Here is a 57,671-nt window from a genome sequence, read left to right as displayed (position 1 = left end):
AAAGGATTGTCGTCTTCCTCGAGCCGGGAAAGAGCGCCGATGGCTTGATCGAACAGGGCGATCTGCATCGGAAAAACGTCGCGGAAGAGACCGGAAATGCGCAAGGTGACGTCGACGCGCGGGCGCCCGAGTTTGGCGTTGGGCAAAATGTCGAACCCGCTGACGCGGCCCGTCGCGGCATCCCAGCGCGGCTTGACGCCGATCAGCGCCAGCGCCTGCGCGAAATCATCGCCGCCGGTGCGCATTGTGGCGCTGGCCCAGAGATCCATGACGATGGCGCGCGGCCAGTCGCCGTGATCCTGCGCATGGCGTTCGAGCAGAGCCTCGGCGGCATTCCAGCCGATCTCCCATGCGGTCGGCGTCGGCACGGCGCGCGGATCGATGCCGTAGAGATTGCGGCCGGTTGGTAAAACGTCGCGGCGCCCGCGCGAGGGCGCGCCGCCTGGCCCCGGTTGCACGAAACGCCCGTCCAGCGCGGCAAGCAGGCCCGTTGCCTCCGCTATATTACATTGAGCGGCAAGCGCTGCATCAATATCGGGCCTCTGCTCGGTCCCTTGCGCGAAGACATGCAGCCCATCGCCGATGCGCAGCTCCTTCATGTCGCAGAGGCAGGCATCGAGCTGTTGCAAGGCGGAACGGATATCCTGTTGCGGAAAATTCGGAGAGAGAGACGAGAGTCCGGCGAAGGCGGCAAAATTGCTTTCGCGGACACGCCGCAGAATGGTCTCGCCGATCCTTTCGGCGCGTTTGGGATCGAGCCATTCGGCGCCGGAATATTCGTCGAGCAGGGCTTCGAGTTCGAGGGCGATGCCATGGCTGCCCGCCGCCGTCAAGGGCGGCGTCATATGGCCTATGGTGCAGGCGGCAAGCCGGCGTTTGGCCTGCGCCGCCTCGCCGGGGTTGTTGACGATGAAGGGATAGATCACCGGTAGCGGGCCGGTGAGCACTTCCGGCGCGCATTCCTCCGTCAGCGCCGCCGCCTTGCCGGGCAGCCATTCGAGCGTGCCATGGGTGCCGCAGGCGATAAGAGCATGAATCTTCTCGTCATGACGCAGAAACAGATGAAAGGCGATATACTTATGGCAGGGAGCGAGCCCGGCGTCGTGATAGGCGCTCTTGCGATCTTGCCGCTGATCTTGCCAAGTCGTGCGCTCGGGCTGCACCGCCATGAGAAGAGCGCCGCAGCGCAAAGCCTTGAAGCGGAAGACGCCATTTTGGAGGGCGGGATCGTCCTGTGGTGCGCCCCATTGCACTTGCACCGCCTCGCGAAACGCTTCCGGCAGCGCCGCGAAATGCTTTTCATAGATGCCGAGCGGGATTGCGAGCCCACCGGTTTCCACTTTATCTGATTCCGCAAGCGCGCGCAGCAGCCCTGCCGCTTCGGGCACATCGCCGATTCTGTAGCCCGCTCCGGCGAGCAGCGTGGCGATGGCGGCGAGACTGCGGCCGGTATCGAGCCCCACCGCATGGCCGGTCTGGCCGCCCTTATCGCCGCCTTTGCCGGGATAATCCGGAATGATGCAGGCGAGCCGCCGCTCTTCGGGCGGGGTTCGGCGCAGATGGACGATCGCCGCCGCGCGCTCCGCCACATGAGCGATGCGCGAGAATATGGGCGCATGCAGGCGCGGGGTGAATTCCAGATCGGTGCGGAACGGCTGTTCGGCCAGCGCGCCGATGAGCGTGGTGATGAGCCGCCCGTCCATTTCCGGCAGACAGATGTTCATGGCAAGATCGGCGGCTTTGAGCCCGCGCGGATCGGCGCGCCAGGCCGCCTCGCCCGCCGTGCCGAGAAAGGCTTGCAGCACCGGTGCATCGGCTGCATCGAGGATGCTGGCTCCGGCGTCGAGCCGCGCGGAAAAGCCGGTCGTGTTGAGGATGACGTCGAACTGGATCGCGGCAAGGAGATCATGGATAAAAGCCCGCGCCGCCTGATCCTTGAGGCTCGGCACGAAAATCGTCGTAACCGCGAGTTTGCGCGACGCCAAAGCCCTGGCCATGGCGGTGATGGTTTCGATGTCGCCGCAAAGGAGGAAGGAGCGGTAGAAAATCAAAAGAATATGGCCATGAGATGCCTCAGGCGCATGGCAGGCCGGTTCAAAAAGTCCGGCGACGGGAATGGGTTCGGGCTTGGCATATTCCACATCGCGGCCAAGAAAGCGCGCCGCGATGAAGGCGAGAAGCGCGCGCTGATTGGCGAGCCCGCCATATTGGCAATAGGCGAGGATTCGGTCGAGATCTGCGGCCGCCACGGTCGAGGCTTCCGCGAGCCGGGGATCGGCGCGATCATCGCCCGGAATGATGGCGAGTGGAAAACCATGGGCCCGGCTGGCGGCGACAAGCTCCTCGACCCCATAGCGCCAATAATCGAGCCCGCCGAGCAGCCGGACCAGGACGAAGCGGGCCTTTGAAATGACCTTTTCTCTATAGAGGTCGATGGAAAAGGGATGTTTGAGCTGGGCGAGGCTCGCGAGCCTCAGGCTGGGCGCACCCGCATGCTGATCCTCTGCTGCGAGGCTCATCAGGGCGAGATCGCTGTCCGAAAAGGACAGGAAGACGATCTCGGCCGGGCTCTGGCCGAGATCGATGGCGGCCTCGCCGGCATCGAGCGTTTCGCTGTCGATTTTCAGAAGATGCATGATTTTGCGTGTCTTCAGGCTGCCGAGGCGAAAGGTTCGGCGAGTGCCGCGCGGATCGCCGCGCCGTCGAGCCCCTTCTGACCGATGATCACCAGACGGCCGCAACGCTCTTCGCCGGCACACCAGGGCCGGTCATAATTCTGCTGGAAACGCGCACCGACGCCCTGCACCAGAAGCCGCATCGGCTTGCCTGCAATGTCGAGAAAGCCCTTGATGCGCAACACATCGTGGCGTTCGGCGAGCATCTTCAGCCGCGCCAGCATGGGTTCCGGCGCCACAAGCGGGGCGATAGGGATGACGAAACTGTCGAAATCATCGTGGTCATGCTCTTCCTCCGCATCATGATGCGAGGGGCGGGCGGCAAGATCATCCTCGGCTTTGGCGTCGAGGCCGAGAAGCACATCGGTCTCGACGCGGCCTTCGATGATCGGCACGATCTTGACCGCGCGCGGGATCAGCGCCGCAATATCGCCGACGATCGTCTCGCGCGCTTCGGGCGTCACGAGATCAATCTTGTTGAGCAGCACCAGATCGGCGCAGAGCAATTGATCCTCATAGACTTCTTCCAGAGGATTATCATGGTCGATCGCCTGATCGGCGGCGCGCGCCGCTTCGAGTTTTTGCGGATCCTCGGTGAAACGGCCCGCCGCGACGGCGCCGGCATCGACGACCGCGATGACGCCATCGACGGTGAGCTTGGAACGGATCGCCGGCCAGTCGAACGCCTTGACGAGCGGTTTCGGCAAGGCGAGGCCCGAGGTCTCTATCAGAATGTGTTCGGGAGGCGGATCGAGCGCCAGCAGCCTTTCGATCGCCGGAAGGAAATCATCGGCGACGGTGCAGCAGATGCAGCCATTGGCGAGTTCGATGATGCGTTCGGGCGTGCAGGCGTCATTGGTGCAGCCCTGCAAAATGTCGCCATCGACGCCGACATCGCCGAATTCATTGATCAGGAGGGCAAGGCGGCGGCCGCCCGCATGGGCGAGAAGATGGCGGATGAGAGTGGTCTTGCCGGCGCCGAGAAAGCCGGTGACGATGGTCGCGGGAATTTTGGAGAAACGCTGCATCCTGACCCCAGAAAAACGGGTGTTGAGAGACGCATGCGGGCCGGAGCCTTTACACGCGGGATTGTCCGCGCGGCGCGCGCTGGACCGGACACCCCGCCGGCCCCGAACGTGGATTTTACGCGCGGCAGGTCTCCTGGCTCACGGCTCGACGCCGATGCCGCCTTCCCGGGTTCTCCCAGTGGCTTTCGGCACGGCTTGCCGCCTACAGTTGCGGGGGCAGCCAGGGTTTTGAAAACCTCACCCTGTTCCCTTTTGACCCTCCGGGGAGGGACCGTCGCGTCAAACGACACTAGCGTAAGAGGACCGGAAAAGGAAAGGCGGCTTTGCCTCGGCCAAAGGGGCGAAGCGGCCGGAGCTCGGAAATGCGTTTTGGGGAAGAATAGGAAGCGCCGGGAAAAGTGATGATAATGGCGGGCAGTGCATGTACCGGCGTCACAGAAGGGTAAAAAAGCGATCGTAAGCAGCACGGCACCAGAGAGATCCCTTCATTGGCTCCGTTATCGACGCGCTCATGATCCTTGCCATTCTCAATTTCCTCGGGTCTGCGGTGGCAGGCCGCGATGCCGCACTTTCCCATGTATGGCCGGGCGCGCGGCGTTTGCGCTCTTGCCAGCGCCTTTGCCAGTGCTTGGCCTATCCCGTCATGACGGGCTTTCTCGCTCTCCTTTTGCCGGGTTTCGGTTTTGCAGCGGTTGACGGGAAAGCGCTCGACGCGGCGGCGGAGCATTATCGTCCCTTCATGATCGCCAGCATTGACCAATCGCTGGCGGAGGCCGCGAAGCTGCATCAATGCCTTGTTGCCAAGGACATAGCCTGTGCGCGGCGGGCATGGATCGCGGCGCGGGTCGGCTGGGAGCGATCCGAGGTTTTTACAAGCAGTCTCGCGCCGGAACTCGATCGGAAGATCGATGCCTGGCCGGATGCCGCAGACGGATTTCACGGCATTGAATCGGCACTTTTCGGCGCGGGAGGGCAGCCCCCGATGGCGGAGGTCGAAGAGCTTCTTGCCGATCTGAAAGCGTTCAAAGCCAAAATGAGCGCCGACAGGCTGCCAGCCCAAGCGCTTTTCAACGGCACGGCGCGGCTTGCCTATGAGATCGGCGGCAACAAGGCCGATGGCGGTGAATCGCGTCTCAGCGGCACTTCGCTCGAAGATATGCGCAATAATGTCACCGGTATCGAGGCCGCCTATGACACGATTTTCTCAGGCGCCCTGAAACAGGCCGATCCAAAACTTGCCGATCGGGCGAAGCGAGAGATCGATCAGCTGAAAAACCTTCTCGCCGCGCCGGATCTGAAGGCAATCGATCCCGAGCAATTGCGTATGCTCAGCGAGACATTCGTCGTGACTTTGGCCGAGGCCGCGCCAAAACTCGGCCTCGTGAGACCTCTCCTCGAAGAGATCGGCAAATGAAAAACGTTCTCGCGCCGAAATTTTCCGCGGTCCTCGCCGCTGGCGCCGTTTTCTTTCTCCTGGGAAGCATTTCCTCGATCATCAAGGCTTTTCCGGTTGGCGGCGAGCAGACGGCATTGCCGGCGGGCAGCGACCTCAATGAAGACGCGCTGGCGAAACCGCGCGAAATCTTCAAATCTGAGGTGCATAACGGGCGGAAGTCTTATCTCGTCAATCTCGGCGACCTTGCCTTTAATTCCCCGCTGCTCCTCGGTGGTATCGCCAGGCGGGCGAACATGAGCTGCGGCACCTGCCACACCAATGGCGCCGCCAATGCCGGGCTTTTCGTTCCCGGCCTTTCGTCGAAGCCCGGCACCATCGATACCAATGGGGCGCTGTTCTTTCCGAAGGCCGATGACAAGATCTTCAATCCGAAACGGATACCGAGCCTGCGTGGTGAACGCTATCTCGCGCCCTATGGCCAGGATGGCCGCATCGCCTCGCTGCGCGAATTCGTCCGCGAAGTCATCGTCGATGAATTCGACGGGCCGGAACCCGCGCCCAAAATTCTCGATGCCATCGCCACCTATATCAACGACATTGATTTTTTGCCCAATCCGCAACTCGGTCCCGCCGGCCGCCTGACGCAACAGCCGAGCGATGCGGCACGCCGTGGCGAGGCCCTGTTCAACCGGCCGTTTCCACAGAATCCGGCGTTGAGCTGTGCGGCTTGCCATGATCCGACCGGCGCTTTCGTCGATCATCGCCAGCATGATGTCGGTTCTGGCGGTCTGTTCAAGACCCCGACTCTGCGCAACGCCAATGTCAACGCGCCCTATTTCCATGACGGCCGGTTTGAATCCTATGGACAGGTCGTCGCCTATTTCGATCATTTCTTCTCGCTCGGCCTAAAGGCGGAGGAACAGGCGGATCTCGTCGCCTATCTCAGCGCCGTCGGCGATGGATTAATGCCGCTGGAGCGGCAGAACTCCGCGGTCCATATCCGCGAAATGAATGATTTCCTGAGTGTCCTCGAAGTAGCGATTCCGGCGCATGACAAAGATGTCATCGCCCTGAGCGTGGATACGGTGATCCGCGAATTGCGCGAATTGACCGAGGATTTTCCCGACCACAAGGATACGGCGGTGCCCGATGGTCTCGCGGAACGGCGGACCGCCCGGCTCGCTCTCAAGGAGACGGTCCTGCTGCTGCGCCGCCTGAATGCGGATGCCACCGGCGATCGTTTCGAGGAAGCGGCGGCCGATTATAAACTCGTTCGCAATATGATGGTGGGTGCCATCCCCGCCAACATGCTCAAGGCGGAAGCCTGGTCGCTGTTCAATCCGGACATCCATAAAAAACATTATGCGGCTCTGGGCCGGATGCTGGATGCGGCCGGAACCGCGCATCCTCTCGCGCCGGAGAAGAAGCAGTGACACCGGGCGCCTTCGCGGAGATCAATCCTGAGGGGTGGCTCATTCAGCCTTCCTCAGATACAAGGATTCAATTGTGAGCGTGAATGATAGCGCGGTAAAGTAAAATAGATTTTTATGTAAAATGCAGCGGGGCCGGGTGCACGCGTGCCGGTTGTCACACCGCTTTGATCTATTCCAAACATAAGCCTGACGAGTCCCTCCCCCCGGGGACAAGTCGGAGCCCCCCATATGTCTTCGTTACAAACCGTCAAGCAGATATTGCATCGCACGACGGCGCTTTGCGCTGTCGCCTCCCTTCTTTCAGTGACTGTGCCGCCCTCCTATGCCGCCCCGTCGGAGGCGAACGCTTCATCGAAAGCCCATCGGGATGAAGCCGCCAAATTCCACACCGCGAGCCCGATCAAGCATGTGATCATTCTGATCGGCGAAAACCGTGGTCTCGATCATACATTCGGCGTCTACAAGCCGAAGGGCAAGGGCCAGACGATTTCGAATATTCTGTCCAAGGGCATCGTCAATGAAGACGGCACGCCGGGCAAGAATTTCAAGCTTGCCCAGCAATATTTCGTTGCCGCCAAGCCGAGCTGGTATTTCGGCGTGCCAAACAGCGAGAAGATCCCCTACGGCACCGCCAATCTGATGCCGCAGCCGAATACCAATGGCGCGCCGCAATCAACCAGCACCACCTCGCCGCCATTCTCTTCGATCGCGATCGCCCAGGTCGAAAAGGATATGGATCCGGATAGTCTCGCCTTGCTGACGACCGGCGCGACTGGCTTGCCCACGAAGAGCCTCGACACCCGCGTTCCCGGCGCCGGTTCCTTGCCGCCCGGACCTTTCGTCCTGCAGGGCCCCAATCTCAGCGATGACGATTACACCGGCGATATGACGCATCGTTTCTATCAGGCCGCGCAGCAGCAGGATTGTCATCTTCAAAATGCCACGCATGACAATCCGACGGGCTGCCTGAACGATCTCTTCCCCTTCGTCATGGCGACCTATTCGGCGACGAATAAGAGCCAGGGCAACGAAATGGGCTTTTATAATGCCGAGCAGGCGCAGGCCTCGATGCTCAAGGCGCTCGCCGACCGTTTCACCCTGAGTGATAATTTCCATCAATCCTTCCTCGGCGGCACCGGCGCGAACCATTTCATGTTCGGCACGGGTGACGCGGCCTTCTGGAGCGATGGCAATGGCAATGCGGTGACGCCGGCGGCCTCCGCGATCGCCAATCCCAATCCCAAGTCCGGCACCATCAATACCTATACCGCCGATAATAATTTCAGCGCCTGTGCGGATGTCACCCAGCCGGGTGTCAAGCCGATCGTCGATTATCTCGCGCACTTGCCCTATCCGGCAAAATCCAATTGCCAGCCGGGCCATTATTACATGCTCGACAACACCAATCCGGGCTTCCTTCCGAATGGCACGGTCGCGCCTGCCGCGATGGGCCGCATACCGCCCTCTTCGGTCCGCACGATCGGTGACGCACTCACTGAAAAGGAGATCAGCTGGGGCTATTATGGCGGCGGCTATGCGGATGCGGTGATTCTCGCCAATGAGGCGGTGGCCGCCAATCCGTCCAATCCGAATCTTTCCGCCGCTGCCGCTGCCGACCCGGCGCATGCGCTTGGCTCAGCCTATTGCGAGATCTGCAATCCGTTCCAATATGCGGCCTCGATCATGGGCGATGCGGAACAGCGCGCGGCCCATATCAAGGATTCCTCCGATCTGATCACGGAGATCCAGGAAAACAAGCTGCCGGCTGTTGCCGTCGGCAAGCCCGATGGACTGCTTGATGGCCATCCGCAGAGCTCGAAGCTTGATCTCTTCGAAGCCTATGTCCAGAAAATCCTCGAGACGCTGGATGCCAACCCCGCGCTCAAGGCCAATACGGTTGTCTTCGTGACGTGGGATGAAGCCGGTGGCTATTGGGATTCGGGCTTCGTGCAGCCAATCGATTATTTCGGCGACGGACCGCGTATTCCGTTTCTGACCCTCTCCGCCTATTCCACTGGCGGCAAGGTCAAGCATAATTATGCGGATCATGTCTCGCTCCTGAAATTCATCGAGCGGAACTGGGGTCTGTCTGCGCTGACGCATCGCAGCCGCGATAATCTCCCCAATCCGATCCCGCGTCCCAGTAATGCCTATGTTCCGGTCAATATGCCGGCGCTCGACGATCTCTGGGAGCAGTTCGACTTCCTCGCGCCGCCGAACCTGGTGTCTTTCACGAAATGACGATCTTTTAGGATGTGTCGGAGAGACAGGGTTTCACTGAAACCCTGTCTCTCCGGAGCATCGCTCGATCAATCGCGATCATGAGCGTTGCTCGCTCTTTTGGTGAGACGTTTCGGAAATATCGAAATGCTCTCGTTGTTGTAAACGCATTCAATTTGACGCACGATCCTATGGATTGTTTCGATAGGTTCATGCGCGAGGCACTGCCTTCGGACGATTGTTGGATGAAGCCTATTCTGACAATTCTCGGTTTCATGATCCTGTTCGCGGCGCCGGCGTTCGCGCGGACACAATCCTTTTCCGCCATGCTTCTCTTCCATGGAGTTGATGGAGGTCTGAAGGAGGCGACCGGAAAGCTTTTTTTCGATGGAAAGAGGGTCCGGCTCGAGCTGCCGGACTTTCGTCAGTCCTTCTTCGTGCTCGATCCCGCGCAAGGCACGGCGGTTCTGGTGCAGTCGCCGCGCCGCCAATTCATGGAAGCGCGCCAATCGACGATCCTGTCGCAGATCTTCGTTCCCGTGGATCCTCTGGATCCCTGCCGGCAATGGCGGGCCATGGCGAAAATTGCCGCCGTGCCGCAGCCTGAAACGGCGTGGCAATGTGTTTTTGCCGGCGAGGAAATCGATGGCACCATTCGCCTCAGAAAATACCGGCTCGAGTCTCGTCGTTATTCTCCGCTCTGGTGCTGGATCGATGTCGACCGTGCCTTTCCCGTCCGCCTGCGTCGTGCCGACGGCAGCCTGATCGATCTCGTCTCGATCCGGGACGAGACGCCCGATGCAGCACTGTTCGAAATCCCCGCGGGCTTTAGGAAATTCGACCCCGAGGCGCTGCTCGAGCGTATCCGCCAGAGCGACGTCTGGGTCGAGCCGGTGCACTGATGCCAGATCGTTTGGACGCGAGGGGTGCAGGTTGTTCCTCCATTTGACGCAGAATCCGCTTTGTCGCTATAAACCGCTTCCTTGAGACGAGGAGGCCGGTGAGCGGGTCATGATCTGGTCGCCGCAACAGGATGCGGCCCTGCAGGCGGTAAAAGCCTGGCTGAAACGGGGCGAGCCGCAGGTGTTCCGGCTGTTTGGCTATGCCGGAACCGGCAAGACCACGCTGGCCCGCCGCATTGCCGAGGATCTCGACGAAACCGTCGCTTTCGCGGCCTTCACCGGCAAGGCGGCCCTGGTGCTGCGTTCCAAGGGCTGCGAGGATGCGCGCACCATTCATAGCCTCATCTATCGCAGCCGCGGCGTCGAGGCGGAAACCCCTTCCTTCGTGTTGAATGACGAGAGCCCCGTGGCCAAGGCAGGGCTCGTCGTCATCGATGAATGTTCCATGGTCGATGAGGAACTCGGCCGCGATCTTCTTTCATTCGGCAAGCCGGTGCTGGTGCTGGGGGATCCGGCGCAATTGCCGCCGGTCAAGGGCGGTGGTTTCTTCACCGAAGCCGAGCCCGACATCATGCTGACCGATGTACACCGGCAGGCCGCGGATAATCCGATCATTCATATGTCGATGCGCATACGCGAGGGCGGCAATCTGGCGAAGGGCAGTTACGGCGAGAGCGTGGTCATTGGCCGCGACGCGATCGACGCCAGTCTGGTCACGCGCGCGGATCAGGTGCTGGTCGGCCTCAACAAGACGCGGCGCGCCTACAACCGCCGCTTGCGGCAATTGTTCGGTCATGAACAGCCTTTGCCCGAAATCGGCGACAAATTGGTCTGCCTGCGCAATGACAAGACCAAAGGATTGCTCAATGGCGGCCTCTGGGTTGTGAAGGCCAATGCGGGGATGCGCCGGAAGAAGCTGCAGCTCGATGCCGTGCCGGAGGAAGACCAAAGCCGCCGTCCATTGCGGCTCGGCATCCTGCCCGATTTCTTCGAGGGGACCGAGGAAAACCTGACTTATCAGCAGCGCCGGAGTTCGGATGAATTCGATTACGGCTATGCATTGACGGTTCACAAGGCCCAGGGCTCGCAATGGAACCGGCTCGTTCTGTTCGACGAAAGTTTCGCTTTCCGTGAACATCGCAGCCGCTGGCTCTATACCGGTATCACCCGCGCCGCCGAACATCTCGTTCTTGTTGTTTGACCCTTTGATCTGACCCATTCTCAGTGTCTGCCGGAGGATGTTGAAGAGAAGAGCCATGGCAGGGGGCGCGTTCGGATGTTTCCATCTGCTTCAATTAAAAAATTAGAGCATTTTCGATTGTCCTGGAGCGAATGGCGGTTTTTCTCAAATCGAAAAATCTATAAGCCAATGGAATTTAAGGTAAAATATCCGTCTGGCCATTGAGTATCACAAAAGCGTTAAAGGCCTGTCATCGAATATCGCGACAACGGCCGCGCTGACGTTGCAGCGCCGTCAGTTCCGATAGTCTAGACAGGAACATGCCCCATCATGTCTTCTTCCGAATCCAATCGCCGCCAGTTTCTGCGCGATGCCGGTGTTTCCCTTGGCCTTGGAACGCTCGGCCTTCCCACCGCGACTTTTGCCGCCCCTGCCATCGTCGCCGCCAATCGGCCGAGCCCGCTCGATCTGCAGACCGGCGATCCGTCCCATGACGGCATTCAGGTCTGGGCCCGCGCGGACAGCCCCGGGCGGATGATCGTCGAGGTCGCCACCGACCCGGAATTCCGCCATGTGCTGCGGCGCCAGGCGCCGCTCGCCACCGAAGCCACCGATCTGACGAGCCGCCTTCTGCTCAACGGCCTCGCCCCCGGCCAAGCCTATCATGTGCGTGTCGCTTTCGAACTGCCCGACGGCGCCAGGGGTCCCGGTGGCAGCCTCGGCCCGTGGATGGAAGGCACGTTCCGCACGCCTTCCGTCGTCGCGGATCGCCCCGTGCGTTTCCTGTGGTCGGGCGACATGAACGGCCAGGGCTGGGGTATCAATCCGGAAATCGGCGGCACACGCATGCATGAGACCATGCGCCAGCGTGATCCCGATTTCTTCGTGCACAACGGTGACACCATTTATGCCGATGGTCCCATCCTGCCGGAGGTGACGGCTGAAAACGGCCAGATCTGGAAGAATGTCGTCACCGAAGAGGTGAGCAAGGTTGCCGAAACCTTGAAGGAATATCGCGGCCGTCACCGCTATACGCTCCTCGACGATAATGTCCGCCGTTTCGCGCGGCAGGTGCCGCAGGTCATGCAATGGGATGACCACGAGATCTGCAACAATTGGTCGGAATCGAAGGATATTTCAGCCGATACGCGCTACACGGAAAAGGACGTGCGCGTGCTCGTTTCGCGTGGACGCCGCGCCTTCCTCGAAAACGCGCCGATGCGCTGGCAGCCCGCAACCTTCGAAAAGACCTGGGCTTCCCTCACGCTCCAGGAAAACTGGGAGCTCGATCAGGAAGGGCTGTCGCATCGCGTTTATCGCACGATTCCCTACGGCCCACTGGTCGAAGTTTTTGTTCTCGACATGCGCACCTATCGCGGCGCCAACAGCTATAATCTGCAGACCACGGAAAGCAAGGATACGGCCTTCATCGGCAACGAGCAGCTCGAATGGCTCGTCAACAAGCTCGCCTTTTCGCGCGCGACCTGGAAAGTGATCTCCGCCGACATGCCGATTGGTCTTTATGTTTCCGATGGCAAGGATGCCGAGGGCCGCGCGAAATGGGAGGCGATCGCCAATGGCGTCGACGGCCCTGCGGCCGGGCGCGAGCTGGAAATCGGCCGCCTGCTCACCCGTATCAAACAGGCTGGCGTGCGCAATGTCGTCTGGATCACCACCGATGTGCATTATTGCGCGGCGCATCATTATCATCCGGACCGTGCTTTCTACAAGAATTTCGACCCCTTCTGGGAATTCGTCGCCGGTCCGCTCAATGCAGGCAGCTTCGGCCCGAATGCACTCGATGAAACATTCGGTCCGGAACTGGTCTTCCAGAAGGCGCCGCCCTATGCCAATGCCTCGCCGCTCGCCGGCTATCAGTTCTTCGGTGAGATCAATATCGACCCCTATTCCCGCGCGCTGACGGTCGATCTGCGTGACCTCGACGGCGTCTCGCAATTCACCAAGACGCTGCAGCCGCAACGCTAAGGCGCTCGGAAAGCAAATCTCGATGAATATATTTGTTTGAGATTTGCGCGACCGGTTTGCCGGGATTTGGCCCCGGCAGCCGCTGGACGGCGGCTTCCCGCCGGACCTCATCGATCAGCACACGTTGGGATCGGTGAGTTCTGGCCGGATCCGGCTGGGGCGAAATCCGGAAGACAGGGCGTCAGAAGCCGCCCTGTCTTCTCGAATTGACGCTTGAGAATCATCGCCCGATATACGAGACGGATCGTCCGTTACGGGAAGGGAAAATGCTGCCTGGTGCAAACCTTGTATCGCGGTGTTGAGAGGCTTGCAGCGTCGACTTGCCCGTTCCGGAGCATGGACTGTTCAAATCGAACCAATTGTGATGTCCGCATCGTTTGAAAGCGCATTAAGATCATCCCGAAGGCGGTGCCTGCTTTGGCTTGATGCCTTGCCGTTGCTCATTGGTGCCGATGTCATAATGTTTCGATGGAGGAAGTTGAGAGCGGTTGGCTCTTGCGGAAGACTTCGCCTTGAATAACGTGCCTTGAATAAGGCGTTTCGAATATTGGGAGCCAATCCAATGCTTACTGCCCATGGAAGGAAAGTAAGCAAAGTGCGATGTCAGTAAGCATTGCTCAGGCATTTTTAGCTATTTCTGCAGCAGACTATCCAGCTTCTTCAAGTCATAATAGTCTGTGCGAGACAAGAATACTTCTAAGAAACTATGAGTATGACAAAGTTTAGATTTATTAAAAAGTAAAAAAGAATGGAATTGTGTATTTTAATTGACGGCATGAAGTAAGCGATTAATGTCACCATATTGTGACCGCCTGCATAGGTGGGCGTCCAGATAATAGAGCAAATGATAGGATGACTGATTCATGCGGCTGGCTCTGACTCTGATTTCTGCGGCAAGCATTTCCGGCATTCTCGCCCCGGCCGTCGCCAAGGAATATCCCATCGGTAAGCCGCAGAATGAAAATGGCCTTGAAATTGGGGCGGTTTATCTCCAGCCGATCGAAATGGATCCCGCGGGCATGATGGCGCCGGCCGCGGAAACGGATGTCCATCTTGAAGCCGATATCAAGGCGGCCAAGAACAATCCGAATGGTTTCGCGGAAGGCGATTGGATGCCCTATCTCGGCGTCGATTATGAACTGACGAAACTCAATGACCAACAGACGAAAAAGGGCGTCTTCATGCCCATGGTCGCTAACGACGGGCCGCATTATGGCGACAATGTCAAATTGATGGGGCCCGGGAAATACAAATTGACATTGACCATCACGTCGCCGGGTGACAATCCGCACGTGCATTTCGGCCGCCATATCGACAAGGAAACCGGTGTCGGTCCCTGGTTCAAGCCCTTTTCGGTCAGTTTCGAATTCACCTATGCCGGCATTGGTAAGAAGGGTGGATATTGATCGGTCCCTGTCGTTCGTTCCATGCCGTTGATGACCAAGAGTGTCGAGGAAGCCTCCACATGCCATCGAGCGAGGGAGAATGGCTTCGTTATGAGAGGCGAGAGATGATCAAAGGACGCCATTCCGGGCCGTGTTTCGTGCGGTTCGCGAGAGTGATGCGCTGCGGCATTTACGGCGGTCTTTGTGTTTTCACTCTTGGTGCGGCCGTCAATGCGTATGCGCAGGATCTTCCGGTGTTTCAACTGGATCAGAACCGCGCCGCGCTTGAGGGAAGCGCTGCGGCCGTGAGTCAGATCAGTCCGGCAACTGTAGCCATTTCGACCTCGCGGACACCGCCCGATAACGAGACGCACGGTAAACTCGACACTAGCGGCAATCTGCTTGGTGATATCGGCGGGCTAAGAACCTGGCTCGACAAATATGGCGTGACCCTCAGCGTCAATGAGATTGCGGAACTCTGGGGCAATACCACCGGTGGCACCAAACAGCGGCCGGCATTCAATGGCGTGCTGGCAATGACGCTCACCGCCGATCTCGAAAAGACAATCGGCTTCGAGGATGGTGTTTTCAACGTCAGCGGCCTGCTGATCCATGGCCATCCAATCAGCATGTATTCGCAACTTGGCGTCTTCAATCCGACCAGCGGCTTCGAAGGTATGCGTTCGACGCGTCTGTTCGAATTGTGGTATCAGCAGGGCTTCCTCGACAACAAGATCGACGTCAAGATCGGCCAGATGGATCTCGATACCGAGTTTCTCATCAGCCAATATGCCTCCTTGTTTCTAAATGCTTCCTTCGGCTGGCCGCTCGCTCCGTCCATCAATCTTTATTCCGGAGGGCCGTCGTGGCCACTGGCGGCACCAGGCGTCCGGTTGCGCTACCGGCCCAATGACCAATGGACCTTCATGTTCGCGGCGACGGACGATAATCCGTCCGGCCACGCCTTTGTCAATGCGAACGACCCCTCGAACCAGACGGTGCATCCGGGCGGCAATAATTTCAACCTGAACACCGGAGCCCTGCTGATCGGCGAAATGCAATATGTCACGAGCTTCTGGGGCGCGAAGGATGGCAAGGACGGGTTGCCAGGCATCTATAAGCTCGGCGGTTATTACGACACGGCCTCGTTTCCCGATGAGCGTTATGATACCCGGGGCGTTTCTCTGGCCTCGCCGGACAGCAATGGTTATCCGGCCATGCGCAAGGGCAATTGGATGCTTTACGGCATCATGGACCAGATGATCTGGCGCCCCGATCCTGAGTCTCCCACCGCACTCGGCTTTTTTGCCCGTGCCACCGGTAATGGAGGCGACCGCAATGTCGTCGATGTCAGTGTCGATACCGGCTTTTCGCTGAAGGCGCCCCTGCCCGGCCGTGACAATGATACATTCGGAATCGGCTACGGTATGGGCCATGTCAGTAACCGCGCCAGTGGCCTGAGCTGGGACAATCTCTATTATTCCGGATCCAATTATCCGATCCGCGGAACCGAGCATCATTTCGAACTGACCTATCAGGCGCAGTTGACGCCCTGGCTGACGCTCCAGCCGGATTTCCAATATGTCTGGAACCCTGGCGGCGGTATCCCCAATCCCGATACCGGCTATAAAATCGGCGATATTCTCATCTTCGGCCTCCATGCCAACGTCACGTTCTGATCGTGACTCTCTGATCCTCTCCCGCCGATCAGCCCGGCATGGATTCACGCTTTGAGTCTGTGCCGGAATTTGCCGAGCGCGACGAGTGACCAGACCCCTTCCACGAGACCGAAGGGCCAGGCGCCCTGGAGAAAGCCGTAAGCCGAGCCGAGCGCACAGGATGCGGCGAAAGCCAGCGTAAGCCAGGGGGAGCGGTCCTCGAACGCATAAGTGGCCAGCATGGCGCTGACGGCGAAAAGCCCGAAGAGCGTTAGACCATCCATTCTTCCCTCCAATCGACCCGGTGGACATGCGAGCATAATCGGGGCAAAAGACGCAAATTCCTGCCGATTAATGATGCCCCATCGAGGAGCCCATAGCGCATGGCTTTGGACGTCGAAAAGCTTGCAATTCCAGGTGTTTTATTGATCAGGCCGAAAAAGTTCGGCGATGCGCGCGGCTATTTCAGCGAGACTTACAATCTGCGTGCCTACCAGGAGGCCGGTATCGGCTGCACCTTCGTGCAGGATAATCAGTCGCTTTCCGCCCAGAAGGGGACCATTCGCGGCTTGCATTTCCAGACGCCGCCGGAGCCGCAGGCGAAACTCGTGAGGGTGCTGCGCGGCGCAATTTTCGACGTGGCCGTCGATCTGCGGCAGGGCAGCCCCACCTATGGAAAATGGTGTGGCGCGACGCTCACCGGAGAGGCTGGCGAGCAGCTCTTCGTGCCGCGCGGCTTTGCCCACGGCTTCTGCACGCTCGTGCCGGATACGGAAGTCGCCTATAAGGTCGATGGTTTCTATGCACCCGGCTGCGATGCCGGCCTGCGTTTCGACGATCCGGATATTGGCGTCGCATGGCCGCTTGATGGCGTGGCGGCGCTTGTCTCGGACAAGGACGCCAAGGCGCCGTTCCTGCGCGATTTCCAGTCCCCCTTCACCTATGAGGCCACGGCATGAGCCGGTTTCTCGTCACCGGCGGGGCCGGTTTCATCGGTTCGGCGGTCGTGCGGCATCTGATTGATGACACGCCGCATGAAGTCTGTGTGCTCGATAAGCTCACTTATGCCGGCAATCTCGACAATCTGGCCCCCGTCGCCCAAAATTCGCGTTATCGTTTCGAGCAGATCGATATTTGCGACCGCGACGCCGTGGGTGGTCTCGTCAATAGTTACCGGCCCGATGTCCTGATGCATCTTGCCGCCGAGAGCCATGTCGATCGCTCGATCGATGGGCCGGCCGCCTTCATCGAGACCAATCTCGTGGGCACCTTCACTTTGCTCGAGGCGGCGCGGACTTTCTGGCAGGGCCTGTCCGATGCCGAGAAACCGGGCTTCCGCTTTCATCACGTTTCGACGGATGAGGTGTTCGGCTCGCTCGGCGCGGACGGTTTCTTTTCCGAGACGACATCTTACCAGCCCAATTCGCCCTATTCGGCCTCGAAGGCCGGGTCCGATCATCTGGTGCGCGCCTGGGGTCATACCTATGGCCTGCCGACAGTGACATCCAATTGCTCGAACAATTACGGGCCCTATCATTTCCCCGAAAAGCTCATTCCGCTCATGATCCTCAACGCGCTCGAGGGCAAGCCGCTGCCGGTCTATGGCAACGGCCGGAATGTGCGTGATTGGCTCTATGTCGAGGATCATGCCCGCGCGCTCGTCACCATTGCCGAAAAAGGCGTGCCGGGCGAGAGCTATAATGTCGGCGGCTGGAACGAGCGCGCCAATATTGATGTCGTGCGGACGGTCTGTGCCTTGGTCGACGAGATGGCACCCGATGCCACGATCGGCCCGCGGGAAAAACTCATCACTTTCGTGACTGACAGGCCCGGCCACGATGCGCGCTATGCCATCGATGCGAGCAAGATCAAGCGGGAACTCGGCTGGGAGCCGCGCGAGACCTTCGAGACCGGCCTGCGCAAGACGGTGCGCTGGTATCTCGATAATCCCGACTGGTGGACCCGCATACGCTCCGGTCTCTATCGCGGTGAAAGGCTGGGTGTTGGGAGTGAGGGAGGCAGCATTGGCAAGGTCGCCTGAAGCTCCCATTCTCGTCTTCGGTGCCGGCGGACAGCTCGGCCAGGAGGTGCTCGTCCGCGCCAGGGCGGCGGGCCTTCCCGCCGTGGGGCTTACGCGCGGTGAGGCAGATATTGCCGATGCCGATGCTGTCTCCCGTGCAATCGAGGCGACAAAGCCGCGTCTCATTCTGAATGCGGCGGCCTTCACCGCCGTCGACAAGGCGGAGAATGAACCGGAAGCGGCTTTTCGCGGCAATGTTCTCGGCGCTGAAAATGTCGCGAGAGCCGCCAATGCCGCTGATGTGCCGCTCATCCATATTTCGACCGATTACGTCTTCGATGGCAGTAAACAGGGTGCCTATGTGGAAAGCGATCCGATCGCGCCGCTCGGCATCTACGGCAGCACCAAGGCTGAAGGCGAGGCAAAGGTCCGCGCGATTGCCCCGAAGCATATCATTCTGCGGACAGCCTGGGTGTTTGGCCCCTATGGTGCCAATTTCCTGAAAACCATGTTGCGGCTGGCGAAAGAGCGCGATCACCTGCGCGTGGTCGCCGACCAGCGTGGCTGCCCGACCGCGACGGCGGATATTGCCAAGGCAATCTTCGCCATCGACAGGGTGCTCGCAAACGAAGCCGCGGCGCCCTGGGGCACCTATCATTTTGGCGGTAGTGAGACACTGACATGGCATGCCTTCGCCGAAAGGATCATCGAGGCGCAGGCGGTGTACACAGGCAAAAAGCCGAAGGTCGAGGCAATCTCCACGACGGACTACCCGACGCCGGCGAAACGGCCGGCCAATTCGGAACTTGAGAGCGGTTTGTTTGCGCAGACATTTGGCTATCGGGCGGCAGGATTATTAGAACGCATTGGTGAGACGGTCGGGCAATTGCTGGCACCCGGATCCAAGACCAACTGATCGAGATTGAGACCTCATTCAAAATCTGTTATGAGTTCCTTGCAATAATTGATATGTTCTTCCGGTATGAATGGCAAATGACGTCGATCGTACCATATTGCTCATCATACCCTATGTGTTAGACTATTTTGATAGTCGTTGGTTGCCTGACGATGGATATCTGATCAGGTTGGCGCCATAATGGAAGGGTGCGCCTATCGGCATTTTCACCGCTTTGGAAATTGCGGTCGTTCGGCTTCAAATTTGGAAGTATGTTCGGTAGGCAGTTGCTGATTGCAAGTTACGCAATAGATGTCTGGTATGGGCCGGATATTGTGCAAGTCAAAATCTGCGCTTCTAGTTGTTCATTAAACAAAGCTTTTTCGTGTCATCGCATAATTATGCGCCCTGTTTCTCTTAAGGATGACATTTGATCGAATCAGGTCTCTTCATCCCATCAATGGAATACAATTCTGGTGCTGTTGCAAATAACAGGTTTGTTGTTTGTAACTCTGACTGGGATGTTTTTTCAACGAGTAAAAGTGTAATTTTCTGTCAAGGCATGGTTCTAATATTCGACAATGGGCGATAAGTTTGCTGATTTAGCAATGAATAGGATCAGGCTCTTATAATTTTGAATCGTTCCGCGGTCTCATCTCTTTGAAAAACTCTGATTTTCGAGTGGAGCGTTCTGGATATATGTGAAACGCATGAGTGTATAGCTCTCCTACCTCGCATCCAGCGTCACCTAAATAAAGAATATCTACCGGAATAGATATAATCAGTGTGAATAATGAGCAAGCAAATCATATTGTCATTCAGTAGAAAAGTGCAAATACGAAACTTTATTGCTGGAGATCTTTATGAAACCTGCTATTTTGCGGGACGATTTCCATTTACGTAAAGTAAATATAATTGTTCCAATTTGTATAATGCTGCCTTTTGTAGTCGCTCAATTATATATTGGTACGTCAATAGATATTCTTTTTATTGCGTTCTGTGCTTATATCATTCCTTTTTTTCTTCTTCATGTTAACGGTAGAGATCTGTTTTCTATATTGGCGGCGACTTACAGCTTACGCTATGTCGGAATTGCGTTAATTGCCAAGACATTCTATGGGCAAAGTCTTGAGGAAAATCTTTTTTTTCCCCTTGAGGCATACACTTTGACGCTTGCGTTCATGATTGTCACATGCCTTGCTTTGTTGATTATCCGTTCTGTTAGTGCGACGAGTGGCCGATATCCATTTCCGCCAGAGCCGCAAGTTTTGCGGCGTATCTCTAATGTAGGTTTGGTGATCGGCTTTATCGGGTTGGTAATTGTAAGTACAAATAAATCTCGCGTGGCAGGAGAGGCTAGTTCAGGCCCCGTCTTCATTATTGCTACCGCGATGATGACGGCACTTTATCTTTCTGTTATTTGCGAGACCCTAAAAGGAATCCTCGAAAGTAATGGAAGGGGATTTATTACGCTGCGGTTAATCTTAATATATATTGTAATAATTCCGTTCGTGATATTTATGAATACACGCGAGTTTCTCCTCTCATCATTTATTGGAGTGGGGATTACCGCCTTCATGTATAATGCAATCAAGTGGCGTCATATTTTGCTTGTGATGGTACTTGCTTATTTTTTCATGCACATATTTACACCAATTACGCTTTATCTGCGCATGGGCAAGGAGGGGCTTTCTACGCCTCAATATATTGAATTTATAAGCAATACTATGACCCGCCTGGTTGGCGAAGATGGCTTCTATGATATGATTGTCGAAAGTGTAGAGGCTGCCGGTAAGTTTAATGCTGCCAATGCAAGGGCTGATGCAGTCCAATATGATTATTATGGAGATCAGTCGAATGTTCTTAATCGACTGTCCTACGTGGCTCTAGTGGATGCTGTTAATAATCAGATGTCTTACAGAATCCCCTTGGGAATGGAGGTCGTTGACCAGGATTTGATCCGCATATTGCCAAGCTTTGTTGTTTCTCGAGGCAATGACACTAATGCCGTCGGAATGGGGGATTGGTTAAATTGGCAAATCGGCTTGGCCACCCCAGGTCGTGCTTATTTTTCGTCATTCGCTTTGCCGATGGAAGGTTTGGTGACTTGGGGGTTGGTTGGGTTTTTGGGCTATCAGTTTTTCTTTATAGCGTTGTATTTGTTGGCTTGCTCGACGATCTCTACTTTTCGGGTCCCACTTCCTGCTAGCATATATGTTTATGCGGCAACGCAGCATATGTTTGTTGAAGGGGCTGTTTCCACATTGATGGCCATGATGATGCGCTCCCTGCTGTTCGTGGCAATTATGATCTACTTCATACAGATGTATGCTTATTCGAAAAATATGAAGTATGGAAAATTAATGCGAACCTAAATTTGTGAAAATAGCAAACAGACTTTTTTACCAGGTCTCAACGAGAATGATTCATTGAGGTTTGGCCTCCGCGACGGCGAGCGATGGCTTCCCGCCGGACCTCGTTAACCCCAACAGGTTGGGATTAACGAGATTTGGTATTCGCGTGGCAAGTTTATCTCGACGGTTGGTTACGCTGAGATAAACGGGTAAAAATTAGTCAAATCGCAGCGCTTCCACGGAGGAGCGCAATTCTATACTTATTTGATCGATGGCAAGGACAAGGTCATGGTCCCGGACGATGATATGAAAGAACTCCGGAATGAGCTCCGTGGTCAATTACCGATCGACGAAATTAAAGAATATGCCAACCAACGAAGTGCCCTGATGTATTCTATTGTCCTCATCGGTGTTTTCTTCATCGTAATCGCCATTTCGTTTCTTCTTGATCGGCTTGGCTGAAGGTTCGTTGATTAGAGGGGGGGAATACGACGGTCGCAATGATGATATCGTAATGATAGGACTGTTTATTGTCCTATGACAAGGGGTGCCGAGGCTGATGCACTAATCCGCATGGCCCTGTCTGTACGACGATCTGTTATCGTCCGGATCGGAGACAGGGTTGTTGTGAGCGTTAAGAGCAGCGCTCAGGAAGCCGATGAATCGAGTGATATTTTAATTCACACTCTGATACAGCCGGTCGTCATAAAGGGCGCCGAGCATGGGGCCGAGTTTCGTTCTGAATGTGCGTGTCGGTTTGGCGGCCTGATAGGCCTCAAAGGCGGTGCGATTGGCCCAGATCTCGATCAAGGTGAAATGATTGTCCCTGTTCAATTGCGGGCCGAAAATCGTGCGTATGTGCCCGGGCATGGCGCGGCTCGCTTCGCCTAAATCCTTGAGCATCGCCGCCGCTTCATCTTTGTAGGCGGGCATGACATCGACATGGGTGACGACCCAGAAGGCCTGTGGCGGAATGGGTTTTTTGGGGCTTTCCCACAAGACATCCATCTGCCTTTCATCGAGCGGCGCAACCGTCGTGTTGGCGATGACGTTCTGCATGAGTTCCGATGGTTCATGCGTTGCTTCCTTGGCGACGAAGGATTTGTAGGCCAGAAAGCGTTCGTTGTCGCCGATCTCGTGCAGGACGGCACCGTCATCGCACAGATGATCGCGCAAGCACGTCTGCACATTGGCCTTCAGCGCACCTGCCATATGCGGAACTGTCTGCGGGAGGACTTCAACATAGATCGTGTCGAAACGGCGCTGGTCTTCAGCCCGTGCAATCTGTCCGGCAAGCAAGATGGCCGCTATGGTGATGAGAGGCTGGAGAGATGAGCCGAGCATCCTGAACTCCCTGAAGGACGGAAAGGCAAAGTTACTATCCCGCTTGAGCTCTTGGGAAGCAAATCGAAAGGCGGAGGGAGGCGTGATTTGTGGATCGGATGATTGCAATTGGTCGTGATCTCGATCTCGGTAAAGCTGCTAAGCTTTGCCTTCGCTGCGTCTGCGCCGTTAGGGCAAATTATGATCGGACCGAGATCGTCAACCTGCGAAGCGCATTCAAATTTCCTTATGCTGGCTTGAGCGGTAATGCGTCTCGGCATCTCCCTCTCCCTTGGAAGTCTTGTTCCCGAGGGACTTGCAAAATCCGGCATCTGTTCTATAAACAGAACAGATTGGTTGATTTTCAGAACAAGCCATTGAACGGTGATGACCGCATCGAGAGCATTGAAATAATGCAAGAAGGCGATAGGTCCGCGGCGGGTTCAAATCTACCGTCAAAAGGATGCCCACTTTCGGGTTTGATGCTCTAGAATCCAGGTCTCGATTCCGGGACGCATGGTTTCGCGAGGCCAGAGCGTAAATCCGCAGAATGGTTGACGGGTGCGATGACCATGAATGATCGAAACGTGCATCCTGACATAGCCGCTCCCGGCGCCTTCACCGCTCTCGGTCTCAGGGCCGAGGCGGAGCCGTTGCGTCCGGGCCTGCATGTCGTCGCCACGCCGATCGGCAATCTCGCCGATATTTCCCTGCGTGCGCTCTCGACTCTCGCCGCCGCCGAGGCTGTGCTGGCGGAAGACACGCGCGTCACCAAAATTCTGCTCGCCCATTACGGCATTGCGACGCCGCTTGTTGCTTATCACGAGCATAATGCGGCGGTCATGCGCCCGCATCTCCTTGCGCGGCTGGAACAGGGCGCGGCTCTGGCGCTCGTCTCCGATGCCGGCACCCCGCTCATTTCCGATCCCGGCTTCAAACTCGTCGCCGAAGCCGTCGAGCGCGGCATTATCGTGACCTCGGTGCCCGGCGCTTCCGCCGTTCTCGCTGGCCTTGTTGTCGCTGGCCTGCCGACTGACCGTTTCTTCTTCGAAGGGTTTCTGCCGCCGAAATCCGCCGCGCGGCGCGAGCGCATCGCCACGCTTGCCGCCATTCCCGGCACGCTGGTCTTTTTCGAATCGCCGCGCCGGGTGGCCGAAACGCTCGCCGATCTGGCTGCCGTGCTCGGCCCGAGGTCCTGTGCTCTCGCGCGGGAGCTCACCAAATTCTATGAAACCGTGCGCCGCGGCACGCTGACGGAACTTGCCGAGGCTTTGGCGAATGAGCCGCCGCCCAAGGGGGAAATCGTGCTGCTCGTTGGCGGTCCGCCGGAACAGGCCGAAATTTCCGCCGAGGATCTCGACAGCCAGATTGGCAAGGCGCTCGAAACGCTGTCGGTCAAGGATGCCGCTGTTATGGTTGCGGGCGCCACTGGCCAGCCGCGCCGGAAAATCTATGCGCGGGCGCTTGAACTCGCCAATGTGCCCAAGAGGCCATGAGGACGCAGAAATGCGCGACGAGGGGGCGATAAAGCGTAAGGCGGGGATATCCGACCGGCGGGAGGAATTTTCGCCGCATCATGCTGCCAGCATCCGGAGGAAACGCGCCTATCGCCATGGTCATTTCGCCGAAATGCTCGCCATTTTATGGCTGCGCCTGCATTTCTATCGCATTCTCGGCCGGCGTTTTCACGTGCGCGGCGGGGAAATCGACATTATCGCCCGCCGGGGCGAGACCATTGCCTTCATCGAGGTGAAGGCACGCGCGACGCTCGATGAAGCCCTTTTGGCGATTGATGCGGCAAAGCGCCGACGCATGGGTTTTGCGGTGCGGACATGGCTGGCGCGCCATCCTTTCTCCGCCGCCTGCACCCTGCGCGGTGACGCGCTCTGCATCGCACCCTGGCGTCTGCCGCGTCATCTTCCGGCGGCGATTCCCCTCGATATTGACTAAAAGAGACGCGGCTTGAGACCGTGCGCTTCTTGCCGGCCGATTGGTCCCGCCCTTCTTTTCGCCGGCCGCTCGCCAATTCTATCATCGGGAGCCTCTTTGCGTTATGGTCACCGCCACAGGCTCTCACTAGGCGAGGTTCGTTTCATCGCCGCGCAGGCGAATCCAGAATGATTGAGGAGACCGGTTTCCGCATGGAAAGGCTCAAGGAGACAGCCGTTTCGGCTGCGCCGCCATCGCGCCGCGCCACGGATGCGGGGCAGGGCATTTCCGCCGATCTGATCGCTGTTCTCACGGCCGTTACCCGGGGCGAGCCGCGGGTGCTAACGATTCAGGATCAGAGCGCCCTGCCGTCCGGTCCTTTTCAACTGGAGCACCGCTCGCTGCAGGCGGGCTTGCGTGCCTGGGTCGAGCGCCAGACCCATCTGCCGCTCGGCTATATCGAACAGCTCTACACCTTCGCTGATCGCGACCGGAGCGGGGTTTCCGACGGCTATCCGGTCATTTCGATCAGCTACCTCGGCCTCACGCGCGAGCAGCCCGCTTCCGGCGAATATGAAGCGAGCTGGCGCAGCTGGTATGTTTATTTCCCTTGGGAGGATCATCGCACCGGCGCGCCGCCGATGATTGGTGAAAGTCTATTGCCCGCCCTCGAACGATGGGCGAAAGGCGACAGGAGCCTCGCGCAGAACCGCTGGCAGCGCATTGCCATGACCTTCGGCCTCGAAGGGCGGAGCTGGAACGAGGAACTGGTGCTGCAACGCTACGAACTGCTTTATGAGGCGGGTCTTATTCCCGAGGCCTGGCGCACCGGTGCGCCGGCAGTCCCGGCCATTGCTGGGCGGCCGATGATCCTCGACCATCGACGCATTCTCGCGACCGGCATCGCGCGGCTCCGGGCCAAGATCAAATATCACCCGGTCGTGTTCGAGCTGATGCCGGAAACCTTCACATTATTGCAATTGCAGCGTTGCGTTGAAGCGCTCGCTGGCCGGCTGGTGCACAAGCAGAATTTTCGCCGCCTCATAGAGCAGCAGGAACTCGTTGAAGAAACAGGAGAATTGACGGCGGATACGGGTGGGCGGCCAGCCAAGCTGTTCCGCTTCCGCCGCGAGGTTCTGGCCGAACGCGCGATCGTCGGGACAAAACTGCCCATACAGCGGTCTTGACAAATCTTATGCTCATCCCCAGCATATACCCATATAATACTCAAAGGGAGTATAAGGATGGGCTTTCGTTCTAGGGCGCAGGAAACACTGATTTTGAGGGAACAGCCGGGGGCTGCCGGCCCCGTGCCGTCCTCCGCTCATGCGCCGATCCACGCCCGCATGCCACATATGCACGAGACCCGCCAGGAGACTCGTGATGAGGCGCTCTATGAGAAAGTCCGGAATGTGATTCCCGCTTTCGAGTGGCCAGTTTATGCGCAAGAGATTGACGCCATCATGACGCTGAAGAAACAGCGCAATGCGGTGATTCTCGCGCATAATTACCAGACCCCCGAAATCTATCATTGCGTCTCCGATCTCGTCGGCGACAGCCTGGCGCTCGCCCGCGAGGCGATGGCGGTCGATGCCGATGTGATCGTGCTCGCCGGCGTCCATTTCATGGCCGAGACCGCGAAACTGATGAATCCTGGCAAGACGGTGCTCATTCCCGACCTGGGCGCTGGCTGCTCGCTCGCCGAATCGATCACGCCCGAGGATGTGCGTGAACTCCGCCGCCGCTATCCCGGCGTGCCGGTGATCACTTATGTGAACACTTCCGCCGCCGTGAAGGCCGAATCGGACATTTGCTGCACCTCCGGCAATGCCAAGGCGGTGGTTGAATCGCTCGGCGTGCCGCGCGTCATTATGATCCCCGACGAATATCTGGCGAAGAACATTGCCGCCGAGACCGATGTCGAGATCATCACCTGGAAGGGCCATTGCGAGGTGCACGAGCGTTTCGCGCCGCAGGATGTTCGCGAATTGCGTGACTCTTATCCCGGCGTCACCGTGCTCGCCCATCCCGAATGCCCGCCGGAAGTCGTCGAGGAGGCTGATTTTTCCGGCTCCACCGCGATGATGCAGGCTTTCGTCGCGCGGGAGAAACCGGCGCGGGTCGCGCTTCTGACCGAATGTTCGATGAGCGATAATGTCGCCGCGCATCATCCCGAGCTTGAATTCATCCGGCCCTGCAATCTCTGCCCGCATATGAAGAAGATCACTTTGGGCAATATCCGCCAAGCGCTCGAAACCATGACGCATGAAGTGATCATCGATCCGAGCGTCACCGAACGTGCGCGGCTCTCCGTCGAACGCATGCTGGCGGTGAAATAACTGGTCGAGCAATAGCGAGAAACAGGAAGAGAGCATCGGGCCAATGCATCAAGCCAGGCCAATGCTCTCCTCTACTGGAAACGCATCAGATCTTTTTAAGAAGGCGGATGCCGCTTTCTTGCTCCAACGGATCTTCCGATGACCGAAATCCATGACGTCGCCGGCGCGCCGATCATTATCGGTGGCGGCCTTGCTGGCCTGATGACGGCGCTTGCTTTGGCACCATCTCCGGTGGTTCTCATCGCCAAATCACCGCTCGGCCATGAGGCGTCGAGCGTGTTGGCGCAGGGCGGAGTCGCCGCCGCCATTGGCGCCGACGACAGTGTGGATCTGCATCTTGCCGATACGCTCAAGGCGGGCGATGGCCTCTGCGACGCGGAGGCCGCACGCTCGATCCTTGCCGAAGGACCGGATATTATCGAGGCCTTGCTGCGGTTTGGCGTGCCATTCGACCATGATGCGAAGGGCCGCATCGCCCTTGGTCTCGAGGCGGCGCACAGCCGGCACCGCATCGTTCATGCCGGCGGCGATGCGACTGGCGCGGCGATCATCAAAACTTTGGTTGCCCGCGTGAAGGAAACTCCCTCGATCACGCTCATCGAGCGGGTCGCGGCGCGGCGGCTGCTGGTGGACGATGGCCGCATCCGTGGCGTGCTTGCCAATACCCATTGCGGTCCGGTGGTGTTTCCGACCGATCGGGTGGTGATCGCGACCGGCGGCATCGGTGCGCTTTACGATTACGGCACCAATCCGGCCGGCTCCTTCGGCCAGGGGCTGGCGCTTGCGGCGCGCGCCGGCGCGATGATGGCCGATCTCGAATTCGTGCAATTCCATCCGACCGCGCTCGCCGGCACCAGTTTTCCCTTGAAACTCATCAGCGAGGCGGTGCGAGGCGAGGGCGCGATCCTCATCGACGAGACCGGTCGCCGGTTCATGGAAGGTGTGCCCGGCGCTGAACTCGCGCCACGCGATATTGTCGCCCGCGCCGTCTTCGCTGAATTGCAGGCGGGCCATCACGCATTTCTCGACGCGCGAAAGCAGCCAGGCACGGCCTTCCCCGGCCGGTTTCCGGCCATCACGGCCTTGCTCCACGCCGAGAAAATCGACCCCTTGAGCCAGCCGATCCCGATCCGCCCGGCCGCGCATTATCATATGGGCGGCATCAAGGTCGATGCTTTGGGGCGCACTTCCATCGAAGGGCTTTGGGCCTGCGGCGAGGCGGCCTCGACGGGTCTTCATGGAGCCAATCGGCTTGCCAGCAATTCCCTGCTCGAAGCCGCCATCTGCGGCCGGCGCGCGGGCCATGATATTCTTGGCACCTCAGCCAGCACCGCTCCAACGCGGCGCATCGCCGAGCAGCTCGCGGCGGCGCTGCCTGCACCGGGGCCGAGCGATCCCGCTCTCGTGCGGCCGATCGTTTCGCGCGGTATTGGCGTTTTGCGCAATGCCGAAGGGTTGCAGAGGGCTTTGGGCGATCTCTATCCGCTCGCCATGGGCATGACGCCCGCGGCCGATGCTGCCGTCACCGGCCTGATGATCGCCGCCTCGGCGCTGCGGCGCGAGGAAAGCCGAGGCGCGCATATGCGGCTCGATTTTCCGCATCATGCCTCTGTGGTGCGGCGTTCTTTTCTCCATCTCGACGAAGCGCTCGTGCTGGCGCAGCATTTCGCGCCGCAGGCCGTGGCATAAGCTCCCTCTTCTGCCGGGTTGCAACAGGAAGACCTTTCTCATGACCAGCACCTTGCATTCCATTGCAGAATTGCCGCGTCTCCTGATCGAGCCCCTGGTGCGCGCGGCGCTCATCGAGGATCTCGGCCGCGCCGGTGACATCACATCCGATGCGCTGATTCCCGCGCAGCAACAGACGCGCATGGCGCTGAATGCGCGCCAGCACGGTATCGTCAGCGGGCTCGCGGCGGCGAAAATCGCCTTCGAACTGATTGATCCGGCGATCCGCATCGTGGTGCACAAACACGATGGCGCCCGTCTCGCGCCGGGCGATGTCATCGCTCATGTCGAGGGGCCGGCGCGCGGCATTCTTACCGCGGAGCGGGTGGCGCTGAATTTCCTCGGTCATTTGAGCGGCGTCGCCAGCGCCACCGCGACGCTCGTCGCGGCTGTGGCTTTCTCCAAGGCGAAAATCGTCTGCACGCGCAAAACGACGCCCGGTCTGCGCAGCCTGGAAAAGCTGGCGGTGCGCCATGGCGGCGGCGAGAACCATCGCTTTGGCCTCGACGACGCCATGCTCATCAAGGACAATCATATTGCGCTCGCCGGCTCGGTCAGTGAGGCGCTACGGCGCGCCAAAAAGGCAGCGGGCCATCTCGTCAAGATCGAGATCGAGGTCGATACGCTGACGCAGCTCGAAGAGGTGCTGGCGGAGGGTGTCGATGCGGTCCTGCTCGACAATATGGCGTCTGATGTGCTCGCCGAAGCCGTCGCCATGGTGGCCGGCCGCGCCATTACGGAAGCCTCGGGGCGGGTCACGCCGGAGACGGCCACGATGATCGCTGAAAGCGGCGTCGATCTGATTTCGGTCGGCTGGCTGACGCACAGCGCCAGCGTTCTCGATATCGGCCTCGATTTTTGCGCATGAAAGCAAAGACAAAAGCGGCTTCGGCCTTGCGAAAGTGCGGCCGCCGATCGTAAACTGTTTTTATCAGCGCCGAGGAATCAGGCGCTCCCGCGAGAGGATCGGGCGATTGCCTCTGCGGGCCGGTAGCTCAATGGTTAGAGCCGGCCGCTCATAACGGTCTGGTTGGGGGTTCGAGTCCCTCCCGGCCCACCAGCAAAATAAGAAGTGTAGGCTCTTTTCCCCGACGCTCAGCTAGGCGGACGTGGTTCCTCCACTCGAGTCTCACTTAACGCTTCATATTGCGGGTCGTAATGGCGAACGCGATGCCGGTGTCTCGCGCGGACCGTCGACTTCATCGCATTGGCCCCGGCACTCTGGCGTGGCATCGGCTGGCTGGTGGGTTTCTTTTTATGCCCCCTGCTGACCTTGCCAACAGCCTGCAGGAACGCGTCATTAGTTGCAGACCAGTAAGCCGCATTCGCTCATACATCCGAGGCGATGTTGGAGGGATCGTTCATACATTCGCGCAGACGCGTCTCGTCATGGGTGACCGCATCCATGAATTATACTGATTCGGGGCGACAACCCTTCGAGGAAGGATCCCGCCGCAGCGACGGGACCGGAACGGGATGGAAAAGCTCGAAATCGACCGTCACCCACAAAATGTCTCCAGCGAACATCTTTCGCGGAGAGCTCTGAAAGGCGGTCCTTGATATCCCGGAACCCGGTTTGTCCTGTCATCCTCGCGCGCCAACGACATTCCGACAAGATCAAACCGCAAATCACTCAGATATGCCTGTTTCCGTAGGGAGGCAAATGATTCAGGATTGCTTGGCGGCTGTTTGATCACAGTGACGTGATCAATGAGATCCGGATGGAGTAGCGTAGCCCGCAGTCACTGGACATGTCGCGTGAAGCCGCATTCGCCGCAGCCCTATATCCCATATATGTGACACGCACTTTATATGCGCTTCGATCTGCTCCGTATGATTTTGAGAGTTTTTCGATAACATTGAATCATCTCACGATTTTCTTGCTTTGAACCGCTCTAATTCTTTGAGCAGGATGTTTTCGGATATATCTACTTTTACATGAAAGAGAGTTTATGGTATAAATGCTTATATAGAATCAGTGCATAATGTGTGTGGGCCTGCTGCTTAGCTTTGCCGGGTCGGAAGCATGATCGTTTGAAACAAGGTCGTCCAATGTGAAATTTCACCAGATTAGGAGTGTTAATTTATGATGCATCATCAATGGCCTTTTGCTGTCATCCCCTTCGTTGCCCTATTCATGACAGGGCACGATTCGGCGCATGCGACGACTTATTACGCGAGCGCGACACTAGGGAGCAGCTCCAACGACGGATTGTCGCCCGATACTCCTCGCGGCGATATACAATCGCTTGCTGATGTGTCCATGCCCGGTGATACGATCATGGTGATGGATGGGGTCTATACGGGTAATAGAACTGTTCAGAAGCCAATTCTCTTCATCAAAAATTCGGGTACTTCCGGAAACCCGATCACTTATCAGGCCTATCCCAATCACCACCCCATAATCAGCATGCAGGGTGATACGGCGGCAACGTTTGCTGTTGTGATTACCGGGTCGTATGTGAATTTTTCCGGATTTGAGATCATCGGGAACGCACAGGATTATACCCTTTCGGATGCGCAGGCGCATTTCTCTTCGGACCAAGCAGCCTATTTGGAGCAGAATACGGCTCCGTCACTTGCCGGAATGAACAGCACTTGTATTTACTCATCCGGAACTTTGCGCCTTAATATTAATAATAATCTTGTTCATGATTGTTCTGGTGCCGGAATTCATATTCAATCCAGCGATTATGTGACTATACAAAACAATACAGTTTACAATACCTCTTGGTGGAGTTCGTATGGCACGAGTGGGATAACGCTTCATTATTCGGTAAATAGTGACAAGAATCAGAATTATCGGAATTATATACTCTATAATATTTCTCATGATAATGGAAACGCGGTCCCCTATTATAATCCAAATGTCGGCGGGAACGTCCCGACCGATGGACACGGGATTTCGCTGGATCTGATGAATACGTCGAGCAATAGCCAAGCCTATATCGGGCGGACGCTGATAATGGGGAATATTATTTATAATAACGGTGGCGGAGGAGTTAACGATTACGGCAGCAATTATGCTGATATATTAAATAATACAGCTTTCATGAATAATAAATGTCCCATCCCGACATCAGATTGTGGGAATATAAAGTGGGGACAAATTTATGCGATATCATCTCAAGGTTCGAGAATATATAATAATATCCTTTATGCTCCGGCAACAAAGGCTGCTTATTCAAATCTTGGGAATACAAACGTTATAGAAGATTATAATTTGATGTTTAGTGTGGATGGGACGCCGGTCGGCCTTTATAATTATTCTCCTGCTATTCATGATATTATCGCAGATCCGCTTGTTCAACATCCAAATTTGGCGGATCAGTCTACATTCTCCAGTGACAGTACCGAGCAGGAGCGGACGAATCCGAAGCATTCGATCTGGGATCTCGCTCTCACGGCGAATTCGCCTGCCCGCAATCAGGGCATATCGGGACTTCTGCTTCCCAACGGAACAAACTTCGTTCCTAAATCCCGTAATGGTAATCTTGACACCACGATCGATATTGGCGCCGTATCTTATAATGCGAGTCAAAATTGAATCTGATGCAAAGTGGTGGTCCCGCAGTCGCGGGGCCACCTCCCCGTGGCCAAATCTCAATGCGTTATACTTATCGAAATTTGGTATGAGAGGTATCATGTGTCTGAACCCTATCGCCGCCAATATTGTTCGGATAGGGGCTGACAATGTAATGGATACTCTGAAAATTCAGAGTCGATATTTGTGTCCCTGAGTTGAATTGCGTGTAGGGGATGTGCTCATTCGAATGATCAGGAAGTTCCGGAAAATGTTCGGGGCAGTTTGTTCACGCCTTGTCGCGATGGTCTATCCGTCGCCACAGCGCGATTGCGGGACATTATAGGGTGCAACGGTAACGCGGGCCGTCGTCGAAAAATCACTTCTCCCGTTTCTTGACGATCTCCGCCATGCTCAAGGCGCCTGCGACGCCGAGCGTTCCGATTGCGAACGTTGCGAGCGGATGCAGGCCCGCCCATTTGCGCAGGGGTGGCGAAGCAGGTGGCTGAGTGGAAGATTCCACGGCTGGCGACAATGTCTGTTGCGCTTGCGCCGGTGATTCCATCGCGGCGAAAGTTGTTTTTTGGTCCGCACCTGAAGCACCCCGAAGATAGCGCGCTGTAAACCAGTCGATGAGATCCGGCAGGATCTGGGCGGCAAGGGCGCTTATCCATTCCGGAGTTTTGGCCGGATTTTGGGCTTCACCCTCTTTCGTAACATGCTCGGCCGCCCGCAGAACCGTTCTGGCGATCTCTTCCGGCGTGCCTTTCTCTTCAATCACCACCAGCGAAACCGGCGCGCCTTCCGCCTCTATTTCCTCGCGCAGCGCGGCGATGATGCTTTTGAGCGCGTCCTTGCTCGCGCGATAGGCGGCGCCTTGATCCTGCGACGCTGTATCCGCGCCAAGCGCGATCAGTGCGCCGCCATTCTGCTTGAGTATCGGCAGCGCGATGCGCGCACCATTGACGGCACTCCAGAAATTGATTTCGTAAAGCTGCCGCAATGCGTCTTCGCTGATTGTCTGGAGCTTGTCTGGCAGAGAGGCTTCGACCGTCTCTATCCAGCTGTCGAAGCCGCCGAAATGGTCCACCGCGGCATCGGCAATCTTCTGCAGATCGTGAGCGCGGGTCGCATCGGCCTCGACGGCGAGAATCTGGCCGCATGCGGCTGCTGTATCGAGCTCCACGATGAGCCCGTTGAGCGCATCGCGCTGTTGCGCGGCGAGCACCACCCTGGCGCCGCGCGCGGCGGCCGCCCGGGCGATGGCGCGACCTCTGTCGCAATCGGCATCGGTGATGACGATTACCTGTTCGGCGAGCGGTTTCAGGTTCAGGGCCGGTTTCGGAACAGCGGTCGCAGCAGCAGTCATAAAGCCTCCTCATCGCGCTTGAAGCGAACGATCGAGCGGCTGGTCGCGTTCCCGCTGCCCGCGCGCTTGAACCGGCCGTTTGCCGGTTTTCTTGGCTGGCAAACAGGGGTAAAGCAAGCGAATCGATAGGTGCCCGACCGCGCTCTCCCTGGCGCCGACCAGCCGGATCCCCCTTGCAGATTCCCGATGCAGCCTTCCCTTGCAGACCAGCGATGAATGCCGATCTCGATGACGCCCGGCGGGCCTTGCAGGATGTTTTCGGCTTCGCCGATTTCCGGCCCGGACAGGCGGAGATCCTCGAAGCGGTGCTTGCGGGCGAGAATGTGCTCGCCATCATGCCCACGGGCGCCGGCAAATCGCTCCTCTACCAACTGCCCGCTTTGTTGCGTCCCGGCCTCACTATTGTGGTCTCGCCGCTGATCGCCCTGATGCGCGATCAGGTGGAGCAATTGAAGCAGCGCGGCATTGCCGCCGCCGCGCTCAATTCCACCAATAGCGGGCAGGATAATGCGATGATCGAGGCGGGGCTTCTCAAGGGCCGCTACCGCCTCGTCTATGTCGCGCCCGAGCGTTTCGTGCGCGCCGATACGCTCTCGCTGTTGCGACGCTCCGGTGCGCATCTCCTTGCCATCGATGAAGCCCATTGCGTCTCGCAATGGGGGCATGATTTCCGGCCCGAATATCGCGCGCTGGGCGACAGCCTCGAGGCGCTAGGCCGCCCGCAGGTGGTGGCGGTGACGGCCACCGCCGATGCGCCGACGCGCCAGGACATTATCGACCGGCTGTTTCGCGGCTCTCCGCGCCAGTTCATCCGCTCCTTCGACCGGCCAAACCTGCGCCTTGCGATGCAGCGCAAGGTGAAGCCGGTACAGCAGATTCTGGCGATGGTCGCCAGGCACAAAGGCGAAAGCGGCATCATTTATTGCGCCTCCCGCAAGGGGGTCGAGAAGCTGACCGAGATTTTGAGCGCGGAAGGCATTTTCGCGCTGCCCTATCATGCGGGCCTCGCGCCCGAAATCCGCTCAGCGCATCAGGATATGTTCGTGCGCCACGAGAATGTCGTGGTCGTCGCCACCATTGCCTTTGGTATGGGCATCGACAAGCCGGACGTGCGTTTCGTCTGCCATGCCGATCTGCCGGGCAGTATCGAGGCCTATTATCAGGAGATCGGCCGCGCCGGGCGCGATGGCCTGCCCGCCGATACGCTGACCCTCTTCGGCGAGGCGGATATCAGGCTGCGCGAACGCCAGATCATGGAAGGTGATGCCTCGCCCGAGCGCAAAAGGCTCGATCGGCGCAAATTGCAGGAATTGATCGCCCTTTGCGAATCGCCGCGCTGCCGCCGCCAGACCCTGCTGGCCGCCTTCGGCGAAGCCTCCGAACCTTGCGGGCATTGCGATATCTGCGAGGGCAAATGGCCGCTCTTTGATGGCGTCATCGCCGCGCAGAAGCTGATGTCGGCGATCATCCGCACTTCGGGCCGGTTCTTTTCCGGCCATCTCGCCCATCTGCTCATCGGCCATGCGACCGAGGCGATCAAGCGCCACAGCCACGATCTTTTGCCGACATTCGGCGTCGGGCGCGAATTCTCCCTTACCGAATGGCGCAGCATCTTCCACCAATTGCACGCTTTGAATCTGATCGAACAGGATGAGGACGACCGCGATCGCTGGCAATTGACGCCCGCAGGCCGCGCCGTGCTGCGCGGTGAAGCCGAACTGCTGTTGCGCGGGGAGATGCAATTGCCCTCCGGCCGCAGCGCCAATATCCGCAAAAGCCTGCGCGAGATCGAGACGGCGGCGGATGATGATGCGGACATGCGCCAGCGCGCAGAATCGGCGTTCCAGCGCAGCCGTTCGTCGGTGCTCTCGCTTGATGATCTCACCGTGGATCAGGCGCGCCTATTCGCCGCGCTCAAGGCCGAGCGGCTGGCGCTCGCCAAGGCGCAGAAACAGCCGCCTTTCGTCATTTTCCATGATGCCGTGCTGGTCGAGATCGCACGGCAGGCGCCGCGCGACGAAGCGGGCCTTCTGGCGATCAATGGCATCGGCCCGGCGAAGGCCGCGCGCTATGGCGAGGCGATCCTCGCCGTGGTCGCGCGTGGCAAATGACGCGTGGCAAGTGAGATGCGCGGAAGTGAGGCGAGCGGTGAGAAACGTCATGAACGAGGAAACGGCGCCACCACCACTGACCCGCCGGGAAATGCTGTGGATCTTCTCGGGCCTGCTGCTCACCATGCTGCTGAGCTCGATGGACCAGACCATCGTCGCCACGGCCATGCCGACGATTGGCCGCGATCTCGGTGATGTCGACCATCTGCCATGGATCGTCACCGCTTATCTGCTGGCGGCGACTGCGGCGACGCCGCTTGGCGGCAAGCTCGCCGATATTCATGGGCGCCGGATCGTGCTGCTCGGCGCGCTCGGCCTGTTCTTTCTGGGTTCGATCGCCTGCGCCTTGTCGGGCTCGATGACGGCTTTGATCCTCGCGCGCGGGCTGCAGGGGCTCGGCGGTGGCGGACTGATTTCGCTGGCCCAGACGATCATCGCCGATCTCGTCACCCCGCGTGAGCGGGCGACCTATCAGATTTATATTGCCTCCGTCTTCATGGCATCGAGCCTCGGCGGGCCGGTGCTCGGCGGTTTTTTGGCAGAACACGGCCATTGGTCGCTGATCTTCTGGATCAATATTCCGTTCAGCCTCGCGGCGCTCTTCATGAGCGGCAAATATCTGAAGAAATTGCCGCATTATGAGCGTCCGCACCGCCTCGACCTCGCCGGCGCGGTGCTTTTGCTCACCGCCACGACGAGTCTTCTGCTGGCGTTGAGTTCGGCGGGCCAGCGTGGCTCGGGCGTGCCTTTCGTCCTTGGCCTCTTCCTTCTCAGCCTTGCGAGCTGGTGGGCCTTGATCTTGTGGCTGCATCGCGCCGAGGAGCCGCTGATTCCCATCAGCCTCCTGCATGATGGCGTTGTCGCGCGGGCGACGCTTGGCGCCTCGCTCAGCATTGGCGTCTTCATCTCCCTGTCCATCTACATGCCGCTCTATTTCGAGGCGTTGCGTCATTTGAGTGCCAGTGAATCCGGCCTTGCCTTGCTGCCGCTGATGGCTGGAACCGTGGTCGGCGCGACCCTTTCGGGGCGGCTGATGGTGCGCATCGCTCATTACCGTCTGGTGCCTTTGTGCGGCATCGCCATCGCCTTTATGGCGACCGTGGTTCTGATTTTTGCCGCTAGCCGCTTGGCCTTACCGGCTCTGTCGATCCTGCTCGGCTGCGTCAGCCTGGGGCTCGGGCTGGTTCTGACCATTTCCACCGTCGCGGTGCAGAATGCGACGCCATTGCATCAGCTCGGCACCGCGACTGCGGTGATGAATCTCTGCCGCCAGCTCGTCGCGGCGATCATCGTGGCTGTGTTTGGTGTGATGATCCTTGGCGCGGGACGGGGCGCCGAGACGCTTTCCGCCGCCGGTCTCGACGCCGGGGAAGCGGCCGCGCTTGGCCTATCTTATACGCGTGTCTTCATCGCCGCCGCCGGTCTCATGGTGCTTGCCTTCATCGCTTATCTGCGTCTTGAAGAGCGGCCGCTGGTCGGTTCGCGCGCCAGTGCCTCCTCCACCACCTCGGCCTCCCACGGAGAGAGCGAAGCGTGAGCAAGCCTGCTTCCGCTTTGCAAGATGATGCTGTAGAGCGAAAAGCGCCACAACAGGGAGCAAAGAATGTCGCAGGTGGAAACCGCCACGCTTGAAACATTGGATATCCTTCGCCTGCTGCAATCGCTTCCGCACCGCTATCCATTTCTGATGGTTGACCGGATCGTCGAGGCGAATGGCGATGAATCCGGCATCGGCATCAAGAATGTCAGCGTTAACGAGCCGCAGTTTCAGGGCCATTTTCCCGAGCGGCCGGTGATGCCCGGGGTGCTCCTGATCGAGGGCATGGCGCAGACGGCGGGGGCGCTCTGCATCAATGCGCATTCCGCTGGTGTGAAGCCGCCGGTCGTCTATTTCATGACGATCGACAAGGCGAAATTCCGCAAGCCGGTCACGCCGGGCGACCGTGTCGAGTTTCACATGCGCAAGACCGCCAACCGCAAGAATATGTGGTGGTACAAGGGTCAGGCCTATGTCGACGGCACCCTTGTCTGCGAAGCGGAGATCGCCGCCATGCTGGCACCGGAGAAATAGGATTTCCGGAGAGGGGCGGGGCTGGCGGCAAAAAACCGGCGCGAACCGGAAGCATGTCCTTGCGCGGTCGCAGGTTCGTGCTCGCGCATCGCTTTGAAACAGTAAGAAGATTTCTCACGCATGACGGGTAAGGGCTCTGGCTTGTGCGAAGGCGGCGGCAGTTCGCGCGAATGGCCCGGTTTTCCCAATCAGCGGAATGGTTTATGAGCGGGAGGTCGCTCCCCGTGCGGGAGCGTGGATCGAAACGTCGAGAACAGCAGCGCGAGTGCTCTGCTGCCGAGTCGCTCCCCGTGCGGGAGCGTGGATCGAAACGGATTCATCTGATCTGTCATGTTCCGACTTTGCCACTTGTCGCTCCCCGTGCGGGAGCGTGGATCGAAACATCGCGCGGCCCTCATCGGTGGTTGATGAGGCTTGTCGCTCCCCGTGCGGGAGCGTGGATCGAAACGCGCCAGATCGGGGGAGAGCGTGGGCACTTGCAGGGTCGCTCCCCGTGCGGGAGCGTGGATCGAAACCGCATTAACGATCGGGATCATCACATCATGATCTTGTCGCTCCCCGTGCGGGAGCGTGGATCGAAACCTATGCCCGGTGGCGCTGGCAATGGTTCGAACTCGTCGCTCCCCGTGCGGGAGCGTGGATCGAAACGGTCGCTGTAGCTCTGGAAATATCTTTGACGTCGTCGCTCCCCGTGCGGGAGCGTGGATCGAAACCGCCCCACGATGGTCGTGGAGTCCATCGTTGAACGAGTCGCTCCCCGTGCGGGAGCGTGGATCGAAACCGGCACTTGCAATGCCGCGCTAGCGTCAATGAAGGTCGCTCCCCGTGCGGGAGCGTGGATCGAAACCTTGAGGGAAGAACCGTCGCGCAGCGATTGCAGCGTCGCTCCGGAGTCCCCTTTTGGAACCGTGATTTTAAGCACCCGATCCTATTTCAGCGTAAGCCTAATCGCTCAGGATCCGGCGCCTGCCCTTAGCCTAGGCGAGAATCGGCAAAGGCCCGGTGTGGCGGAGGCGCCGGGATTTTTGCCTTGGCCCCGGGCGATAAAAACGATAAGCCGAAGCAAGAGCAGTTTCGCAGGGACCGCTGTTCATGCAAGCACCGGATGGCGGCGTGATTTCCCTGCCCCGCCGGAGCCTTCAAGCGGCTCCTGGAGCAGTTCGGATGTTTCCGAACCGCTCCAGAGACAGGTTTCGGGGCTCAGCCGTTGCGCTGGCGGCGAAGCTGTGCTGCGGCGAGGGGAAGGCCATGCCGCCCCGTGGCTGATGGTTCAGCGCGCGGGAGCCCGGGCTGGGGGCTATACTCTCCAGTTTTTGTCAATGCATCGAACCTGCCCGAAGAGTGGTCTCCACTTTCCAGTTTGATGCTGTAGGGTGCCATTGGTGGCACGAATGCCATTGCTTGCGTTAGGGGGAGTCCTCGGTGGAGCCGAACGTTCTCGATCAAACCGAACTCGTCAATCAGATTCTCGAGGTGATCGTCAGCGAGGGGATGGTCGATCGTGAAAAGGTCACGCTCGATGCGACGATCGAGAGCCTCGACCTGAAATCGGTCGATATCGTGATGATCCTCACGGCGATCGAGGAAAAATTCGACGTCTATATTCCCATGGACGCGCCGTTTCATGAAGCGGGCGACGTCAAGGGCCTGATCGACGCGATCGCGGCCTATATCATCAAGGAAAAGTCCAAGACCGAATGACCAAAGAAGGCGGAATGAACGGGGCCGGAGGAAACAACGGGGTGCGGGCGCCGGGCGACAGACGCGTTGTCGTCACCGGCATGGGGGCGGTCTCGGCCGCCGGCGTCGGTGCTACGGCGCTCTGGCAGGCGGCACGTGAAGGGCGCAGCTGCATTGCCGAGACGCAATTCGTGCGGCCCTATCGCGGACGCATCCGCCAAAGTGCCCAGGTGAAGGATTTCGTGCCGGAAGAGCATCTCTCCAAGGATGTGCTGCCGCTCTGCGATCCGGTGACGCAATATTTGCTGGTCGCGGCCGACGAGGCCATGGCCCAGGCAGGGCTCGACCGCACAGAGCGGCAGGGACCGCGCACCGCAACGATCATCGGCACCGGCATCGGCGGGATGCATACGCTTGAGAATGGTCTGCATCTGGCCCTGATCGAACAGGGTCGGCCCTATCCGCTGACCGTGCCGAAACTGATTCCAAGCTCCTGTCCCGCCCATGTCAGCATCCGCTACGGGGCGACGGGACCGAGCTTTGCCGTGGCCAGCGCCTGTTCCTCGGCGAGTCAGGCGATCGGCATCGGCGCCCATATGATCCGCGCGGGCCTTGTCGATCGTGCGATCGTCGGCGGCACCGAGGATTGTCTGACCAATTCCTCGCTGCTCGCCTGGGAAGCCTTGCGGGTGCTGACGCCGGATTTCTGCCGCCCGTTTTCCAAGGGTCGCAACGGCATGGTGCTCGGCGCCGGTTCCGGCGTCTTCATTCTGGAGGCGGAGGACGTGGCGCGTCAGCGCGGCGCATTGGCGCTCGCCGAACTCGCCGGCTATGGCACCTCGACAGATGCCAAGGATCACGTGCGCTCCGATCCGCAGGGGGCCGCCGCCTCGATGGCTCTGGCGCTGCAGGATGCGGGCATCGCACCGGACAGCGTCGATTACATCAATGCGCATGGCACCGGCACTTTCATCAACGACACCAATGAGGCCGAGGCGCTCGGCATTATTTTCGGAGAGAAAAAACCGCCGATTTCCTCCACCAAGCCGATCCATGGCCATGGTCTTGGCGCGGGTGGCGCGCTGGAACTGATCGTGACCGTCAATGCGATGCGTGAAGATATTGCGCCGCCGACGATCAATTTCCGTGAGCCGGATGAAAAATGTCCGGTCGATGCCATTCCCAACGAGGCGCGCGCCATGCCGATCCGGGTGGCTTTGTCCAATTCCTTCGCCTTCGGTGGCATCAATGCGACCCTCGTGGTGCGCAAGGCCGGGGGACCGGGAGCCGGGACAGGCGAAATTACGGCGGCTTGAGATGGCTGCAGCCGCGCCCCTCTTCCCTGAGTGCGAACTTCAACTCGACCCTTATGCGGTGCGGACCGGCCGCGCCGAGGTCGAGGCCTTCGCGCGGGCGACCGGCTGGACCGGCCCGATCGACCGCGTGCCCTTTTCCTTCCCCTTCACCTGGTTGACCGGCCCCGTCCCGCGCGGCGCTATCCTCCGCCTCATCGGCTCCGGGCAAAACACTGAGGAGCACACTGGAGCGGCGCTCCTGCCGGTCCATGAGAGCCAGACCTTCGAGAGCCGCCGTGAATGGCGGATGGATGAAACCTACCGTCTGTCTCTCGTTCTCCGGCGCGAAAGCGAACCGGCCCGGTTGATCCTGCGCGGCACCGTCTCGACTTTGGAGGATGAAAGCTGCGCGACGCTTGAAACGGTGCTGCGGCTCGTCACGATCTCTTGAACCTATCCGTGCCTTTTTGCGCGCACGAAGCTGACGATGCTTCGAGCCCGTTGCGATGACGTTGCCTTGCGGCACACCTACAATTCTCTGAAAATAAAGAATTTTATTGCGTGAAGATGCGGCTGGAGAGAGCACAGGCGTTCCGCCATTGCCTTGATGATCTCGTCATTGCGAGGAGATATTTTCAGGCAATGCTGCAGCGCGGTCATGAGATGTTCATCCCGGATCGCTGATGCTGCCTTCCGCCGCATCCACATCCTTTCGGGGCTTCACCCGGCATTCACCCGCTGTGGGACCCCAAGGCGATGGCGGCTCGGTGTGCCTCGACTTCGCGTCCGCCCGCCGGATTCGCATGTCCGGTCTCTCCCGGATTCTTCTGGCAATTCTTGTTTGGGAATGCGCTCGTGCGTGCTCCTCACCTGCATCTTCCGCATTTTCATCTGCCGCTGCAATTTCGTGACCGGCCTCTGGCAGGCGAGCCGGCGCCCGAGCGGCCGTTCCATTTCAAGCTCTATATTTGTGAGAGCCTTGCCACGGCGATTCTGATGATCTTCGGCATCAGCTCCGTCACACTGCTGACCGCACCGGGAAGTCCGGTTGCTGACGTGCTGAGAGCATGGCCGCACCTGCAAATCGCGCTTTGCGGCCTGTTTTTCGGCCTTTCCGGGTCGATCGCCGCCTATTCGCCTTTCGGCAAGGTGAGCGGAGCGCATATCAATCCGTCTGTCACCCTCGCTTTTCTACTGGCGGGCAAACTCGTCTGGCTCGATGCGCTCGGTTATTTCGTTGCCCAGATCATGGGCGCGATCGAAGGCACCCTGCTCGTTTCCCTGTTCGGCGATGCGGTGGGGATTTGGGGCCATTGGGCGGAGGAAGCGAGCTTTGCCGCGACCATACCCAATCCTGCCGTCAGTGTGTTGCTGCCGCTGTTCTCGGAATTCTTCGTGACGGCGCTTTTGATCGGCATGCTCTACTGGCTCGCCTCTCATAAGGAAATGCGCTGGCTGACACCCTGGGCCGGAGGGCTGTTCTTTCTGGTGATGAATCCGCTGACGGCATGGCTGTCCGGCAATAGCGTCAATCTTGCCCGCAGCTTCGCGCCGGCCGTCTTTTCGGCTCAGTGGAGCGACTTCTGGATCTATATCATCGGCCCCTTCGGCGGATCGGCGCTCGCCGTCTTCTGCATCAAAAGCCAGATTTTCGGCCGCATCCATCTGTCCGAGGCGCGGCTCATCAATTTCGGCCACAAAGGCCGTGTGCCTTCCCTTGCCAATCCTGAAGTGAGCACTGCGAGCCTTTGAGCGCGCCTCGCGCGGGAGGGATGACAGCCTCCCGGCAAGTTTCGTTGGTCACAGCCTGTGTGATGACCAACGAGATTCGGCGCGAGGCCATGGCCTCGCGCCGATCCGTATTGAACCATATCCGACGAGGATTGATCTACCCGCCGATCCGGCAGGCCTTGCCGGCGAGACCGTCGAAACGGTCGAGCAGCCGCGCGCGCCAGCCATGCAGCGCCTCTTGTTCCGTGAGCAATTCCTGCGGGCTCACGCAACGTGCCCACATGAACATGCCGAACAGACAATAATCAGCATAGGCCGGCTCCTCACCGGCAAAGAACGGCTGGTCCGTCAGCGTGCGGTTGAGCGGCGCCAACACCCGCGTCAGCGTGGCGCGGTGGGCTTCTTTGTCCGCAACGAGTTCCTCCAATGTGCGGCCGAAGAATTTCTCCCGCGTCGCGCGGAAATAGGCGCGATTGGGATCATCGAGACAGGCTGCGATATCGAGAAGGACCAGGGGACCTATAGCCGGCGCAAGGACAGTGTCGGCATAGGTGTTGAAGAAACGGGTCAGCGGAATGGCCTGTGGCGCGCCGAACAGGCTCGGGCGGTCGGCATATTTCTTTTCGAGATGCAACGCGATGCGCCAGGAATCGGCAATCCATTCCTCGCCATCGACGAGCACTGGAACCCGCTCCTGTTGCGAGGCCGCGATCGCTTCCTTCTCGATGAAGCGCCAGGGCAGGGTCGTCACATCGAGCCCCTTATGTGCCAGTGCCATGCGGATTTTCCAGCAGAACGGGCTGAAACGCAGGGCCGGATCAGCGCCGGCGAGATCGTAGAGAATGAGCGACGATGGAATCATTGGAGCCTTTTCCCGATAATGTTGAATTATCTAGTGATTCCCTTGTTTTGAAAGGGCTCCAGTTGTTGACTGAAGCGTTGCTGGATATATCCAAAACGCTCTAGAAATTCCATCTCTGTGCGCTTGAGACGAGAAAATCGCGAAACACCTGGATGCGGGCGACGCTTTTCATTTCCTCGGGATAGACGAGGTAGCATTCGAGTTCCGGCGTCACCGCATCGGTCAGAATCTGCACGATCTGGTTGGTGCGCAGATAATCCGGCAGGACACCGATGCCGACGCCTTCGAGAACGGCTTTCTGCAAGGCGATGATATTGGTGACGGCGAGCGCCGAGACGCGGGGATGTTTGGCATCGCGCCCGATATGCAGGGGCGCGTTGAGATCATCGAGATAGCTCGCCGCGCTGGTGGTGACATCATAGGAAATCAGCCGGTGATGATCGAGATCCTCGATGGTGCGCGGCTGGCCGTGGCTTTTCACATAATCCACCGATGCATAAAGGTGGTAGTGCACCGTGAACAGGCGGCGGCGGATGAGATCGGGCTGGATCGGTTCACGCAAACGCAGGGCGACATCGGCCGCGCGCATGCCGAGATCGAGTTCCTCGTCGGTCAGGATGAGGTGCAGCCGGATCTCGGGATAGAGATCGAGAAATTCGCCGAGGCGTGGTGTCAGCCAGCCGGTGCCGATGGCGACATTGGTGGTAATGCGCAAATCGCCATTCGGCCGTTCGCGGCTTTCGCTCAACCGCGTTTTGGCCTGGTCGAGCTTGGCCATCACATCCTGCACCGTCCGGTAGAGGACCTCGCCCTGTTCCGTCAGGATGAGGCCGCGCGCGTGGCGGTGAAACAGCGGCACTTGCAGGTCGGCTTCGAGCGCGCTGACCTGTCGGCTGACCGCGGACTGGCTGAGCCCCAGCATGGCTCCCGCATGGGTGAAGGAGCCGACCTTTGCCGCCGCGTGAAAGATGCGCAGCTTGTCCCAATCCACCAGTCTTTCCCCCCTGTTTTTCCGTTCCGGTCATGACCGCTTTTTTCAGGCGGACAATAGCAGGCTTGACGGAGGAAGAAAGAGAAGAGGCGCGAGCTTGACCATGCGAGGCGGCTTGTTTCGGGATTTTAGGCGGTGGATTCCTTCCTTCAGGCGGGATATGCGGCCGCATCCCGGCCCGTCAGCCAGGCGATGGCCGAACAGGGCTCCGGTGACACAGGGTCCAGGCGCGTGGAGGCCGGACGGCGAATCAGTCGCAGGCTTGCTTATTCCGCCGCTGCCGGTTGCAATTCGCCCTCTGCCAAGAGCCAGCGTTCGGCTTCAAGCGCGGCCATGCAGCCCATTCCGGCGGCAGTCACCGCCTGGCGATAGACATCATCCGTCACGTCTCCGGCGGCGAAGACGCCGGGAATATTGGTGGCGGTGGAATCGGCTGCCGTCCAGATATAGCCGCCCGTCTTCATGGTGAGTTGGCCCGAGAAGAGTTCCGAGGCCGGATGATGGCCGATGGCGATGAAGACGCCATGGGTGTCGCGTGCCGTTATGGCGCCGGTCTGGACATTTTTGAGCTGCACATGGGTCACGTTCGGCGGCTGTGGCGTGCCGCAAATCTCCTCCAGCGTGTGATTGAACAGGACCTCGACATTCGGCTGTTTGAACAGCCGCTCCTGCAGGATGCGCTCGGCGCGGAACCGTTCGCCGCGATGGATGATCGTGACCTTGCTGGCGAGATTGCTGAGATAGAGCGCCTCCTCGACGGCGGTATTGCCGCCACCGACGACAATCACCTCCTTGCCGCGATAGAAGAATCCGTCACAGGTGGCGCATGCCGAGACGCCATAGCCCTTGAAGGTTTCCTCCGAAGGCAGGCCGAGCCATTTCGCCTTGGCGCCGGTGGCGATGACGAGACAATCGGCCATATAAAGCGTGCCGCTGTCGCCGAAGAGACGGAACGGGCGCTGCCCGAGCTCGACAGAGACGATATGATCAGAAACGAGCCGCGTGCCCATATGTTCGGCCTGGGCCCGCATCTGTTCCATCAGCCAAGGGCCCTGGATCGGCTCGGCGAAGCCCGGATAATTCTCGACATCGGTGGTGATCATCAGCTGGCCGCCCATTTCGATGCCGGAAATCAACACCGGTTCGAGCATCGCGCGGGCGGCGTAGATCGCCGTTGTATAGCCCGCAGGCCCCGAGCCGATGATGAGGATCCGCGCGTGGAGGGTTTCGGTGGCGGACGCGGAGGGATCGGACATGAAGGCCTCGGGTTTGCTGATGGGGTTTAGAGCGTTTCGGATTTATCCAGAAACGCCCCGCTAAAAAACGAGCATTTTTGGAATTTATCGGAAAATGCTCGGATGGATGCGGTGCTCGACCTGGTCGACCCGTGATCGATGAAGCGAACCGGCCTTGGCTCCGATCCGGCCCGAATGATCGGCGGGTGCGAAGCAAGATCGGTGCAGCATCGGTGGCGGGTGGGGCTTGCACCGGCGCGCATCGGCCAGCCGGATATTACCAATGCAAAGGGCCGGCTGTCTGCCGGCCCTCATATAGTTGCTTTGTTTTTCCAAAGCGATCCTGCTCCCGCTGCGCGGATCCGTTTCGGGGTCGACGCTCGGAAGGATCGGGATTGCTTTGGGGATGACGGGGCAGATTACTTGGCGGAGGTCGGAACCGGCTCGAGCGTCAGCGTGCCGATGCCGGCGGCGAGGCTCAGGCCGCTCTGAGCGGTGAGGGACACCGGCTGCAGAGTGAAGGAATTGGCATTGCCGCCGACGAGCGCATTGGCGCCGATGCCGCCGCCGATCGCGAAGCTGCCGACCGCGCCGGTGAAAGTGCCCGCCAGGGGATAGCGCTGCTTGATCGGACCAGTGGTCGAAATGACGGTCCAGATCAGGCGGCCGGGGCCGGTCGCGCCAATATCAAGGCCGAAATTGCGGATGGTGCCGGTGTAGTTTTCGACCGGCAGACGGTGGCGGTGCGGGCGGAAGGAGCAGGACAGAGCCCGGTTGGCGGTAATGACGAAGCCGACGCCGGGAGAAATATTGCATTCGAGAACGCCGACTTCGAGCAGGCCCTGCTGCGGCTGCTGGGCGGCCGCGGGGGCAAGCGCCGCGGCAATACCACCAAGGCCGAAAACGGTCATGAGGGAAATCTTGGAAAGAATCTTGCTAAACATGTTTTGCACTCCTTGCCGTTCACTCCTGTCCGATCCGGACAGGGCTCAAGCGTGATTATGAGCAAGGGTCGCCGCGGCGTCCCCGTTTCCTGCCTCGAATCTGCGCCATTTCAGGAAAAACCATCATTCGAGAGACCGGATTCTCCATGCCAAAAGGAATCCGGCTTCAACGGCGGGCAAAGGCCACGCCTGTTTTGCCACACTGTCAATTGGTGACAAGGAATAGTCTCGGCCGCGATCGATTTTTTTCGCCGGTGTATTCAAAATACCAGACAGTGCGGTGGCGGTTTGCGACGCCGGACGGAGAGGACCCTGCACGTAAGACAGGCAGGGTTCAGGAACAGACCACCAGAATAACGCCATGCGCTTCGCCTAGAAGCTCAGGGCAATCGCTCGCGAATGCGCGGGTGATTCGCGCCTGCCGGGCGTGCTGGAACGTTGCGAATGGCGCCTGACCGCTCCATTTTACCGGAAAAAGCCGTTCCAGGCGTTGCATTTGCGTCGTGATGGTGGAGATGGAAGCGGAATGAAGGCTTCGTTGCGGCAATTTACAACCTTCATCGGCGTGGGTCTCTGCGCGGTTGTTATTCATTACAGCCTGTTGATCGGCCTCGTCGAAGCCGCGCATGTCGATGTCATTCTCGCGGCGCTCGCCGGTTATTGTGGTGGCGGCTTTTGCTCTTATTGGCTGAACCGGCGCCATACCTTTCAGTCCGACCGCTCCCACGCCGAAGCGGTCTGGCGTTTCGCCGTCGTGGCCGGCGTTGGTTTCTGTCTGACCTGGATTTTGATGCTCGGCTTCGTCAGGGGTCTGAGCATTCCCTATCTGGCGGCGCAACTCGTTACCACGCTCATCGTCATGTTCTGGAGCTTCGGCGCGCATAAATTCTGGACATTCGGCCAAACGGGGCCAGCCGTGGCGGAAAGCATCGCTATATTCGATGAAACCTGAGCCTCAAGACCAGGCGGTCAGGATTGCAACACCGGATCCGGCTCGGACGCGAGATGCGCTTGAGCGAAAGATTGGCGTTTGGCGGCATTGGCTGGAGCACCCCGCTGCTTCTGCCGCTTGAGGGGATGCTCCAAGACTTTTCCAGGATAAGGCTATTTCAAGCTTTCTGCATGGAAGCGGGGAGCCTATTGCCTTCGCCGCCGGCCCGAAGGGAGCGGCAGAGGTTCGTCTTCCTCGATTTCTTCGTCGTCCAGTTCTTCGTCGTCGAGGATGATCAATTCCAGGCAGATGGACGGAATCACGCTGGTTTTGACCTCGCCGCTGATTTCCGCGAACCAGACGCAGCGCACGCCGTCCGTATCGGTCCCCGATACTGTCATGGCCGGGCCGCCTGATTTCAATTGCACGATATCGCCTGGCTCGAAATTCATGATTGTGACCTCTCGTTCGGACCCCTGCGCCCTCCCATCGCTAAGGCCGATGCACCGGCAGGGACAGGCCGCGGGATGATGGATGATTTGGGCGAATTTTCAAATCATTCCGCCAAAGAGATGAAAATTGTTGCAAAAACCGCACAAAAACTGCGGGACAAGATCCCCATGCCGGAGGCGTAAGCGCAGCGGGATGGGGCTCATGCCGCGAATCGGCAGCGGAATTTGGTGCCGGGCCAATGGGTTCAGGGCCATTTGACGACTGGGGGAAGCGAGGACAGGATCGCCTCGACATTGCCGCCGGTCTTGAGGCCGAAGATCGTTCCGCGATCGTAAAGCAGATTGAATTCGACATAGCGGCCGCGCCGGATCAATTGCTCGTCGCGATCGGCCTCGGTCCAGGGCAGGACGAAATTGCGCCGCACGATCTCCGGATAGATCGCGAGAAAGGATTTTCCGACTTCCTGAGCGAAAGTGAAATTGGCGGTGAAGGCGGCCTCGTCCTTGACGTCGAAATAATCGAAGAAAATACCACCAATGCCGCGCGGCTCGTTGCGGTGTTTCAGAAAGAAATATTCGTCGCACCATTGCTTGAGGTGCGGATAATCGGCGACGTCCTTGTGTTTCTCACAAGCTGCATGCATGGCCGCGTGAAAATCCACTGTGTCCTTGTCGGTCTGATTGCGGCGCTTGTCGAGCATCGGCGTCAGATCCGCGCCGCCTCCGAACCAGCCCTTGGAGGTGACGACGAAACGGGTGTTCATATGCACCGTCGGCACATTGGGATTGACCGGATGGACGATGAGCGACAGGCCTGACGCCCAGAAACGAGGATCCTCGCTCGCGCCGGGGATCTGATTGGCGAATTCCGAGGAGAAACGGCCGAAGACGGTCGAGGCATGAACGCCCGCCTTCTCGAAGACGCGCCCGGAGAGCAGGGCCATGGTACCGCCGCCGCCCTCGCCGCCCTCGGGATTCTGGCGGACCCAGGCCTGCCGGCGGAACCGGCCGGGCTCGGGCTTGGCGCCGTCGAGGAAGGGGCCGGGCGCTTCCGCTTCGATCGTCTCGAACGCCTGGATGATCTTGTCCTGCAAGGTCTCGAACCAGGGTTGCGCCTCTGCCTTGCATTTGTCGAGAAAGGTCTGCGTCATCTTGCAAATGTCTCCGGAAGCAGCGGGCTGGCGCGGCCGGCTTGAGGCTTGCGCAGCCGGATTGGGGAAGGACCACAAAACTTTCAGGGCAAGACTTGTGGCGGCCGGCTGATTCTTTGGCACTACCATGCCCGCTGATGCCTGAAAACCCGGCAAAATGCCGAGGGGATGGGACTTTTTGTCCATGGCCGAGGCAATAGGGAGCTGATACGCCATTATCGTTCTGTAATTGGGGCGAATACCGAGATCGCTCTGCGATTCGCGTGGCCTTCCTCGCGCGGGGCATGGTGATGGCGGTATCATCTTCTGCTGATGGACATCCTTTCCGTTACGCGCATACGAAAAAGCATCGACCGTGCGAGGATTGGGAGCCGCTTGCCGACCATCTTGCGGCGGTGGCGGCGCGCGCCGAGGAATTTGCCGGCGTCTTCGGCTGTGCGGCGCTCGGCCATCTGCTTGGCCAATTGCATGATATCGGCAAATGTTCGCAGGCCTTTCAGGACTATCTCCGCCATGCCGCCGAGCAGGATGAGAAGGGGCAGGAAAAAAGACACGGCCCGGATCATTCGACAGCCGGTGCGCGCGAAATCGTAAAGCGCGTCAATAACTGGCTCGGCCGTGCGCTGGCCGCTGCAATCGCCGGGCACCATGCCGGGCTCGATGATCCCGGCCGTATCGACGAGCGGCTCGATCCTGCCAACTATAAAGAGGTGCCGGATTACGAGGGCTGGCAGGCTTATGCCGGTCCGGTCACCGAAGGCAAGACGCTGATGCCGACAGCACGGTTCCTGCCGTCGCAGCGCCCCGGCGTGCAGCAGCCTGCCTTCACGCAGGCCTTTCTCACCCGCATGCTGTTTTCCGCGCTCGTCGATGCCGATTTCCTCGAAACTGAAAAATTCATGCAGTATGGCGGGGTGGAACGCGGAATCCACGGTGATTTTCCCGCACTCGCTGCGCGGCTTGCCGCATATATGGAAGCGTTGCAGCAAAAGGCGCACGCATCCGATCTGAACAATTTGCGCGCCGCCATTTTGCAGACGGTCACCGGCAAGGCGGCGATGACGCCAGGCTTTTTCACGCTGACGGTGCCGACCGGCGGCGGCAAGACGCTCGCCTCGCTATCATTTGCGCTCAATCATGCCGCGATTCACCAGCGCAGCCGCATCATTTATGTCATTCCCTATACATCGATCATCGAACAGACCGTCGATGTCTTTCGCACGGCGCTCGATGACCGGACGATCGTGCTGGAACATCATTCGGGCTTCGATTGGGAGCGTGCTCCGGGCTTCGGCAAGATCGGTGATGGCGGCCTTGGCGGCGCACTCGGAAGATTGCGCCGCGCCTCTGAGAACTGGGATGCGCCGATCATCGTCACCACCGCCGTCCAGTTTTTCGAAAGTCTTTTCGCCAACAGGACGTCCGCCTGCCGCAAGCTGCATAATCTCACCAATGCTGTCATCGTGCTCGATGAGGCGCAGACCTTGCCGCAGCATGTGCTTCTGCCCTGCCTCGCGGCGCTCGACGAACTCGTGCGCAATTATGATGCGAGCGTGGTTCTGTGTACGGCGACGCGGCCTGCGTGGCGCAAACAGGATGCAGGGCTGCAAAGGCGCAAAAATGATGGCGCGAAGGAATGTTACGGGCTTGCGATTGCGGACGAAAACGAACTCGCACCCGATCCGCGTCATTTACACACCGCACTCAAACGCACGTGCGCCGAAATCCGCGCAGGCGTGACCACCAATGAGGAAATTGCCGCGCGTTTTGCGGAAAAGGAACGGATGCTGTGCATCGTCAACAGCCGCAGACATGCGCAGGATCTGTTTGCCCTTATCGAGCATATGCCCGGCGCGGCGCATCTGACGACGCTCATGTGTCCGGCGCATCGCCGTGCCGTGTTGGCCGGGTTGCGCCGTGATCTCGATGACGGCAGGCCCGTGCGTCTCGTTGCCACCAGCCTGATCGAGGCGGGCGTCGATATTTCCTTTCCTGAAATCTGGCGCGCCTGGGCTGGGCTCGATTCCATTTTTCAGGCGGCTGGGCGCTGCAATCGCGAGGGCGAATTGCTGCCGGTCCTCGGCCGCGTCGTCGTGTTCGAGCCGGAAGACGACAATCCACCCCATGAACTCAAGATTTTTCGTGAGGCGGCGCGAAGCCTTCTGGAAGATCATGGTGGTGATCTTCTCTCGCTTGAAGCCATCGCCGCCTATTTCAAAGAGCTCTATTTCCGCAAGGGGATCGAGTCGTTCGACAAGACGAAGATCAACGGGTGCGAAGGCGTGCTCCTGGCGATCAACGAGGGAGAGAATGGCCGCGCGCCGTTCAGATCCATCGCTGAATCTTTCCACCTTATTGAAGAGGTGATGGAGCCGGTGATCGTCCCCTGGCATGCGGATGCGCAGGACCACCTCGTCGATGATTTGCTGGACCGTGTGGTTTTTGCGGAGAAACCGCTGCAAGGCGATCTGCGGCGGCTGCAGAATTATACGGTCGGCATACCGAAGAAGATGCGAGACGAATGGTTTGCGCGCGGCGTCCTCACTCCCGTGCGCAAGGAATTCGGCGACGCAATGCTGAAATTGTCCGATCTTGCCCATTATGACCCGAAGCTGGGTGTGCGGCTCAATGAGCCATTGTTACGACGGTCGGAGGAAAATATTTTGTAACGGAAATGATATCCAAACGGCGCATGGTCATCGTTTACGTATGCGGGATGATGTCTCGCTGGCTCTGCCTCTCTCCTTCGGCGGATGACAGAGTGGCGCTTGCGGCTATAAATTTCAAAAACACTACGAATGTTTTAACTCTCTCTTAGGGTATCCCGCAGATTACTTTCATCAAAAGCCTTTTTCCTGCCTGAATGTATTTATTCATTGTTGCGAGGTCATCTGATGCCTTACGGAGTGCGCCTCCATGTCTGGGGGCCGCGGGCCTGTTTCACACGCCCGGAAATGAAGGCGGAACGTGTCTCCTATGATGTCATGACGCCTTCCGCCGCACGCGGCATTCTCGAAGCGATCCATTGGAAACCGGCGATCGTCTGGCGCGTCGATCGCATCCATGTTCTGAAACCGATCCGGTTTCAGAATTTCCGGCGTAATGAGGTCGGCGACAAGGCAAGCGCCGCGCTTGCCGGGCGCGCCATGCGCTCGGGCGAACTCGGCGGCATGGGAATCGAGATTCAGGCAAACCGGCAACAGCGTGCGACGACGCTGCTGATTGACGTCGCCTATGTTATCGAGGCGCATTTCGATCTGACCGGCAATCCCGGCAAAAACACGCCGGATAAGGATCTGGGCGAAAAGGACCTTGGCGCCAAACATATCGCCATGTTCAACCGCCGCGCGGAACAGGGCCAGTATTTTCACCATCCTTGCCTCGGCACACGGGAATTCGCCGCCGATTTTGCTCTGATCCCCGAGGGCGCGCCGCTGCCTGTCTGTGAACTTCCGGCCGATTCACGCGATCGCGATCTCGGTTGGATGCTGCATGATATCGACTTCGCCAATAACAATACGTCCCGCTTCTTCCGCGCGCGGCTTCAGGACGGGATCCTCGATGTCAATCGCTGTATTGCCGAGAGTGGATTGGCCGCATGAGCATTCTCGAAGCGCTCGATCATTATTACGATCGCATTCCCGATGCCGTGGCGCCGGGCTGGTCACGCGAGCCGATCGGCCTCGTCCTCGAATTGCGGGCGGATGGAACATTGAGCGAGGCCAAGAGCTGGCTCGATGGCCGCAAGGCGCGCATCGAATGCGTGCCCAAATGGTTCGGCCGCTCGGGCAGTGGCTCGACGCCTTATTTTTTGTGGGACAATGCCGCTTATGTGCTGGGTTTCGGCCCCAAAAATCCGGCCAAGGCGATCCGCGACCATGCGGCTTTCAAGGAATTGCATCTTGCCGAACTCGCCGGGGAAACGGATGCAGGGCTGCATGCGCTGGTGCTGTTTCTACAGCAATGGACGCCGGAGCGGATCGATGAACTGAAACGTGGCGAGAAGGAACTCGCGGTCAATCTCGCCTTTCAATTGAGGGGCGATGATTGCCTGCTGCATGAACGTCCGGCCGCGCGCGCCCATGTGGATCGATTGCGATCGAAGAAACCGGCGGATGAGATTGCGCCTGCATCACAGGATGCTCCGAAACGCACCCGCAAACAGGCAGCTGCCGATGCGCCTGCCGAAGGTTTCTGTCTCATCAGCGGTCGTAACGGCCCGCTGGTGCGCCTGCATCCCAAAATCAAGGGCGTGGATGACACCGCCTCGGCGGAAGTGCCGCTGGTTTCCTTCAATGTCGATGCCTTTACCTCTTACGGCAAGGAGCAGGGTTACAATGCGCCGACATCCGAAGCGGCCGCCTTCCGTTATGGCGCGGCGCTGAATACGTTGCTTGCGCGCGGCGGGCGCCATCGCCTGCGGGTGGGCGATGCCACCGTCGCCTTCTGGGCCGATGCCTCGGCGCTCGACGCCGCCATAGCGGAACAGGCGGCGCGACAGGCCGAGGATATGTTCCTTGGTGCTTTTGATGACCATGCGCCGGACGAAGCCGTGAGCGAGGAGGGCCAGTCCGCGCGGGTCCGCGAAAAGATAGAGGACCTCGCCGAAGGCCGGGCCGTCAAGACGCTCGATCCGGCGCTGAAATCGCAAATCCGCTTTTATGTCCTTGGCCTCTCGCCCAATGCCGCGCGTCTCAGCGTGCGTTTCTGGCTGGAGGATACATTCGGCGCGGTCGAGGCGGCGCTTGCGAAACATGCCGAAGATCTCGCCATAGAGCCCGTGCCCTGGCGCGGGCGGCCGCCTTCGGTGCAGCGGCTTTTGCTGAAAACCACCGCCTTGCAGGAGAAATGGGACAATATTCCCAAAAATCTCGCGGGCGAAGTTCTACGCTCCGTGCTCACCGGCACGGCCTATCCCCGCACTTTGCTCGCCACCGCGCTCATGCGTCTGCGCGCCGCGCCGCATCTCGCGCGTTTCGGCTGGCATGCTGCCGTCCTCAAGGCCGCACTCAATCGCTTTCACCCCGAGGAGCCCCTGCCCGTGTCGCTTGATCCCGACAATCCCAGCCCCGCCTATCACCTCGGGCGGCTGTTCGCCATGGTAGAGGCGGCGCAATATGCCGCGCTCGGCCGTGTCAACGCCTCCGTCGCCGACCGCTATTACAATGCCGCCTCCTCGACGCCCGCCCATGTCTTCGCGACTTTGATCCGTGGCGCGCGCACCCATATCGCTGATGCCCGCAAGCGGGGTCGCGGCCTGTGGATCGATGGGCATATGCAGGAGATCATCAATCACCTGCCGCCCGATCTCCCCAAAAGCCTGCATGCGGAAGATCAGGGCCGTTTCGCCATCGGCTATTATCATGAGCGCGCGGCGGGTTTCGCCAAGGCGAAGAAGGATGAGAACGGCGAAGAGGCCAATCGTGACAATGAGGATGGAACCCAATGACACATGCCGACACATTGGCTGAAAGCCGCGCCGACGCGCTGACAAAGCGTCACGAATTCATCCTCTATTTCGACGTCAAGAACGGTAATCCGAATGGTGATCCCGATGCCGGCAACATGCCGCGTATCGATCCCGAAACCGGTCTTGGCCTCGTTAGCGATGTCTGCCTGAAGCGCAAGATCCGCAATTATGTCGAACTCGCCAAAGCCGACGCGCCGCGCTATCGAATCTATGTTACCGAAGGCGCGATCCTCAACGAGAAACATCGCGAAGCCTATCTGCGGGAATATCCCGGCGACGAGACGGTGAAGAAGGCAAAGACCTTGACGCCGGATTCTGATGAACAGGCGGCGCGGATTCGCGATTTCATGTGCGATAATTTCTATGACATCCGCACCTTCGGCGCGGTGCTCTCCACCAAGATCAATGCCGGCCAGGTGCGCGGGCCGGTGCAGATCACCTTCGCGCAATCGGCCGAGCCGATCCTGCCGCTCGAAATCTCGATCACCCGCATGGCGGCGACGAGCGAGCAGGAAAAGAAGGAACGCGCAGAGGGCGATACCGGCGAGGAAAAGCGCGGCGACGCGCGCACCATGGGCCGCAAACATATCGTGCCCTATGGGCTCTACCGCGCCCATGGCTTCATTTCCGCGCCGCTCGCTGCCCATCCGGTCAAGGGCACCGGCTTTACCGAGGGCGATCTCGCGCTGCTCTTTGAGGCGCTGACCAATATGTTCGATCAGGATCATTCGGCGGCGCGCGGCGAAATGACGGCGCGAAAACTGATCGTGTTCCGCCATGCGAGCCAGCTCGGCAATGCCCCGGCGCATACATTGTTCGATCGCGTGAAGACGCTGCGCGCCTACAAAGGCGAGCAGCACCCGATCGGGGATGAACGCACCGGCAATTGGCCGGTGGCGCGCTCCTTCGAGGATTATCATATTGCGATCGACCGCGAGACCCTGCCCGAAGGCGTCGAACTCATCGAACTCTTGTGACTCCGCGACAGGAACCCGAAAGCGGGGCGGAAGCCATGCCGGCTTCCGCCTGCGTGCCGGCCGGTGAGGGTGGCCTCGATGATCCCATCCCTCTCTCGGCCATGCAGCACGCAGTCTATTGTCTGCGTCAGGCGGCGCTGATCCATCTCGAACAGGCGTGGGAGGAAAATTTCTTCACCGCCGAAGGCCGCGTGGTGCACGAGACTGTGCATGAGCCGGGATTGCGGCGGGTGAAGGGGCTGCGCCGCGTCACCGGCCTGCCGCTCGTCTCGAAACGGCTTGGTGTTGCCGGTATCGCCGACCTCGTCGAATTCCGCAAGGATGAGGCGGGCGAGACGGCCTTTCCCGTCGAATACAAACGCGGCAAGCCGAAAAACCATCGCGCTGACGAGGTGCAGCTCTGTGCCCAGGCGTTTTGTCTCGAAGAGATGACCGGACGGCCGGTGCCGCAGGGGGCTTTGTTCTATGCCGGGACGAAGCGCCGCGTCATCGTATGTTTCGATGCCGGGCTGCGGCAGCTGACGGAGGCAACGGCGGCGCAATTGCGGGCTTTGTTTGCCTGCGGCCGCACGCCTCCCGCCGTCTGGCAGGCGGCGCGGTGCCGCGCCTGCTCGCTGCTTGATCTCTGCCAGCCAAAAACCTCGGGACAATCGGCGCTGGTCTTTCGCGACAGGATGATCCGCGAGGCACTCGACGGTGCGGATTCTCCCGGTGGAGATGCTGGGATGCGCGGGGAGAGCCCATGAAGAAGCTTTTAAACACTCTGTTCGTCACCACGGAAGGCATGGCCTTGCGCAAGGATGGCGAAAATCTCGTCGCCGAAATTGATGGCGCGGAGCGTTCGCGCGTTCCGTTTCACATGCTGGGATCGGTGATTGTTTTTGGCGCGATCCTCGTGTCGCCGCCGCTCATCCAGGCGCTCGCCGCTTCCGGTATCACGCTCGTCCTGCTCGATCGCGTGGGGCGTTTTCAGGCGCGGGTCGAAGGTCCCGTCAGTGGCAATGTCCTTCTGCGCCGCGCCCAATATCGCGCCTCCGATGCGCCGGACGAGATCGTGCGCAGTTTCGTGCTCGGCAAGATCGCCAATCAGCGCGCCGTGCTCCAGCGCGGCCTGCGTGATCACGGCGATGCCATCGCGCCGGAGAAAAGAACGCGGCTCGCGGGCGCGATCGACAGGCTCGGCGCGATCCTGCAAAGGGTCTCGCGCATACAGGAGGGCGCTGATGTCCTGCGCGGCGCGGAAGGTGAGGCGGCCTTCTGCTATTTCGATGTCTTCGATACATTGATTCGCGTGGATGAGCCGGAGTTGCATTTTCACGGGCGCTCACGCAGGCCGCCGCTCGATGCGGTGAATGCGCTGCTTTCCTTTCTGTATACGCTCCTGACCCACGATTGCCGCAGCGCCGCGGAAAGCGTGGGGCTCGATCCGGCGGTGGGCTTTCTGCATCGCGACAGGCCGGGCCGGCCGAGCCTCGCGCTCGATATGATGGAGGAATTGCGGCCAGTTTTCGCCGATCGGCTGGTGCTGTCGCTGATCAATCGCCGCCAGATCGGTGCCGCTGATTTCGAGACGCGCGATGGCGGCGCCGTCGTGCTGACGGACGCGGCGCGGAAAATCGTGCTGACCGCGTGGCAGGAGCGCAAGAAGGAGGAGCGGCGTCATCCTTTCCTGCAGGAAATGGCGCCGCTCGGGCTCGTGCCTTTTCTGCAGGCGCAGATGCTCGCGCGGCATCTGCGCGGTGATCTCGATGCCTATCCGCCGTGGTTCTGGAAATAATCGATGCGGATCGGAGGCATCCATGCTCGTGCTCGTGACATATGATGTACGCACTAGCGATCCAGGCGGCGCCGGCCGTCTGCGGCGGGTGGCCAAAGCCTGCCGGGATTATGGCCAGCGGGTGCAATATTCGGTCTTCGAGATCGAGGTCGATCCGGCGCAATGGGCGTTGCTCAAGGCGCGGCTCGAAAAGTTGATCAAGCCGGATACAGACAGTTTGCGTTATTATTACCTCGGCGCGAATTGGCAACGCCGGGTGGAACATATCGGCGCCAAGCCCGCGGCCGATCTCAATGGCGTGCTCATCGTATAGAAAATCCGAAGAGTCCGGCAGGGCGCACCGCGACCATCGTCTTCAGGATTGGATCCATGAAGGCGGGTGATGAAGACGTGTCGAAAGGTTTGAGACTGCCGTCTCTGGCGAGCCGTGATCTCGCGCGAACCCATAGCGTGACCGCCTCTCGGCGAAGGTTCGCGCAAATTGTAGCGCATTGGAAATAAATGTATTTCTTTCATAAGTGGTGGATGCGGCCGACCGATTGCGGGCGCCCGCTCATTGGTTCGCGCTATTGGGCTGATTTCTTTTTCAATCAGAGTGGGTTATCAGCAGGAGGTCGCTCCCCGTGCGGGAGCGTGGATCGAAACCACGA

At 59.1% G+C, this 57,671-nt stretch carries 47 protein-coding genes, 1 tRNA gene, 1 CRISPR repeat array and 1 riboswitch (1 of these 50 running past the window's edge); of the genes, 36 read left to right on the top strand and 12 right to left on the bottom strand.

What is annotated here, in order from left to right:
* Both cobN and cobW read right to left on the bottom strand, forming a co-directional pair.
* A protein-coding gene (cobN, locus tag DL88_RS18910; RefSeq protein WP_034999663.1) for a cobaltochelatase subunit CobN crosses the window boundary here: on the bottom strand, positions 1 to 2,636 show its 5' portion. Its footprint begins 751 nt before the window's first position; the window shows 2,636 of its 3,387 coding nt (coding positions 1-2,636); the start codon lies at positions 2,634 to 2,636; its stop codon lies beyond the left edge, outside the window.
* A 14-nt stretch (positions 2,637 to 2,650) separates the two neighbouring features.
* Positions 2,651 to 3,703 (bottom strand): cobalamin biosynthesis protein CobW, encoded by a 1,053-nt coding sequence (gene cobW, locus DL88_RS18905; protein WP_034999661.1) that lies wholly within the window; start codon positions 3,701 to 3,703, stop codon positions 2,651 to 2,653.
* A gap of 106 nt (positions 3,704 to 3,809) precedes the next feature.
* Positions 3,810 to 3,995: riboswitch (cobalamin riboswitch) on the bottom strand.
* A gap of 219 nt (positions 3,996 to 4,214) precedes the next feature.
* On the opposite strand from cobW, the gene DL88_RS18900 reads away from it, so the two are divergent.
* The 8 genes from DL88_RS18900 to DL88_RS18865 all read left to right on the top strand — a co-directional run bounded on the left by DL88_RS18900 (position 4,215) and on the right by DL88_RS18865 (position 15,884).
* Positions 4,215 to 5,117, top strand: coding sequence for an EfeM/EfeO family lipoprotein (locus tag DL88_RS18900; protein ID WP_051956178.1), 903 nt, complete (start codon positions 4,215 to 4,217; stop codon positions 5,115 to 5,117).
* Positions 5,114 to 6,532 (top strand): cytochrome c peroxidase, encoded by a 1,419-nt coding sequence (locus DL88_RS18895; protein ID WP_051956177.1) that lies wholly within the window; start codon positions 5,114 to 5,116, stop codon positions 6,530 to 6,532. The genes DL88_RS18900 and DL88_RS18895 overlap by 4 nt, the downstream gene beginning before the upstream one ends.
* A 228-nt stretch (positions 6,533 to 6,760) precedes the next feature.
* Positions 6,761 to 8,773 (top strand): alkaline phosphatase family protein, encoded by a 2,013-nt coding sequence (locus DL88_RS18890; RefSeq protein WP_051956176.1) that lies wholly within the window; start codon positions 6,761 to 6,763, stop codon positions 8,771 to 8,773.
* A gap of 224 nt (positions 8,774 to 8,997) precedes the next feature.
* Complete coding sequence (locus tag DL88_RS18885; protein WP_156971208.1) at positions 8,998 to 9,654, top strand: hypothetical protein; 657 nt, start codon at positions 8,998 to 9,000, stop codon at positions 9,652 to 9,654.
* A gap of 109 nt (positions 9,655 to 9,763) precedes the next feature.
* The gene (locus tag DL88_RS18880) at positions 9,764 to 10,855 is read left to right on the top strand and encodes an ATP-dependent DNA helicase (protein WP_034999658.1); all 1,092 of its coding nucleotides are present in this window, start codon (positions 9,764 to 9,766) and stop codon (positions 10,853 to 10,855) included.
* A gap of 309 nt (positions 10,856 to 11,164) precedes the next feature.
* Entirely contained in the window at positions 11,165 to 12,820 is a 1,656-nt protein-coding gene (locus DL88_RS18875; protein ID WP_034999656.1) for an alkaline phosphatase D family protein, read from the top strand.
* A gap of 863 nt (positions 12,821 to 13,683) precedes the next feature.
* On the top strand, positions 13,684 to 14,226 hold the full coding sequence (locus DL88_RS18870; RefSeq protein WP_034999654.1) for an iron transporter: 543 nt from the start codon (positions 13,684 to 13,686) through the stop codon (positions 14,224 to 14,226).
* A 104-nt stretch (positions 14,227 to 14,330) separates the two neighbouring features.
* Positions 14,331 to 15,884 carry a carbohydrate porin gene (locus tag DL88_RS18865; protein ID WP_084705298.1) on the top strand — a complete coding sequence of 518 codons (1,554 nt, stop codon included), beginning with the start codon at positions 14,331 to 14,333 and terminating at the stop codon, positions 15,882 to 15,884.
* A 44-nt stretch (positions 15,885 to 15,928) separates the two neighbouring features.
* Here DL88_RS18865 and DL88_RS18860 read toward each other — a convergent pair whose 3' ends face one another.
* Complete coding sequence (locus DL88_RS18860) at positions 15,929 to 16,147, bottom strand: hypothetical protein (RefSeq protein WP_034999652.1); 219 nt, start codon at positions 16,145 to 16,147, stop codon at positions 15,929 to 15,931.
* Positions 16,148 to 16,246: 99 nt separating this feature from the next.
* Here DL88_RS18860 and rfbC point away from each other — a divergent pair, with 99 nt between their 5' ends.
* The 5 genes from rfbC (at position 16,247) to DL88_RS18835 (ending at position 21,594) form a co-directional block, all read left to right on the top strand.
* Positions 16,247 to 16,822 (top strand): dTDP-4-dehydrorhamnose 3,5-epimerase, encoded by a 576-nt coding sequence (rfbC, locus tag DL88_RS18855; protein ID WP_034999650.1) that lies wholly within the window; start codon positions 16,247 to 16,249, stop codon positions 16,820 to 16,822.
* Positions 16,819 to 17,904 (top strand): dTDP-glucose 4,6-dehydratase, encoded by a 1,086-nt coding sequence (gene rfbB, locus DL88_RS18850; protein ID WP_034999648.1) that lies wholly within the window; start codon positions 16,819 to 16,821, stop codon positions 17,902 to 17,904. Before rfbC ends, rfbB begins: the two co-directional genes overlap by 4 nt.
* A complete protein-coding gene (gene rfbD, locus DL88_RS18845) occupies positions 17,888 to 18,799 on the top strand; it encodes a dTDP-4-dehydrorhamnose reductase (RefSeq protein ID WP_034999645.1) in 912 nt (303 codons plus the stop codon). Before rfbB ends, rfbD begins: the two co-directional genes overlap by 17 nt.
* A gap of 842 nt (positions 18,800 to 19,641) precedes the next feature.
* On the top strand, positions 19,642 to 21,153 hold the full coding sequence (locus DL88_RS18840) for a hypothetical protein (protein WP_156971207.1): 1,512 nt from the start codon (positions 19,642 to 19,644) through the stop codon (positions 21,151 to 21,153).
* A 267-nt stretch (positions 21,154 to 21,420) separates the two neighbouring features.
* Positions 21,421 to 21,594 carry a hypothetical protein gene (locus tag DL88_RS18835; protein ID WP_156971206.1) on the top strand — a complete coding sequence of 58 codons (174 nt, stop codon included), beginning with the start codon at positions 21,421 to 21,423 and terminating at the stop codon, positions 21,592 to 21,594.
* 213 nt (positions 21,595 to 21,807) lie between these two features.
* Here the strand turns inward: DL88_RS18835 and DL88_RS18830 are convergent, their stop codons facing one another.
* A complete protein-coding gene (locus DL88_RS18830) occupies positions 21,808 to 22,476 on the bottom strand; it encodes a putative quinol monooxygenase (protein ID WP_034999638.1) in 669 nt (222 codons plus the stop codon).
* A gap of 551 nt (positions 22,477 to 23,027) precedes the next feature.
* Between DL88_RS18830 and rsmI the strand changes: the two genes are divergently transcribed.
* From rsmI to DL88_RS18790, 8 genes are all read left to right on the top strand, one after another.
* Entirely contained in the window at positions 23,028 to 23,951 is a 924-nt protein-coding gene (rsmI, locus tag DL88_RS18825) for a 16S rRNA (cytidine(1402)-2'-O)-methyltransferase (protein ID WP_034999812.1), read from the top strand.
* Between the two features lie 10 nt (positions 23,952 to 23,961).
* Complete coding sequence (locus DL88_RS18820; RefSeq protein WP_084705297.1) at positions 23,962 to 24,405, top strand: YraN family protein; 444 nt, start codon at positions 23,962 to 23,964, stop codon at positions 24,403 to 24,405.
* Positions 24,406 to 24,596: 191 nt separating this feature from the next.
* Positions 24,597 to 25,571: an NUDIX hydrolase gene (locus DL88_RS18815; protein WP_034999808.1), complete on the top strand. Its 975-nt coding sequence runs from the start codon at positions 24,597 to 24,599 to the stop codon at positions 25,569 to 25,571.
* 168 nt (positions 25,572 to 25,739) lie between these two features.
* Positions 25,740 to 26,723, top strand: a complete 984-nt coding sequence (gene nadA, locus DL88_RS18810) for a quinolinate synthase NadA (RefSeq protein ID WP_034999806.1) — start codon at positions 25,740 to 25,742, stop codon at positions 26,721 to 26,723.
* A 138-nt stretch (positions 26,724 to 26,861) separates the two neighbouring features.
* Complete coding sequence (locus DL88_RS18805) at positions 26,862 to 28,412, top strand: L-aspartate oxidase (RefSeq protein ID WP_034999635.1); 1,551 nt, start codon at positions 26,862 to 26,864, stop codon at positions 28,410 to 28,412.
* Positions 28,413 to 28,452: 40 nt separating this feature from the next.
* On the top strand, positions 28,453 to 29,319 hold the full coding sequence (gene nadC, locus DL88_RS18800; RefSeq protein ID WP_034999633.1) for a carboxylating nicotinate-nucleotide diphosphorylase: 867 nt from the start codon (positions 28,453 to 28,455) through the stop codon (positions 29,317 to 29,319).
* Positions 29,320 to 29,435: 116 nt separating this feature from the next.
* A tRNA-Ile gene (locus tag DL88_RS18795) sits at positions 29,436 to 29,511 on the top strand.
* A gap of 1,026 nt (positions 29,512 to 30,537) precedes the next feature.
* On the top strand, positions 30,538 to 31,998 hold the full coding sequence (locus tag DL88_RS18790; RefSeq protein WP_034999631.1) for a right-handed parallel beta-helix repeat-containing protein: 1,461 nt from the start codon (positions 30,538 to 30,540) through the stop codon (positions 31,996 to 31,998).
* 355 nt (positions 31,999 to 32,353) lie between these two features.
* Here DL88_RS18790 and DL88_RS19680 read toward each other — a convergent pair whose 3' ends face one another.
* The gene (locus tag DL88_RS19680; protein ID WP_051956174.1) at positions 32,354 to 33,343 is read right to left on the bottom strand and encodes an SDR family NAD(P)-dependent oxidoreductase; all 990 of its coding nucleotides are present in this window, start codon (positions 33,341 to 33,343) and stop codon (positions 32,354 to 32,356) included.
* 173 nt (positions 33,344 to 33,516) lie between these two features.
* On the opposite strand from DL88_RS19680, the gene recQ reads away from it, so the two are divergent.
* The 6 genes from recQ (at position 33,517) to DL88_RS18755 (ending at position 40,951) form a co-directional block, all read left to right on the top strand.
* A complete protein-coding gene (gene recQ, locus DL88_RS18780; RefSeq protein WP_305953032.1) occupies positions 33,517 to 35,454 on the top strand; it encodes a DNA helicase RecQ in 1,938 nt (645 codons plus the stop codon).
* A gap of 49 nt (positions 35,455 to 35,503) precedes the next feature.
* The gene (locus DL88_RS18775; RefSeq protein ID WP_034999626.1) at positions 35,504 to 36,991 is read left to right on the top strand and encodes an MFS transporter; all 1,488 of its coding nucleotides are present in this window, start codon (positions 35,504 to 35,506) and stop codon (positions 36,989 to 36,991) included.
* Positions 36,992 to 37,057: 66 nt separating this feature from the next.
* On the top strand, positions 37,058 to 37,525 hold the full coding sequence (gene fabZ / locus DL88_RS18770; protein ID WP_034999623.1) for a 3-hydroxyacyl-ACP dehydratase FabZ: 468 nt from the start codon (positions 37,058 to 37,060) through the stop codon (positions 37,523 to 37,525).
* A gap of 214 nt (positions 37,526 to 37,739) precedes the next feature.
* Positions 37,740 to 38,372: a CRISPR direct-repeat array (repeat unit 32 nt; unit sequence GTCGCTCCCCGTGCGGGAGCGTGGATCGAAAC).
* A 575-nt stretch (positions 38,373 to 38,947) separates the two neighbouring features.
* Positions 38,948 to 39,226 carry an acyl carrier protein gene (locus DL88_RS18765; RefSeq protein WP_034999620.1) on the top strand — a complete coding sequence of 93 codons (279 nt, stop codon included), beginning with the start codon at positions 38,948 to 38,950 and terminating at the stop codon, positions 39,224 to 39,226.
* Positions 39,223 to 40,521, top strand: coding sequence for a beta-ketoacyl-[acyl-carrier-protein] synthase family protein (locus DL88_RS18760; protein ID WP_084705296.1), 1,299 nt, complete (start codon positions 39,223 to 39,225; stop codon positions 40,519 to 40,521). The genes DL88_RS18765 and DL88_RS18760 overlap by 4 nt, the downstream gene beginning before the upstream one ends.
* 1 nt (position 40,522) lies before the next feature.
* Positions 40,523 to 40,951, top strand: a complete 429-nt coding sequence (locus DL88_RS18755) for a hypothetical protein (protein WP_034999617.1) — start codon at positions 40,523 to 40,525, stop codon at positions 40,949 to 40,951.
* Between the two features lie 77 nt (positions 40,952 to 41,028).
* Here DL88_RS18755 and DL88_RS20995 read toward each other — a convergent pair whose 3' ends face one another.
* Positions 41,029 to 41,160 carry a hypothetical protein gene (locus DL88_RS20995; protein WP_280949217.1) on the bottom strand — a complete coding sequence of 44 codons (132 nt, stop codon included), beginning with the start codon at positions 41,158 to 41,160 and terminating at the stop codon, positions 41,029 to 41,031.
* 195 nt (positions 41,161 to 41,355) lie between these two features.
* On the opposite strand from DL88_RS20995, the gene DL88_RS18750 reads away from it, so the two are divergent.
* A complete protein-coding gene (locus DL88_RS18750) occupies positions 41,356 to 42,252 on the top strand; it encodes an MIP/aquaporin family protein (protein WP_034999800.1) in 897 nt (298 codons plus the stop codon).
* A 136-nt stretch (positions 42,253 to 42,388) separates the two neighbouring features.
* Here DL88_RS18750 and DL88_RS18745 read toward each other — a convergent pair whose 3' ends face one another.
* From DL88_RS18745 to DL88_RS18725, 4 genes are all read right to left on the bottom strand, one after another.
* Entirely contained in the window at positions 42,389 to 43,093 is a 705-nt protein-coding gene (locus tag DL88_RS18745; RefSeq protein WP_051956173.1) for a glutathione S-transferase family protein, read from the bottom strand.
* A gap of 100 nt (positions 43,094 to 43,193) precedes the next feature.
* Positions 43,194 to 44,084 carry a LysR family transcriptional regulator gene (locus DL88_RS18740; RefSeq protein WP_034999613.1) on the bottom strand — a complete coding sequence of 297 codons (891 nt, stop codon included), beginning with the start codon at positions 44,082 to 44,084 and terminating at the stop codon, positions 43,194 to 43,196.
* Positions 44,085 to 44,350: 266 nt separating this feature from the next.
* Positions 44,351 to 45,340 (bottom strand): thioredoxin-disulfide reductase, encoded by a 990-nt coding sequence (gene trxB, locus DL88_RS18735; RefSeq protein ID WP_034999611.1) that lies wholly within the window; start codon positions 45,338 to 45,340, stop codon positions 44,351 to 44,353.
* Positions 45,341 to 45,738: 398 nt separating this feature from the next.
* The gene (locus DL88_RS18725; protein ID WP_034999605.1) at positions 45,739 to 46,263 is read right to left on the bottom strand and encodes a DUF992 domain-containing protein; all 525 of its coding nucleotides are present in this window, start codon (positions 46,261 to 46,263) and stop codon (positions 45,739 to 45,741) included.
* A gap of 526 nt (positions 46,264 to 46,789) precedes the next feature.
* Between DL88_RS18725 and DL88_RS18720 the strand changes: the two genes are divergently transcribed.
* Positions 46,790 to 47,215 carry a GtrA family protein gene (locus DL88_RS18720; protein ID WP_051956172.1) on the top strand — a complete coding sequence of 142 codons (426 nt, stop codon included), beginning with the start codon at positions 46,790 to 46,792 and terminating at the stop codon, positions 47,213 to 47,215.
* Between the two features lie 185 nt (positions 47,216 to 47,400).
* Here DL88_RS18720 and DL88_RS18715 read toward each other — a convergent pair whose 3' ends face one another.
* On the bottom strand, positions 47,401 to 47,646 hold the full coding sequence (locus DL88_RS18715; protein WP_051956171.1) for a YodC family protein: 246 nt from the start codon (positions 47,644 to 47,646) through the stop codon (positions 47,401 to 47,403).
* A gap of 245 nt (positions 47,647 to 47,891) precedes the next feature.
* Positions 47,892 to 48,797: an oxygen-dependent coproporphyrinogen oxidase gene (hemF, locus tag DL88_RS18710; RefSeq protein ID WP_034999794.1), complete on the bottom strand. Its 906-nt coding sequence runs from the start codon at positions 48,795 to 48,797 to the stop codon at positions 47,892 to 47,894.
* A gap of 290 nt (positions 48,798 to 49,087) precedes the next feature.
* Between hemF and DL88_RS18705 the strand changes: the two genes are divergently transcribed.
* The 7 genes from DL88_RS18705 to cas2 all read left to right on the top strand — a co-directional run bounded on the left by DL88_RS18705 (position 49,088) and on the right by cas2 (position 57,334).
* Positions 49,088 to 51,466 carry a CRISPR-associated endonuclease Cas3'' gene (locus DL88_RS18705; protein ID WP_051956189.1) on the top strand — a complete coding sequence of 793 codons (2,379 nt, stop codon included), beginning with the start codon at positions 49,088 to 49,090 and terminating at the stop codon, positions 51,464 to 51,466.
* Positions 51,467 to 51,691: 225 nt separating this feature from the next.
* Positions 51,692 to 52,399: a type I-C CRISPR-associated protein Cas5c gene (gene cas5c / locus DL88_RS18700; RefSeq protein WP_034999602.1), complete on the top strand. Its 708-nt coding sequence runs from the start codon at positions 51,692 to 51,694 to the stop codon at positions 52,397 to 52,399.
* Complete coding sequence (gene cas8c / locus DL88_RS18695; RefSeq protein ID WP_034999601.1) at positions 52,396 to 54,246, top strand: type I-C CRISPR-associated protein Cas8c/Csd1; 1,851 nt, start codon at positions 52,396 to 52,398, stop codon at positions 54,244 to 54,246. Before cas5c ends, cas8c begins: the two co-directional genes overlap by 4 nt.
* On the top strand, positions 54,243 to 55,244 hold the full coding sequence (gene cas7c, locus DL88_RS18690) for a type I-C CRISPR-associated protein Cas7/Csd2 (protein ID WP_051956170.1): 1,002 nt from the start codon (positions 54,243 to 54,245) through the stop codon (positions 55,242 to 55,244). The genes cas8c and cas7c overlap by 4 nt, the downstream gene beginning before the upstream one ends.
* A gap of 35 nt (positions 55,245 to 55,279) precedes the next feature.
* Positions 55,280 to 55,990: a CRISPR-associated protein Cas4 gene (gene cas4, locus DL88_RS18685; RefSeq protein ID WP_034999788.1), complete on the top strand. Its 711-nt coding sequence runs from the start codon at positions 55,280 to 55,282 to the stop codon at positions 55,988 to 55,990.
* Positions 55,987 to 57,021 carry a type I-C CRISPR-associated endonuclease Cas1c gene (gene cas1c, locus DL88_RS18680; RefSeq protein WP_034999598.1) on the top strand — a complete coding sequence of 345 codons (1,035 nt, stop codon included), beginning with the start codon at positions 55,987 to 55,989 and terminating at the stop codon, positions 57,019 to 57,021. Before cas4 ends, cas1c begins: the two co-directional genes overlap by 4 nt.
* Before the next feature lie 22 nt (positions 57,022 to 57,043).
* Positions 57,044 to 57,334 (top strand): CRISPR-associated endonuclease Cas2, encoded by a 291-nt coding sequence (gene cas2, locus DL88_RS18675; protein ID WP_034999596.1) that lies wholly within the window; start codon positions 57,044 to 57,046, stop codon positions 57,332 to 57,334.
* Positions 57,335 to 57,671: the final 337 nt, after the last annotated feature.

The sequence above is a fragment of the Beijerinckia mobilis genome, assembly GCF_000745425.1.
GTDB lineage: Bacteria > Pseudomonadota > Alphaproteobacteria > Rhizobiales > Beijerinckiaceae > Beijerinckia > Beijerinckia mobilis.
The sequence above is the reverse complement of the archived record's forward strand: the minus strand, read 5'-3'. Positions and strand labels throughout refer to the sequence as shown.

Bases quoted from the DNA above. Each gene is read 5' to 3' on its own strand.
- cobW (WP_034999661.1), bottom strand. From the start codon at position 3,703: ATGCAGCGTTTCTCCAAAATTCCCGCGACCATCGTCACCGGCTTTCTC.
- DL88_RS18900 (WP_051956178.1), top strand. From the start codon at position 4,215: ATGATCCTTGCCATTCTCAATTTCCTCGGGTCTGCGGTGGCAGGCCGC.
- DL88_RS18895 (WP_051956177.1), top strand. From the start codon at position 5,114: ATGAAAAACGTTCTCGCGCCGAAATTTTCCGCGGTCCTCGCCGCTGGC.
- DL88_RS18890 (WP_051956176.1), top strand. From the start codon at position 6,761: ATGTCTTCGTTACAAACCGTCAAGCAGATATTGCATCGCACGACGGCG.
- DL88_RS18885 (WP_156971208.1), top strand. From the start codon at position 8,998: ATGAAGCCTATTCTGACAATTCTCGGTTTCATGATCCTGTTCGCGGCG.
- DL88_RS18880 (WP_034999658.1), top strand. From the start codon at position 9,764: ATGATCTGGTCGCCGCAACAGGATGCGGCCCTGCAGGCGGTAAAAGCC.
- DL88_RS18875 (WP_034999656.1), top strand. From the start codon at position 11,165: ATGTCTTCTTCCGAATCCAATCGCCGCCAGTTTCTGCGCGATGCCGGT.
- DL88_RS18870 (WP_034999654.1), top strand. From the start codon at position 13,684: ATGCGGCTGGCTCTGACTCTGATTTCTGCGGCAAGCATTTCCGGCATT.
- DL88_RS18865 (WP_084705298.1), top strand. From the start codon at position 14,331: ATGATCAAAGGACGCCATTCCGGGCCGTGTTTCGTGCGGTTCGCGAGA.
- DL88_RS18860 (WP_034999652.1), bottom strand. From the start codon at position 16,147: ATGGATGGTCTAACGCTCTTCGGGCTTTTCGCCGTCAGCGCCATGCTG.
- rfbC (WP_034999650.1), top strand. From the start codon at position 16,247: ATGGCTTTGGACGTCGAAAAGCTTGCAATTCCAGGTGTTTTATTGATC.
- rfbB (WP_034999648.1), top strand. From the start codon at position 16,819: ATGAGCCGGTTTCTCGTCACCGGCGGGGCCGGTTTCATCGGTTCGGCG.
- DL88_RS18840 (WP_156971207.1), top strand. From the start codon at position 19,642: ATGAAACCTGCTATTTTGCGGGACGATTTCCATTTACGTAAAGTAAAT.
- DL88_RS18835 (WP_156971206.1), top strand. From the start codon at position 21,421: ATGGTCCCGGACGATGATATGAAAGAACTCCGGAATGAGCTCCGTGGT.
- DL88_RS18830 (WP_034999638.1), bottom strand. From the start codon at position 22,476: ATGCTCGGCTCATCTCTCCAGCCTCTCATCACCATAGCGGCCATCTTG.
- rsmI (WP_034999812.1), top strand. From the start codon at position 23,028: ATGAATGATCGAAACGTGCATCCTGACATAGCCGCTCCCGGCGCCTTC.
- DL88_RS18820 (WP_084705297.1), top strand. From the start codon at position 23,962: ATGCGCGACGAGGGGGCGATAAAGCGTAAGGCGGGGATATCCGACCGG.
- DL88_RS18815 (WP_034999808.1), top strand. From the start codon at position 24,597: ATGGAAAGGCTCAAGGAGACAGCCGTTTCGGCTGCGCCGCCATCGCGC.
- nadA (WP_034999806.1), top strand. From the start codon at position 25,740: ATGCACGAGACCCGCCAGGAGACTCGTGATGAGGCGCTCTATGAGAAA.
- DL88_RS18805 (WP_034999635.1), top strand. From the start codon at position 26,862: ATGACCGAAATCCATGACGTCGCCGGCGCGCCGATCATTATCGGTGGC.
- nadC (WP_034999633.1), top strand. From the start codon at position 28,453: ATGACCAGCACCTTGCATTCCATTGCAGAATTGCCGCGTCTCCTGATC.
- DL88_RS18790 (WP_034999631.1), top strand. From the start codon at position 30,538: ATGATGCATCATCAATGGCCTTTTGCTGTCATCCCCTTCGTTGCCCTA.
- DL88_RS19680 (WP_051956174.1), bottom strand. From the start codon at position 33,343: ATGACTGCTGCTGCGACCGCTGTTCCGAAACCGGCCCTGAACCTGAAA.
- DL88_RS18775 (WP_034999626.1), top strand. From the start codon at position 35,504: ATGAACGAGGAAACGGCGCCACCACCACTGACCCGCCGGGAAATGCTG.
- fabZ (WP_034999623.1), top strand. From the start codon at position 37,058: ATGTCGCAGGTGGAAACCGCCACGCTTGAAACATTGGATATCCTTCGC.
- DL88_RS18760 (WP_084705296.1), top strand. From the start codon at position 39,223: ATGACCAAAGAAGGCGGAATGAACGGGGCCGGAGGAAACAACGGGGTG.
- DL88_RS18755 (WP_034999617.1), top strand. From the start codon at position 40,523: ATGGCTGCAGCCGCGCCCCTCTTCCCTGAGTGCGAACTTCAACTCGAC.
- DL88_RS20995 (WP_280949217.1), bottom strand. From the start codon at position 41,160: ATGACCGCGCTGCAGCATTGCCTGAAAATATCTCCTCGCAATGACGAG.
- DL88_RS18745 (WP_051956173.1), bottom strand. From the start codon at position 43,093: ATGATTCCATCGTCGCTCATTCTCTACGATCTCGCCGGCGCTGATCCG.
- trxB (WP_034999611.1), bottom strand. From the start codon at position 45,340: ATGTCCGATCCCTCCGCGTCCGCCACCGAAACCCTCCACGCGCGGATC.
- DL88_RS18725 (WP_034999605.1), bottom strand. From the start codon at position 46,263: ATGTTTAGCAAGATTCTTTCCAAGATTTCCCTCATGACCGTTTTCGGC.
- DL88_RS18720 (WP_051956172.1), top strand. From the start codon at position 46,790: ATGAAGGCTTCGTTGCGGCAATTTACAACCTTCATCGGCGTGGGTCTC.
- DL88_RS18715 (WP_051956171.1), bottom strand. From the start codon at position 47,646: ATGAATTTCGAGCCAGGCGATATCGTGCAATTGAAATCAGGCGGCCCG.
- hemF (WP_034999794.1), bottom strand. From the start codon at position 48,797: ATGACGCAGACCTTTCTCGACAAATGCAAGGCAGAGGCGCAACCCTGG.
- DL88_RS18705 (WP_051956189.1), top strand. From the start codon at position 49,088: ATGGCGGTATCATCTTCTGCTGATGGACATCCTTTCCGTTACGCGCAT.
- cas5c (WP_034999602.1), top strand. From the start codon at position 51,692: ATGCCTTACGGAGTGCGCCTCCATGTCTGGGGGCCGCGGGCCTGTTTC.
- cas8c (WP_034999601.1), top strand. From the start codon at position 52,396: ATGAGCATTCTCGAAGCGCTCGATCATTATTACGATCGCATTCCCGAT.
- cas7c (WP_051956170.1), top strand. From the start codon at position 54,243: ATGACACATGCCGACACATTGGCTGAAAGCCGCGCCGACGCGCTGACA.
- cas4 (WP_034999788.1), top strand. From the start codon at position 55,280: ATGCCGGCTTCCGCCTGCGTGCCGGCCGGTGAGGGTGGCCTCGATGAT.
- cas1c (WP_034999598.1), top strand. From the start codon at position 55,987: ATGAAGAAGCTTTTAAACACTCTGTTCGTCACCACGGAAGGCATGGCC.
- cas2 (WP_034999596.1), top strand. From the start codon at position 57,044: ATGCTCGTGCTCGTGACATATGATGTACGCACTAGCGATCCAGGCGGC.